Origin of the sequence: Winogradskyella immobilis (genome assembly GCF_021887715.1) — a bacterium.
GTDB lineage: Bacteria > Bacteroidota > Bacteroidia > Flavobacteriales > Flavobacteriaceae > Winogradskyella > Winogradskyella immobilis.
Window position 1 is genome coordinate 57672 of sequence record NZ_JAIQXX010000008.1, and the last position, 57671, is coordinate 115342.

Below are 57671 nucleotides of genomic sequence, written 5' to 3' on the forward strand. Positions count from 1 at the left end.
GATTTTTATATTCGTTAATAAAAGTCATCCAAAGCTGAAAATTTTGTTTCCACGCTACTTCTTGCTCTGTTCCCCAATCGTGCCAATACGATCCGTGAGAAATTTTACTGGGCTCGTAAAATTTCCAAAGTGATGGTAGCGTGTAATCTTCATGCCATTCTGCACGACGTGCACGTTGTAAATCCCTGCTGGCTTCATAGATATTAAACGTAGGATCTAATGTGAAATCTAACTCTAATAATTCATTCATTACAATATTCCAATGCTCAGAATAGGGTTTTGCAGCTTGTTGCCAAAGTTTACCAGCTTCTTCAAAACGGTGTTGTTCGTTTTGATAATTATAATCTAGTGGATAATCTTGTATGGTTTTGTCTTCAAATAAAGCTTCTGGTAAGCCATACCAATGTTCCATAGAGGTTAATCCAGCTCTAGCCGAATGCAAGACATTCCATCGTGCAACACTTAATTGAGCATGGTGTGCAGCAGAACCTAGCCCTAGTTTTTTATTTTCGTCCAAAGCTGCCGTCATAATATCGGGTTCGGCTCCAAAAAACTTAATGCCATCTGCACCACGTTTAGCATTAGCACGCACCCATTGTCTAGCCATTTCTGGTGTAGTAATTGGCACATCATTAAGCGGATTAAAATCTGGATTTTTTTGACCAAATCTTGTAAAAGTAATAATACGAGGTGCTACAATTTTATGTGCGTCACTTTTCTTTTTCATATCTACAGACCAATCCAAACCACGCCCACCAACTTCTCTTACTGTAGTCACACCATGTGCCATCCAAAGTTTAAAAACGTATTCCCAATCAGCACCTTGACCTGTTCCGCCTATATGGGCATGCATATCTATAAAACCTGGCAATACATACATGCCATTTGCATCTAATTCTTTTCCGCCTGCTTTTAATTTAGGACGTTTAGACTCGTCAATCTCAACTCCAGGATAGCCTACAACTTGTATGTTAACAATCTTATTATTTTCTACCACGATATCAATTGGACCTCTTGGTGGTGCACCATCTCCACTTATAAGTGTAACACCTCTAATTATAAGTTGAGGAAATGGACCTTCACCCAAATAGTCATCTTGTGCAAAAGATGAAAAAGAAAATATAAGAGCGACTAAAAGAATATAAGGTTTCATAGGGTTTAGTTTAGTTAAAACTTCTTGGAATAAATATTTGATTACCCAAAAACAAAGCGTTTACAAACAAGCGATTAGTACCATACCAAGCGCCTCTAAAATTAGGATTATCAGCAAAAAGAACAACACGTCCACCACCTAAAGGACTTACAATAAGCGATGCAGATGGTTTAATAAATGTTTCCAAATTTTTATTAGATATAAAGCCATCGACATGCGGGTCTTTGGTGTATTTTGCTACTGTAGAATATGGATTTTTACTAGGTGAAAGATATACGTTATTATTTTTGTATACGGGTAATTCATTACGTTGATAACCAAACCCAAGGGGATGTGTAATATCTAAATTTACATTAAATATTGCGCCTCCCAATTGCTCTCTTCCTATATGTTCTGAAGCATCAACATAAGGCAACCTTTCCGTTTTAGTTTTAGAACTGTCTTTGGGCTTTTGAGTTAGCTTTTCGTTTACCAACTTGCTGTTTATTGCCCATCTTGAAGCTCCAGCAATAGTAATTAATGTATTACCTTTAGCTGTCCAAGATTTTAATCGTTGTTTTTGAATAGAATCTAATTGACTATAGCCACCAGAAACCATCACTAGTGTATTGTATTTATCTAAATTAGCACGATTAAAGTTAGTCATTCTAATTTTTGTTATTGGCATGTGTATTCTGGTATCTAATAAATGCCATACTTCCCCAGCTTCATAACTATTAACGCCTTCACCTATTAATAATGCTGCTTTAGGTGTTGCTATTGTTCTAAAATTATTACTACCTAAATCAATACCTTTAATACTAAACCCTGTATTTGTAGAATACACAGGTACATTATAGTTTTGTTGAGCTTCTTTAATTATAGCATAAACTTCACTACTAGATAATTTTTGCTTACTCACAGGAATCATAACAGCACCATAATTAAAAGACTGTATACCGTTATTGGTATTAGCAGAAAATGGCTTAAATGCAGAAGATGCTTTTACACCTTTAGATTGCATATAATACAATGCAGAAGGTGCATTGTAATCGTCCCAATCCATAATATAAGCGTATTCTGATTTTGTGACTTGTGTATTAGAAACAATATTTGAAACCTCCGTAATTTCTTCACCTAGCTTTGAAGATTTTAACCCTTTATACGGCATATTATAAAAGTTGGCGACTGACCAAGCAGAAGCATCATAAAACACACTATCTCTATATTTACTATAGGTTTCGAAGATGGTTTGTACCATGCGTTGTTGCGGTTGTTTTAATGGTACTTGAAATTTATCTTTAGCTTTATAGACTTTGATTTTGTGCTTTAATAATAAATCTAGGAAAGCTTTGGTTCTGTTTTTGTCATGAGTATCTCCAAATTCATAAGCAGAAACTCCGGATTTTGTAGAATTAGCAACAGCAGATTTAAAAAAATCTTGTTGGTATTTGCGTAATTGCACTTTGTTTTCTACAGCAGCTTTTATAGTGGCTATACTTGAGGTATACTGATTGCGTATGGTAAACGGAAATGTTATTTTTCCATAATCGGTATCTTGTACATGACCTCTAGAGCTTGCTTGCTCAAACAATAAAGCTAAAGCTCCTTGCAAATCAGGATATGAAGATCCATAACCTGGATATGTACCATCAAAAGCTTCTTTGGTATAGTATAAAGACCCAATATTATCTAAAGCATTGGCGTAATACGGTGCAAATAGATTGTTGAGGTCTTCATAATTTTCTTTAGGCATTATCGGGTCTTGAGAACCTATTGGTTTCATTGGTTCAAAGAAATAATTGCTATTGGTTCCCATTTCATGAAAATCAGTAACTACATTAGGATACCAGTTATGAAACCATTTTAATTTCCCTTGACTTTCAGGGTGTACCGCTAATAACCAATCTCTGTTTAAATCAAACCAAAAATGATTGGTTCTTCCTCGCGGCCAAGCTTCATTATGTTCGGCATCTATATTATCCGAAACTAAAGGATTTGATTTATATTGATTTGCCCATTGCGTATGTCGATCTCTCCCATCTGGGTTTATTGTAGGATCTATAAATACGATACTTTTATTTAAATAGTTTTGAACTTCAGAGCTATTAGAAGCAACAAGTGTGTATGCTGTAAGTAATGCAGCTTCTGAGCTTGAAGGTTCATTACCATGTACATTATAACCTAATTGGATAAAAACAGGGACATCGTCATAATTACTAGGGCTTTTATTAGGGTCTACAAACTGTAAATGTTTAGTTTTAATTGTTTCTAAATTTGAAAGATTATCAGGGTTAGAAACCGTAAGTATCACCAGTTTTCTGCCTTCATGTGTTTTTCCGTAAACTTCAATGGTAGCTCTATCTGAAACTTCAGCAAGTTTATACAAATAGGCCACAATTTGATCATGACGTGTATGTTGCTCACCAATACCATAGCCTAAAAAGGTTTCAGGTGAAGGAATACTAGCATTAAAAGGTGCTTTGTCTTTAAAAAAATAATCTTGTGAAAATGTTGTAACTGATATTAATAGTGTAAAGATTCCAGTTGTAAGAAATCGTTTTGTTAGTGTCATAGAATTTGTTTTGATGTAACCTAGAATATTAAGATTGATAAAATTAAGGATTTATAATTAGCCGTAAAAGTTTAAGGGCTGTCATGTTGTCCCGATGGCTGTCGAGATTATTTCAACATCTTAGCTTGTTTGTGATTAGATTCTGAAATACAGAAGAAAATTCAGCACAAGTAAGTTCAGAATGACAAAAGAATTTAATCATTTTTTAATTCTTTATCTATCAATTCTTGTATTTCAATAATTTCTTTTTCTATTTGTTTGTACAATGCTATCAATTCGTGTTTTAAAAATATCTCAAATTTTAAAACTTCTAGGAAGCTATTATTCGTGTAGAGTTCTTCTAAATTATAAGGTGCAGCGTCTACCAAAACACTTTTAGATTTGAGTGCTTTAAACAACATTGGTCTGAATTGACCCAATAAAAATTCATTAGAGATGCGGTTATTCAAACCATCTAAATAATCATATCTAGCAGTATATAAATTTGTAATTTTTCGTCTTAACTCATCATTTGAAATAAGATTAACTCCAAAGGTTTTTAGATTTTCGTATGCAGAACTATTTTTTACGAGAACTGTGCCATTTGAAAGTTGACCATAATGAGGTCTTAACGAATCGTGAAATGGTAATTTGTTTTCTAATTGAGTTAAAACAATCTCGTTAGATCTAAGCGTTTTTGTATCAGCATCAATATTTGAACGAATATCACTTAAGTCAAGAGCAAGATTTTCTTTCATTTCAAGAAGTAAACTGCGTTCTAATTGTTTTTGCTGTTTATGTTCATTGTTGTTATTAATTTGAAGTGCGATTAAAATGCCAATGACCACCAAAATGATCTCACCTATGGCATATAATAGGTACTTTGAAAATTTATTTTCTTTAATCATCGTTTGACGTATTTTTCTGAAAAACTTGATCATTAATTTAATCGTTTTAACTTGTTGGATATAAATGTAATAAAATTTGAAAAACACCCCTAAAGTCCCCTCAAGGGGACATTATAAAGAAACGTATTAGGATCCTGTCCCCTTGAGGGGACTTTAGGGGTGTCAATTTAAAAGCGCTTTAACTTTTTCTTCAATCACTAATAGCACACTAAACATGTTTGTCTTGACTTCTTCATTTGAAAAGCGTAAAAATTGAACGCCATATGCTTCAATTTCGCCTTGTCGTTTTGCATCATATATAAAACTATGATCATGACTTTTTCCGTCAATTTCTATAGCCAAACCAATTTCATGACAATAAAAATCAACTATATAATTTAACATTGGAACTTGTCTGTGAAACTGAACTTCAAGTGCTCTTTTCTTAAGATTTTGCCACAATAAGACTTCAGTTAAAGTACTATTTTTTCTTAGTTGCCGAGCTAATAACTTTAATTCTGGGTTATATGGGATAATTTTGTTTCTCATTCATCATTGGTTGATGATTAATTATTCTATATCATAAAAAGGGTTTTGAAAAGGTCGGTCATCATCAGGATCTTTGTCATCATAGTTTATTCCTGGTGGATTGAATAAACCCCATCGATCAATGCTATAGTTCCAGCAATCAAAGGTTTTTACCCATTCGGAAAAGAGTATTCTGAACTCATCAACTTCATTTCTGAGCAGATCTAAATATTCAATGTCTTTAAAACCATGCATTTGTATATCTCGAGCATCGGTAATCAATTCTCGAGCAGCTTTATGAATAATGGCTGCATTTTCCATTTTTATGTCATACAACATATCTTCGTCTGCTACTCCAGCGATTTTTGCAGGAATGATTAATGAATTTTCTCTTAAATAATTTAGATTATGCTTAATCATTTCTTTTTCAATCTCATGTTCAGGTTGAATTTCTGTATTTTCAACTACCTTAACAATATGATCTACTAGCTTTTGAAGCTCCATGGCTTTTTTAAATATGGGAAGTTTTTTCCATTTTTCTTTCATGATAAGCTATTATCGATATAGACCTACAAGGTTTTTGAAACCTTGCAGGTCGTTTTTATTCTATTACTAAATGTGGCACCTCTTCTAAATCCCAGTCAATGACCAAACCACCAGCAAGAGAACGTGCAATTTCTTTACCGTATAAATGTTCTGCTAAATATAAAGCAGCTTCAAAACTTTTGGCACCTCCGGCAGAGGTAATGTATTTCCCGTCGTGAACGAAAAGAACTTCTTTTCGAATATCTAGATCAGGAAACATGTCTCGCATTTTATCAATGTCACTAGGGAATGTTGTTGATACTGAATTGTCTAGTAACCCTGCTTTTGCTAATACAAAAGCACCGTCGCAATGCGAAGTTATAAATAGCGCTTCCTTATCCACTTCTTTTACAAAGTTTATCATCGCTTCATCATCGAGATCGGTATCTAAATGATGTTCTGCACTAGGAACCACTAAGATGTCAATTTTAGGCAACTTGTCTTGTAAATAATTAAAATCAGGAAGCAAACGTATGCCTTCAAAGGTGGTAATTGACTCGTCCGTATTAGCAACTGTAAAGACATTCATTGCTTTTATACTATCTCTAAAAATAGTATGTTGAAAAATATCATAAGGCGCAGTGAGTTCAGTATTGTAAACACCTTCCATAATTAAAAACGCTACGTTGTAACGGTTGGGTTCTAGTTTTATATCCTGAACTTGATTTAGGGTCTTTTTATCACTTTGAATATTTTTCTTTTCTTCCGAAGAATTACAGCTAAATATAAGTACTACTAATACAGCATATATTAATCTATTCATTTAAAATATATTTTCATTTCCCTGTTAACGGAAACCTTATAAATTAAAATTTTAATTACCCGAAATAAGTTTTGCATCTCGACTGCGCTCGATATGACTGCTCAACCTAACATCATTAATTAATTCTCCAAGGCGGATTTTTTCGATTTTCTCCTGCATTGTAAATAATAATTTTATTGCCATCAGGATCATATAAATGTGCTTCGCGCCATAACCATGGTTTATCTTCAGGCTCTTGTGTAAATATAATGTCTTTTTCTTGAAGTTGTTTTACAAGCGCGTCCAAGTTATTGTCTTCAAAATAGATGTTGATGCCTTCACCTTTTGGTAAGGCATCAACACGATGAATTGAAAACGTAGAATCACCAGATGCAGATTCAAATCTTACATAGCGCGGTAAAGCTTCTACAATAAGATTAAAACCCATTTGCTTGTAAAAAGCAGTTGCTTTTTCAACATCAATTGATGGAAGTGTTATTTGATTTAAGTTCATTATAAATTTTGTTTTACGCGTTTTGCAACCAGTATGATAGTATAATTCCTAATAAACCATAACCAGCAGTAAATAACCAATTAACTTGGTAGCCATAATTATAAATAAGACTAAGACTAATTTTAGGACTAAAAATATGGGCTATTGAAAACGATATAGTATACATTGCCATATAGCTTCCTTCTAAACCTTCTTTAGCACGTGATAATACAAATTTATTAGTATAAGGGAAACCTAACATTTCACTAAATGTTAATAATACCATGCTAATAAATAGAATACCAATCCAAAAATTTTGATAAAGCACTAAATAACTTATACATAATAAAGCACATGAAATAAGTATAAATTTAGTTACTGGAATAGCTCGTTTCTCGAGGTAATTAAGCAGAGGCATTTCAAAAACAACTATAATTAATATATTAACTAACATTAGCATACCAATTTTAAATTCATTGAGTTGAAAGATCTCATTATAGTATAGCGGTAATGCAGAGATTAATTGAAAAAAGGCCATTCCAAAAAGAAAACATATTAGAGAATGAATCCAAAATGAGACATCTTTATATGCGCTGTTTTTGTTAAGTTTTTTATATTCTTTTCTTTTTTCAAGGGTCTTTTCTAAAGGCTCTTTTACTAAAAAATAAAATAATATTATAGCAGTAATACATGTAATTCCATCTATCCAAAATAGAATATTGTAACCTTTTGTAACAATGATTAAACCAGCAAGCGTTGGTCCAATACCCATTCCTGCATTTATAGCAAGTCTAAGCAAGCCTATAGATCTAGTCGTATTTTCGGGTTTGCTATATGCTTTTACGGCTACAAAAATTGCAGGTCTAAAACTATCTGCAACAGACATTGTTAATAATATACCTAAACATAATCCCCAAAAAGTGTCAATGTATTGCAATCCAATAAAGCATAAACCTGTTACAAACAGACTTAAGACCATTACTTTATAAAAACCAAAAACATCAGTAAGTTTTCCGCCTAACCAAGATCCAATAACAGATCCAATACCAAAACAAGCTAAAATCCAGCTAATATCATCTTCATTGTAACCTAAATCTTTTTTTAGATATAATGAAAGAAAAGGAATTACCATGGTTCCGGCTCTATTAATTAAGCTTATTAGAGAGAGATACCAAATCTCAGTAGATAATCCTTTAAAAGATTCAATGTAGTTTGAGTAAAGTTTTTTCATGATTAATAATTGTTATAAAATAAAAAATCCGGCAATTTTGCCGGATCTTTTATATTGAAATATGTTATAGTTATATCATCATAATATATAAGTTGTCCGGCTCTTTCTAAGTAAAGAGGTACATTGTTGCTTATAAATTGTGACGATATGACGCATTGATTTTTTGTTTTACACTTCAAAACTACAATAATTTTTAAGAAGTTGTATTTTTGAGTTATAAAAAATGATATTATGCAGCGAATAGCACTTTTAGCTTTAATGTGTTTGCAACTTAGCTGTTCTCAAAACAAAAGAATTGTTCAAGGAGAAACTGAATGGCAACGAAAGATGAATGCAGAATTTAAAGATGCTTCTAAATCACCATTGAAAAACAAAGATTTAAAGACATTTGAAGGTCTAGATTTTTTTAAGTTCGATTCAGCATATGTAGTTACAGCAAAGTTAATTCGTACTCCAGATGCGCAGCCATTTAAAATGAAAACAACGACAAGTCGATTGGCTAATTATAGGCAATATGGGATAATGACTTTTGAAATGAATGGAGCAGCACATGAATTGAAGATCTACCAGAACATTGATATTTTAGATGATCCAGAATATGTTGATTATTTATTTATTCCGTATTTAGATGACACTAATGGAGATACTAGCTATGGAGGTGGACGTTATGTAGAAGGAAGAATTCCAGAGGGAGATACTATAATCATTGATTTTAATACAACATATAACCCTTATTGCGTTTATAACGAGGGATTTTCTTGCCCAATAGTACCTCGCGAAAATTATCTAGCTACTAAAGTAGAAGCAGGTATGAAAAATTATAAAAAGCATTAGACTATTTAGATAAGTACAAGCCTAAAAAAACAGCTAAAAAGCCTATAATAAAACTAGCAATTGTATAAAATGCAAAACTGGTAAAATCACCAGTTTTTAAAAATACATGGTTTTCATAAGCAAACGTTGAAAATGTGGTAAATCCGCCACAAAACCCTGTAGCTAACAACAAAGTTTGATTAGAAGTTAATGTGTCGTTTTTTGCTGCAAACCCAAGTATAAGACCAATAAGTAAACTGCCCAAAATATTAGCTGCAAACGTACCATACGGAATTCCATTTTCAGTATTATTTAGCCATTTGCCAATACCATAACGTAAAACACTACCAAAACCACCGCCAATAAATACTAATACGAGTTGTTTCATGTGTTTATTTAATTGGAATGTAGATTTCTGTAATCCAATCGGCAGGGTTTGGATAATTATCTGGGTCAGTAATATAAATTTCAAAAGGTTTTACATCGGTCTGTTCAATGTTATTGTCTGCTATATATTTCATTACTTGCGCCCAGGCTTCACTTAGATAAGTGTAGTTGCCTTTTAAAGTTGCTTTTAAAACTTTAATTTTTGGTATAAACCCAGATATAATATTGCTATCATCTGTAATAGTAATTTTACTTGCTACAGGTATAGCTTGGCTCATAATTACATTTCCATCTTCTAAATCCATATTTTCATAGATGGTAAAAGGCATACCATTAGGAGTAATATTATTTTTAATGGTATAAGCTATGATTTGGCCAAACTGTTGACCCATTGTACTACTAATGTTAGAGTTATTCGCTGAGGTTGTTTTGTATAGATAAAAACCACCTCCATATTCTGTTACGCCATTTTGAGTAATGGAATATTGTTTAGTGCTTTCTACGACGATACTATCCAATTTTTCTAAGCCACGCTCAAAATCTGGACCTATCATTTGTTCAAATCCACCAGAAAATAATGCTGAAGCTTTAAAAATAAAAGGGACTTTGTCACTATTCATTTTCCAAGTCACTTTAGTAGCATTGTTTTCGGTAGTTTCAAAATTCCATTGGATATTTGAAGGCTCAAAATCATCAAATTGCAATTCTTGTTCTATTGAAGTATTTGGAGTTATAGATAAGGTTTTCATAGTGCCAGATCCATTACTATCTACCCAACTGTAGGAACCACCAATACCTTTCGTTTTCTCAGGGAGCGTAATTATGGTTTCTGGATCTTTTTCAACCCAAACCGACCAGGCTTCCCAATTTTTAAAATCGATAACATTATTATAAACAACAGCATTTGGAGCTTTTATAACTCTGCTTCGTGAGACTTCAAAAGAATTGGGTTGAACTGCAATATAAATTGAAAAACCAATGCCTGCTATAAGAAGAAGGAATATGATATATTTTAAGGTTTTCATCTTAAAATTGATTTAATAGTCAATCAAAGATAGGGATTTTAAAATTTTATAATTACTAGAAAGCAACTCTAATATAGAAATTAGTTTTTCTTTGCTTCTTAATAATTGTCTTCAAGTATATTAAAAATTATAGCAAATACAATTAGTTTTTCTTTGCCATCTAATTTTAGTTTTTTTCTAATATTCTTTCGATGTGTTTCTACTGTTGAGACACTTAGGTTAAACTTGTGCGCTATTCCACTGCTTTGAATACCTTGCCCTATTAATTTTAAAACTTGTAACTCTCTTTTGGTAAGATGACCTTCATTCTTTAAAGCATTGGTTTTTAATGTTTCTAAAGATTGTATAATACTATGTAATATATGTTGCTGTTCTGAAATGGTTTTTAAACTTTTTAAAACAGAAATTAATTCAGAATAATTAAGTGATTTATAGTCTTGTTTTATTAACGTAATGGTTTCTAGAAGCCGGAGTTCACTCGTCATAATTTGTTTTGTTTTCTAACAGCAATCTATATAATAGGTGAAGACGAAAAAATCCCCAGAACTGGGGATTTTTGAGATAGCTAATAGGGTTAATACACCTTATAGATTAATAGCAAAATCATTAACTATCTATGAATAGACTTATTTTTAAATAGATGTATAAATTTACAAAAGCTAAAAAAGGAAACAAATACCCAATAGCAGGTATATTTAAAATCTATATTTCTTTTCTAAAGCATAACGTAGTAATTCGCCTTTTCCTTGTAAGCCTAGTATACGTACCATATTTTTACGATGTGTATCTACAGTATGAATACCAATAAATAACTCGTCGGCAATTTCGCGAGATGTTTTACCTTGGGCAATAAGTGCTAAAATTTCAATTTGCCGTTTGGTTAAGATGCCTTTATTTTTTTTATTAGAATTATTCTCAGTATTCGTTTTAATATTAGCATCAAAATACGTGTTGCCATTATAAATAGCACGTACAGCTTTTAAAACTTCTTCTAAAGCAGAATTTTTTAAAATATAGCCTGAAGCTCCAGCATCTAACATTTGATTTACAGCTTCAGATTGATCAAACATAGAAAAGGCTAATATTTTGGTGTGCGGAAACTCTTTTTTCATCAATTTTGTTGCAGCGATACCGTCCATTTTTGGCATTCTAATATCTGTAATAACAACATTAGGTTGTTTTAAACGTACAAGTTTCAACAATGCTTCACCATCATTGGCAGTTCCTATAATTTCAATATCATCTTCGTATTTTAAAAGCAACTGTATACCGTCAATTAAAGATTGATGATCTTCTGCTATGGCTAATCGTATCATAATGGAATATCAATAATTATGGTTGTTCCTTTGTATATTTCAGATTCTATGGTCATTTTACCATTTAAATGTTCTACACGTTTATCAATACTGCTAATGCCCATACCTTTACTGGTTTTTGTAATTTGGTTAGGATTAAAACCAATACCATTATCTTCGACCATAATGTTTAAACTATCATCATGATTTGTAATATGTATGTTAGTTTCTGTAGCTTGAGCGTGCTTAATAGTATTGGCAGTAAGCTCTTGTATAATTCTAAAAATTGTTAACTCTAAACTGTTTTCTAAACGATTTTCCAAGCCGTGATCAATGACTTCAATTTCTAACCTGTTAGCTACAGACACTTTATTGGCCATTTCTTTAACAGCTTTTAGTAAGCCTTGTTTGGCAATAACACCAGAGTTTTTTGCATGAGATACACTACGTATTTTTTGGTATGCTTCGTCGAGAAGCGTATTGGTTTTGTCATAGAGTTCCGTAGAACCGTTTTCTTTTAGAGCATTAAAATGCCATTTTACAGTAGTCATCAAGCCACCTAAATCGTCATGTAAATCATTAGCAATGCGTTGACGTTCTTTTTCTTGGCCTTCAATCATAGCATCAATAGCATTGAGCTCTTGTTCTTTTAAAACCGTAGTTAATTTTTGCGTTTCAATTTCTTTCTCTTGCTCTGCTAATTTTTGCTTGCGCTTGGTGCTTTTAAAGAGTAAAAATGCGATGATACTACCTAGAGCTAAGCTGCTAGCTAAACCAATTGCTATATTTTGATTTCTTTTTCTTTTACTTTCAAGAATTAGATTCTCTTTTTCTTTTTTTGCAGTCTTATACTTTGTATTTATTTCGTTAACTTTATTGGCTTTATCATATTCATTAAGAGTATCTAAATATTTATTTTGTTCTATGATATAATCATAAGCTTTTTTGTAATCTTTTTTTAGATAATAATTCGTAGCTAATAGCCCTCGAATCTTTACCTTCTCTAAATATTTATAGTTAGGAATATTTATTTTTGAAGCTTCTTCAAAATAAGATTGAGCAATATCTAATTCTCCTTTACCTTGATACATTAAGCCAATATTAGCATTAACTCCATAAAGTTCATTAACAAATAATGTATATGGTTTCTTTTCAAAAATTCTTTTGGCTTTAAATTGATGCGTTAATGCAGAATCAAGTTCATTGATATAATATTGATAGAATAAACCTATGAGTTGATTAAATTTACCTTGGAGATATTTATTTGAAGCTTTATGAGCTAATTTCAACCCATCTTTTAATTCATTAATAGTGGCTATTCTAGTAATAGTAGTTTGGTGATTATAATAATAGAAAATATAATTAGCTTTTTCATTATTGTCGTATAAAAAATTCTTATAAATTTTAAGATAAGTTGGGTATACCTCAACAGCTCTTCTGCTTTTATATAACTGTAACATTATTTTTCTACAAGATTCTGTAATTAATAATGTGTCATTTTTTTCTTCAGATGATTTTAAAGCTTCTACATAATAATTAAAAGATAAAGAATCGTTTGTGTTTTTTTTAAAGAGGTAATAATCGCCTTTTAGAAGATTGTTTAAAATTGAATTATCATTATCCTTTTTAGGAGCAGTTACTTCTCCCTTTTTTATAAGAAAAATTTGTTTCTGAATATAGTTTTTCTCCTCTTCATTTAATCGTGGATTTGTTTTATAATTATTGACACTATCAAGATTAGAAATCTTGAGCTTTTCTATATAATAATTAAACTCTTGAGCATACATGTAATTAATGCTCAAGAGTATGATGTAAAATATTAGATGTTTTTTAGATTTCAATTTATACAATGTAAAACTTACATATCCCAGGCCCATGAGTAGATAGGATTTTAATATCTGCAATAGGAATATCACCAGGTTCTTCAATGTGAACATTTATTATGTGCTCAGCTAATGGTGATCCTTCAGAAGATTTACGAATAAAGACATTGTCTTTACAGTCTCTTTCATCAGATATATCATGGTCACCTGGAGGTAAATCTACATTAAGTTGATATTTATGAGTTTCTTGATTTACTATTATGGATGTTTTTATGTCCTTAATGGGTTGGTAATAAGAGTGTTCTCCTAGAACAATTAATCTTCTATAATGCGTAATATCAAATTTTTCGACACCGTTCTCTTCTCTAAAATTAGCAAACTTACATTCAATGCCATGATGATTTGTCATATCATAATGAATTAATTGATAATTTGGATTTTTTGAATCTACTACAAAATGCATAGGGTTTAAATTTTAATGGTTAATAACACAAATATGCAATTCCTAATAAAATAAAAACATACCCATTACTGGGTATATTCTACATATCATTTTTAAATTTAAAAAATATAAATGAGTTAGGAAGTATTTTTGGTCAAAAAACTGAGGTCATTAAAATGAGGTAAGGCTTTACTGTTCAGTTTTGTTTACACTAAATATTAATAGGTAAAAATTAAGTAACATTAAAACAGTTATAATATATATTAGAGTCATAACACTTTTGTATATAAAACAACTATAGATTAAAATCTCCTAGTTATATGCAGAGGATTTAAATAAAAATAAACTTCACGGCAGCAATCATACCTATAAAGCCAATAAAGGCTAGAAGTACCCACAATGTGCCTTTGTAATATTTTTTATGAAGATTAAGATCTTTGCGATATTGGTAGCCAATGATAATTGCAAAAGCAATAAAAAATAATATTCCAAAAATCAATTGACCAGTAGTAAACATCTTCTTATTTTTATGCAAATTTAATAATTAGTATACTAATAACGTTATAACCATGCAAGATAAAATTGACTCAGTAAAAGCATTTCATACCTCCTTTAAAATAGGTCATAGAGAAACACCAAAGGCTGATTTAGGAACTAACAAAAACACATTGCGTTTTAATTTAATGAAAGAAGAAAATGAAGAGTATTTTGAAGCAGCACAAAATAACGATTTGGTTGAGGTAGCCGATGCTTTAGGAGATATGTTATATATTCTTTGTGGTACTATTATAGAGCATGGTATGCAACACAAAATAGAAGAAGTTTTTGAAGAGATACAACGTAGTAATATGAGTAAACTTGGAGAAGATGGTCAACCTATATATAGAGAAGACGGTAAAGTATTAAAAGGGCCAAACTATTTTAAACCTAATATTAAGGCTATACTTGAGAAATAGAAAAGGGATAAGTTATAAAGCATAAGTAAAAAGAGGATTAGTAAAAAATTAATTTCACCTAACACCTAACACCTAACACCTAACACCTAACACCTAACACCTAACACCTAACATATTACACTGAGCTTGTCGAAGTGCCTAACTAATCTTATATCTAGTGGTAGAACTTATTGTAACACCTAACAAACTTTGTGTCTCCAACCATGTTTATCTTCCGATATGTTGTGTTGAATATTTAGAAGATGATCTTTAAATATAGAAGCATAAGAATCCTCAGAGCCTGAGATTTCAAAAACCTCTTCAGCATGACTAAATGCAGAAATCGGACTTACTACAGCAGCTGTTCCAGCTCCAAAAACTTCTTTAAGGCTACCATCTTTAGCTGCGGCTTTAATTTCTGAAACGCTGACGCGTCTTACTTCACAATCAATTCCTAAGTCTTCAGCAATTTGAATAATACTTTTGCGGGTTACTCCATCTAGAATACGATCGTTGTTTGGAGCTGTAATGAGTTTGTTGCCAATTCTAAAAAAGATATTCATAGTGCCAGCTTCTTCTAAATAATCATGGCTACTAGCATCAGTCCATATGATTTGTTGAAATCCTTTTTCTTGAGCTAATCGTGTAGGATAAAATTGTGCTGCATAATTACCTGCAGCTTTTGCATAACCTACACCACCATCTGCAGAACGACTATATTTTTCAGCAAATAAAACACGAACAGGATCAGTATAATACGCTTTAGCAGGTGAGCATATAATCATAAAAGAATATTCTTCAGCAGGCGAAGCAGCGATAGCAGGTTCTGTAGCAACTATAAAAGGTCTAAGGTATAATGAATTTCCTTTTCCTGGTTTAATCCATTCATTCTCAAGCGTTATAAGTGTTTCTAAACCATTAATAAAGTAGTTTTTAGGAAACTCAGGCATTGCTAACCGTGTGGCAGATTTATTAAGGCGCGCAAAGTTTTGATCGGGTCTAAACATAAATATTTTTCCATCATCATCTTTATAGGCTTTCATACCTTCAAAAATAGCTTGCCCATAATGTAACACTCGAGCAGAAGGCTCAAGAGTCATTGGCTGGTAAGGCATTATTTGTGGTTTTTGCCATTTTCCATCTTTATAATTACAAACCAGCATATGATCTGTAAATATGCGACCAAATTGCAGGTTGTTAAAGTCAACATCATTTATTTTTGATGAAGAAGCTTTTACTAAATCGATTTCGTTAGTTGGAATCATATTCATTTTTTTAGCTTATTTGGTTTTGCAAAAATACAAAATCTGAAGTGTTGCAAACCTTAATGTTACCTTAAAATTTGTAAATTTGAGGCTATTAACAACCCATTATACTATTAATAGTTTATTTATATATACATATAGAATGAAAAAAATAATACGGATAACCATAATCAGCATTTTTGTTTTTTCTTGTAATAATACTTCTAAAACAGTTGAAATAAATTCAGAAACAGAAAGTGTAGTGCAGTCAATTGATGAAAAATCTAATCAAAAATTGACGTATAATTCATTTGGGCTAAAAATAGATAGTAAAGATGTATTACCTGTAGAGAAGATGTTGTCAACATACAATACTTTAAAAATAGGAGACACTATTGCAACTAAAATGTCTGGCAAAATATCTGAAGTGTGTTCTAAAAAAGGCTGCTGGATGAAATTAGATATGGGTAACGAGCAAATTGTTAGAGTAACGTTTAAAGATTATGGCTTTTTTATGCCTTTAGATGCCTCAGGTAATGTTATTGTAAACGGAAAAGCTTTTGTTTCTGAAACTTCAGTGGAAGATTTAAAGCATTATGCAGAAGATGCAGGTAAATCTGTTGAAGAAATAGCTGCGATAATTTCACCTGAAAAGACATATAGTTTTATCGCTGATGGTGTTTTACTAGAAGAATAGTGAAACGAAAAATAATTACAACTTCGGATGGTTCTAAGACCATACATATTGAAGAATGGAATGAGCAATACCATTCAATACACGGAGCAATAAATGAAGCCAACCAAGTATTTATAAAAGAAGGTTTACTATACTATTATAATATAAATCAATCTTCTAAAAACCCAATCTCTATACTAGAGATAGGTTTTGGAACAGGATTAAATGCCTTTATAACATTAATTGAAGCGCAAAAATTACAATTAAAGATTAATTATACTGGAGTAGAAGCATACCCTGTTAGTATTTTAGAAATAGATGAACTTAATTATACGGAGTTAATATCTATTAATCATCAACAAGAATTTACAGATTTACATTCGTTACCTTGGAATGTGTCTCATAACGTTACCTCTACTTTTCAATTAGAAAAACAGCAAAAGTTTTTTGATAAGATTACAGATAAAAATAAGTTTAATATTATTTATTTTGATGCTTTTGGTGCAAGAGTTCAACCAGAATTATGGACAGAAGCTATCTTTAAACAGATGTTTGACGCTTTAATTTTAAATGGAATTTTAGTAACATATTCAGCAAAAGGAAGCGTAAGACGTGCTATGCAAGCTGTTGGTTTTACTGTAGAACGTCTTCCTGGTCCACCTGGCAAACGTGAAATGTTGAGAGCACAGAAAAGTGCTCTCAACATTCGGTGAAGCGAAGCGAGCCAAATGTTTTAGAAAAGTGCTCTCAACATTCGGTGAAGCGAAGCGAGCCAAATGTTTCAGAAAAGTGCTCTCAACATTCGGTGAAGCGAAGCGAGCCAAATGTTTCAGAAAAGTGCTCTCAACATTCGGTGAAGCGAAGCGAGCTAAATGTTTTAGGAGAAAGTGTATTTAATATTTATGTATATAAAAGTTAAATCCTAATTAAAATCAATTTAATCCCTTTAAGGCTTTAGTACCTTTACATCATGAAAGTTTTGATAACAGGTGCAACGGGATTAGTAGGTAAGGAAGTGGTAAAAGTATGCCATGATAAAGGTATAGATGTTCATTTTTTAACAACCTCTAAATCAAAACTAGCTTCGCAGGATAATTACAAAGGGTTTTATTGGAATCCAAATAAAGGAGAGATAGATACATCTTCTTTTAAAGGTGTTACTGTTATTATTAATTTAGTTGGAGCTTCAATATCTAAACGATGGACAGATGCCTATAAAAACGAAGTCTTAGAAAGTAGAACTAAAACAGCTGCATTTTTACTACAAACGATTAAGCCTCATAATTTTCCTATTAAACAAATTGTTTCTGCAAGTGCCATTGGTATATATCCTTCGTCATTAGTCAATTATTACGAAGAAGACATTATAGAATATTCAAATACTTTTTTAGGTAATGTTGTACAAGAATGGGAAACAGAAGTTGATACTTTTAATAGCTTAAATATTTCTGTGTGTAAGTTAAGAATAGGTCTTGTATTAGCTAAAAATGGCGGTGCTTTACCAAAGATTGTGCAGCCTATAAAATTTGGTACTGGAGCAGCTTTTGGTAACGGGAAGCAATGGCAAAGTTGGATCCATGTAAAGGACTTAGCTAATATGTTTGTATTTGCAGTTACAGAAGAGTTGGAAGGAGTTTTTAATGCTGTGGCTCCTAATCCTGTGAGTAATGCAGAGCTTACTAAAACTGCAGCTCGAGTATTGAAAAGGCCATTAATTTTGCCTAATATTCCAAAGTTTGCGATGAAGTTTTTGTTAGGAGAAATGCATATTCTCCTCTATGAAAGTCAACGCGTAAGTTCTGGTAAAATAGAAGGAGAAGGATTTCAGTTTGTGTATCATCATTTAGAGCCAGCACTTCAAAACCTTTTGAAATAGTTATTTATTTAACCATTCTCGTTGTTTAGAAGGAGATAAAAATGTCCAAGCTACAATACGACTTGTTTTTTGACCTTGACCCATTTCAATAGTTTTTACTTCAACAGCATCTACCTTTTTTAAGATGTTGTATATGCCTTTAAGGTTTGATTCTTTTGATACTAAAGTTGTAAACCAAAGACAATTTTCTTTATAATGTTTACTTTCATAAATCATGTCTTTTATAAAACGCGCTTCTCCGCCTTTACACCATAATTCATTATGTTGTCCACCAAAATTTAATTCAGCTTTACTAATGCGTTTTCCTTTTAAGTTTCTTTGCTTTCTAAAAGTAGCCTTCATTGCATCTTCAGCTGTTGCATGAAACGGTGGATTACACATCGAAAATGTTATACATTCATCTGGGTTAAGTATACCTTTAAAAATAAGTTTAGGGTTTTCTTGTAATCGTATATTTATATAATTTTTAAATCCAGGATTTTCATTAATTATGCTTCTGGCGATTTCTACAGCTTTTTCATCAATATCACTTCCTATAAAAGACCAATTGTAAATTTGATGACCTATAAGAGGATAAATACAATTAGCTCCTGCGCCTATGTCTAAACCTTTAATCTGTATGTTATTAGGGATTTCACGTAGTAAATCTGCCAGATAATGAATATAATCGGCACGTCCTGGAATGGGTGGACATAAATATTGATCAGGGATATCCCAATATTTAATATTATAATGATGCTTTAATAGCGCTTTATTTAATGCTTTGACAGCTTTAGGGTTAAAGAAATCTATAGATTCATCTCCGTATTTGTTTATTGCAACAAATTCATTTAATTCTGGGGATGATTTAATCAACTTAGCGAAATCATAACGATTTCTATGCTTACTTCTAGGGTGAAGTTTAGATTTTGTATTTTGATTTTTCTTCTGTGTAGACATTTTATGAATGTAATTATAAGGTTAGGTTGATGTCTACATATAATACAAGACTAATTTAAAGTAGCGTTATTTTATTAATTGGCTTTATATCTAACAATAGCACCTTCTAAAATCTTACCATAATAAGATTTTTTAATAGGATCAGTAAGATTATTGTAAATAGTATCTAAATATCTAATGGTCGTATTAGGAATTTCATATAAAGCCAAATATGGTGCTATTTCACTGTCTTTATGATTCAGTGCAAAGTTTATTGTTGCCGCATATTTTAGTTTTAATAAACGATTAGATTGTGCGATTAAAGAGTCTGAAACTTTAGAATTTTCTGATTTTTGTGCTAAGAAATTGGCTTTAATTAAATCTAAATTACGATTATTAAAATCGGACATAAGTTTTAGATAATCTTCTAATAATTCTTGTTGTTTTGAGCCTGTAATTTTAGCATCACTATTAAAATTTGCTAAAGAGGTATTAAGTTCCATAACTCCTTTATCTGCAAAAAATGGGATGTAATGTTCTTCACCATCATTTTGAAATAATTTTACATAGAGTAGTAGAGGTTCATCTATATCTGCGGATAATGTAAACTCTGGTTGCCCTTTTATAACCATAGAATCTAAATCTATGATATTACTAGAATCTCCATCTTTTTGGAGATATACTATTCCTTTTTTTAAATCTTTAATAGATCCTTTTAATGTGAAATTAGACGCTTTGGTTTCCTTTTGACAAGATGCTACAACAATTATAAGAATAAGAGCTGTAATACATTTATATGTTTTAATCATTTTGACTTCAAAAAATTATGAACGCAAATATCTTATATTATTTCAGTAAAAGCTAACCTGCTGCAGCTATTTTCATAAGCTCTGCACAAAGTATTGCTCCGTATGTGCCAACAACATATCCAAATACAGCTAAAAGCGCACCAACCGTTGCTAGTGATGGATGAAATGCAGCGGCCACAACAGGTGCTGAGGCTGCGCCACCAACATTGGCTTGACTACCTACAGCTAAGAAAAAATATGGGGCTTTTATAAGTTTAGCAACAAGTATAAGTAAGCCAGCGTGGATAAGCATCCAAACTAAACCAATAAGTATAAGACCTGGGTTTTCTAAAATTTTACCGAGATCCATTTTCATACCAATAGTAGCTACCAAAATATAGATAAATACACTTCCTATTTTACTAGCTCCGGCTCCTTCGTAATTTTTGGCTTTTGTAAATGAAAGTAATACACCGATAAGTGTAGCGATACTAATCAACCAAAAGAATCCACTTCCAAATGAAGACAATGCACTTTTAGGATCGCTTACCGCTTCAAAATTATCTTTTAAAAAGGTAGAAATATGCTCAGATCCAAAATGTGCAATACCAACAGCTCCAAAAGCAATAGCAAGGATAACTATAAAATCTGTTACTGAAGGAACTCGGGTTATTTTATCACTAAAAGTTTGTACTTTGTGTTGTAACTCATCAATAGCTGTGTTGTCTGCCTTTAGCCATTTATCAATCTTTTTACGTTTGCCAATACCTAATAATATAATAGCCATCCATAGATTAGCAACTACAATATCGACTAAAACCATACCTCCATAGAGCTCTTGGTTAAATTCATATATTTCTAGCATTGCAGCTTGGTTAGCGCCACCACCAATCCAGCTTCCTGCTAAAGTCGCTAAACCTCTCCATGTGGCATCAAAACCAACACCTCCAACAGTTTCTGGTGAAAATATAGAAATTAAAAGAATAGCAATTGGTCCGCCAATAATTATGCCTGCAGTTCCTGTAAAAAACATGACTAAAGCTTTCCAGCCTAAATTAAAAATAGCTTTTAAATCGATACTTAAAGTTAATAATACAAGAGATGCTGGTAAAAAATAACGGCTCGCTACATAATAAGTTTGCGAAATTTCATCTGATATTAATCCAATAGAATTAAAAACAGCCGGAATCATATAACACATTAATAATCCTGGTACTATTCTATAAAATTTATGCCAAAACCCTGTTTTTTTAGATTCGGTATAGAATACAAAACCTAATGCAAGCATTAAGAGTCCAAAAACGATAGCGTCATTTGTAATTAAAGGATGGTTTTCCATTAGATGTAATTTTATACTGCAAAATACAAAAATTACGTACTAAAAAAAGTGACCCTTATGGGATCACTCTTTGTTTTTTGATTTGGGATGCCTTTTATGTTCTTTAAGATATTGCATAAGCATCCATTCTATCTGACCGTTTGTGCTTCGAAATTCATCAGCAGCCCATTTTTCAACAGCTTTTAACATGTCTTCATTAATACGTAATGCAAAGGCTTTTTTCTTAGACATTGTTTCTAATGCTTTTCAGTTTTATTTAATTTTTTCTGATATATAAGTAATACTACAGGTAATAATATACTAAACCCTATTACTGTGAATAGAAATCCATTACCTAAGCTTGTACTTTCATTTTCGGCTACAGTAATAATATGATAGCTAATATATGCCAATAATAACATACATAACATATTGACAATTCTTAATACCCTAGTGCTAAATTGATAGTGTTTAAAAGCGTTGTGTTCAGTAATATTTACCATATAATTATATAAGTGTGGAAATCGATTTAAATAAAAAAGACCACCATACATAAGTGTAGCAAGACAAGGCATTAACCAGACAAATAGTTTAGAACTATAATTATCTAGTTGGCCAGAGCTATTAAAATGAGAGGCAATTGTATCTGGCAAATTGTTGTACTCTAAAATAACATGTAACCACATTAAAATAAGTAAAGTTATAGAAACTAGTTCTATAGCAATGTCTATGGTTTGTAGTGGAATTTTTATTTTAGGTCTATTATTATTCATTGTAATATTATCTGTTTATATCGCGCTCAAAAATTACCATTGGTGAGTTTTGTCCAATATGTTTTACAGTCCAACCTTCTCTTGCGTATTTATTTAATAGGTCTTCATATTTTTGTGTTCTATTTTTAAGACCAAGTTTGGGTATAATGACTTTATATTCTTTCATAATTATTGAGATTCTATTTTTTTTAATTGTTCACTAGCTATTGTGTACAAAACAAATATTAGCACCAAAAGCGGTAAAATGATATAATTGATATCTATTTTATTAATGACTTCACTTAAACCATTATTTAGCAATGCGTATATAAGCTTAACTAAGAATTTACTAAGAATCATGTTTGTAAATTTTAAAGTTTTTTATTTTCATCTTTAAAAATGGTAAATGCTAAAGCAATTCCTATAATAAGTCCTATTATAGAGCCATAAACTAAACTCATGGCAATATTACCCGTTACAGCACCAATAGTGGTTCCAATACTAGAGCCAAATGCACTGCCAAGTGCTATACTTAAAGTTTGATTTTTATTCATTATTAATGGCTTAAAGTTCCTGTATTTACTATAGGAGAGGCATCTTTATCACCACAAAGTACAACCATTAAATTACTTACCATAGCAGCTTTACGTTCTTCATCTAAGTCAACGACTTGTTTTTTATTTAATTCTTCAATAGCCATCTCAACCATGCTAACAGCTCCTTGTACAATTTTATGACGTGCAGCAACTATAGCTGTAGCTTGTTGACGTTTTAGCATGGCATTAGCAATTTCTTGTGCGTATGCTAAATAACCAATACGGGCTTCTAGTACCTCAATACCAGCTATAAGTAAGCGTTCTTCAATTTCTTTTTCTAAAGCTTCACTAACTTCATTAACACTAGACCGTAATGTAATATCTTCTACATGACCTTCATCTGCAAAATTATCGTATGGATACATACTTGCTAATTTACGCACAGCAGCATCGGTTTGTACACGTACAAAATTTTCAAAGTTGTCAACGTCGAAAGCAGCTTTGTATGTATTAGTAACTCGCCAAACCAGTATAGTACTAATCATTACAGGGTTTCCAAGCTTATCGTTTACTTTTAAACGCTCACTATCAAAATTACTAGCTCTTAACGAAATCTTCTTTTTGGTATAGAATGGATTTACCCAATAGAACCCATTCTTTTTTATGGTACCTACATATTTACCAAAAAGTAAAAGGACTCTAGAATTATTTGGTTGCACCATTATAAACCCAAACATTAATACAATTGCTGTAACAATTGCAAATGCTGGCCAGCCAGTTTCTGTTAAAATAATAGAGGTTATACCTCCAAAAAATAATATTAAGAATACCAATAACATTAAATAGCCATTAGCAGGGACAATGATTTTTTCTTCTTTCATGATCTATAATTTTAGTTGATTATTCATTTTGATATTAAAATGATATCATAAAGATATATAAAATTTTTAAATTTCAAAATAATTTCAATAAAATCTTTTTTGGCACAACATTTGTATAGTATAAAATGTAATGTCGTAATGCTAAAAATTGGCTGGTTACCGATTCACTACAAAAGCAGACATTACGTTGGTTGGTTAGTTAGTAAAAAAGCCGCTTCATCTAGAAGCGGCTTTTTTAATTTTATAATAGCGACAAGATTTTCTACTACTTTTTATATGGGCAATAACATTTATTATTTTTAAATAATCCAGAAAATAAACTACCTATATTTTGTGCATCGGTTCTAAATATATCATAAGATACACTAAGGCTTAAAATATTAGGGTTATAAGATTGCAAATCAGCAAGATTTACCCCAAAAGTAGATCGTATAAAGTCTTCGCGTTCTTCGGCAACTTCTGTTTGCCCTAATTCATATCTTAAGTCTATTCCTAAGCGTTTGTAACGAAAAGCTATACCTATATTAAAACTTATTGCTGTAGTTTTTATATCGGGACCAGCATCACCAGTTGTAAAACCAGTTTCTTGTACACCTTCTATTGTCGTATCTCCAAAGAAACTAAAACCAGGGCCAGCATATACAGATATAGGTCCAATAAGATCGTAACCAACAAGTATTGGGAAATCTATTTTTGATGTACTCCATTCAGCTTGTCGATTTGGAAAATCGTAATAACTTTTTGATGAGAAATAATTAAGCTCCGGTCGAACATACAACTTACCAAATTGAGCAAAAAAATATCCGCCAAATTGAAAACCAAGGTCTTTTTGAGGCTCAAAAACTAAACCTGCTACGGGTCCATTAGCTCCATTAGAACCGACAGTAATAATATCTCCTATGCTAATTGTATTTAAACCACCTTTGACTCCAAAGCCAAACTCTTGTGATTGAAGCGGTAGATAGATGCTAAATAGCAGTACTACAGTTAAGTATTTTAATTTCATGATTATTAGATTTGGGATATCTAGGGCTCAATTTATAATTAAATCATTGAGATAGCCATGTATTGTCGATAATTGACATGAAAACGTCTATAAGATGTTCAAAAATGATATTAAAACAGTTTATCTGTTTGATTCAATGAACGTTACAATAGAATCGATAAGCTCACTAGAGATCTTTCTGAAAGCTTCGTTATACGATTTAGAATTTTCTAAATCATCACCTTCTATAATAAATAAAACATGGTTCATGTTTTCTATGAGCTTAAGTGTAGCACTTGTATTAGCATTAGCTAATAGTTTAGCTTCATTTTCGGAGACTTGAAGATCTTTAGTGCCATTAATAATTAGAATAGGAATTTCTAGAGTACTTATTATTTCTGTTGGATTATACTTTAACCAAGAAATTATAAAAGGTTGTGTTTCTATATTAAAAATAGCACCGAGTTGAGCAGGATAATCTGTAGTAGTCTTACCGGCTTTTAGTGTTTTTATTACGCGTTCAGTGTCATCAATAAACTGACGAGCTGTGTTATTAATCTGTTCAACAATAACATCACCAAAGTTTTGTCCAGCACCAGATATAGAAATAAAACCGTCAGTATTATTTTCTGATGCTAATAAGCCTACTAAACTACCTTGACTGTGACCTGCAACATATATTTTAGAATACTGTTCTGTTGCTTTAAAATATGAAATTACCGATTTGGCGTCTGTAACAAAGTCATTAAAAGTAATCGATAAATCTACATTACCACGACGGATTTGCTTTACGATGCGTTTATCATAACGAAATGTGGCAATACCTTTGTCTGTTAGCGCTGTTGCTAATTTCTTTAGATTATTATTTTTTAAAAAGTTTTGATTTCCGTTCCTGTCTGTTGGTCCAGAACCAGCAATAATAATAACTAATTCAGGTTTTTCTTTACTATTAGGTATCAGTAATGTGCCATCAATGAGCGGATTAATTTGTATTTCACTTTCTGTATATGCTGGTGATTGCGCAGCTATTTTTGTGATTGAAAGCGCTATGATAATGATTATTGAAATACGTTTCATATACAATTGATTGATTTTTTTTGCTAAGATAATTTTAATTTATAGTAGTCTAGTAAATTACTAACGCATAGTTGTCTACAAATCATATACCAAAACCTTTAAGTTATTATCTGAGACTATATAACAGAGTGCATTTCATCGATAAAATAACATTATTCGTCTTTAAATGTTAAAATTTAATGTATTTCATCGATTATTAATGTTTTTTAACTGATTTATTTAATAAGGATTCTATATTTGTTGTGTACTAAAATTTAGTTTTTAGTTCAATGGATTAATTAATTAAATATTTGCATTATGTTGTTGGCTTTAGAGACCCTGAATCTACCAGCATGAATTAAAGCAAATTAAGAAAAACCGAGATTGAGGGATCTCGGTTTTTTATTTTTAATAATCAACTAAAGTTCTGAATGTTAAATTAATGCGCTCTCCAATTAGTTTTTTTGTTTTTGCTATTTGATGTAACCAATGGTGTTGCATAGCACCTTTCATAATTAATAAGCTACCATGTTCTAACAATAATTTATGTCGTTCAGTTTTTAGAGTTCTATGCTTAAAATGAAACGGACGAGCTTCACCTAAACTAAGAGATGCTATTATTGGATTTTCACCTAAAACCTTTTCATTGTCAGCATGCCAGCCATTACTGTCATTGCCATTTCTATATAAATTAAGAAGTACAGTGTTAAATGAATGTTGAGAGATACCTTCAATTTTGACTTTAATTTTTAATAGATCTTTTGAAAAAGGCCTAGGATGCATTGTAATATTAGAGTACGAATAAGATAGGTTGTTTTCTCCATAGAGAGCTGTTAGTCGAGGTTGCTTGTAGGTTTTACCAAAAACTGTAATATTATCGTGTTGCCAATTGGTATTTGTTTTTATAGCATTAAAATAAGTGTCAGCCTCTATTTTTGAAAACACATTAGGGATGTATATAAGTTGTGCATCAGGAAGATGAAATTCTTGTTTTTCAAAAGAAAACAGATCCATAATAATTTTTTATCTAAATTAGCCTTTGATGGTCAATTATAAGAACTTCATATTTATAATTTTTACAATAGGACTTTTAAGTGTTCAACAAGAACAAAGTCTACCAAAAGGTTTTGTAAAAGTAACTCAGGTTATTCCAGATTTAAATGTTGAGTTACGTTATTATTCATCTCATAATTTTGTAGGAGATACTATAGATGGTTATAAATCGAATACATTGTATATAACTGAGGTAACTGCTAAGCAACTTAAATTGGTGCAAGACGAATTACAGAAACAAAATTTATGTTTAAAAGTATACGATGGTTATCGACCACAACGCGCTGTAAACCATTTTATTCGATGGGCAAAAGCATTAAATGATACCATAAAAAAATCAGAATTTTATCCAGATGTGGCAAAACAAAATTTATTTAAAGAAGAGTATATTGCAACACGTTCTGGTCATAGTAGAGGAAGTACTGTTGATTTAACTATTATTGATGCAGAAACCGACGAGCCTTTAGATATGGGAAGTCCTTATGATTTTTTCGGTGAACAATCTTGGGTTAATTATTCTAAGATTACAGGCCAACAAAAGAAAAATCGTCGATTGCTACAATCAGTGATGCTTAAATATGGTTTTAGAAATTATGCTAAAGAATGGTGGCATTTTACATTACGTGGAGAACCTTTTCCAAAGACTTATTTTGATTTTGAGGTTAAAGATTAATTTTCTTACCTAAAGATATTAACCCAAATAATGGCCCTATAGCTAAAACTGTAAATAAATAGTGCGCATTATAGTGTTCTATTAAGTAAGAAAATAGTAGAATACTAACAATAGTAATTGCAAAACCAATAGAATTAACGATAGTTAAAGCAGTACCTTTAGATTCGGTCTCTACATTTTGAGCCACTAATGTTGAAAATAACGGAGAATCGGCTATGACGGCCATACCCCAAACAATTAGAAATAAAATAAACAAGCCAGTTGAACCTTTAAGTAATAGAATAGGTGAGAGTAAGCAACAAATGCCAGAAATTGATAAGGCAAAGATTGCGGTTTTCTTAACTCCAATTTGCATTGAAATGTAACCACCAAGTATACAACCTATAGTGCCAATAGCAATAACACTAAAGGATAACATCGGAATATTTAGAGCAATGCCAGAATGAAGCTCAGTATATGTTTTTAATAGAAAGGGTACAAATGCCCAAAACGTATATAACTCCCACATGTGTCCAAAATAACCAAATGCTGCAGCTCTAAATTTTGAATTTTTAAAAACCTGTAAAATTTTGGTGCTATCAAATTTTGGAGCTAATTTTTGATAAGGTCCGTCAGGCACCAAAGTAATAATAAATATACCGCCAAGAGTAGCCAAACCAGAAGTAATTAATATAACCGTTTCCCAAGAGATAGTAGTTATATTACTTTTTAAAAGATGAGGAAAAGCTGTACCTAGAACTAAAGCGCCGACAAGAAAACTTAGTGATTTGCCTAAGCCTTTTTCAAAATAATCAGCAGCTATTTTCATGCCAACAGGATATATACCAGCTAAGAAAAAACCAGTTAAAAATCGAAAGCCTAAAAGACTCCACAATGTGTTTTCAGAATGTAAAACACCAAGATTAAAACCTGCACCAAGTAGCGCAGAAATAAAAAACACTCGTGATGGCGAAAACCGATCTGTAATAGTTAATAATGCAAATAAAAATGTACCGCTAATAAAACCAAATTGAATAGAAGAAGTTAATTGACCCAGTGCTTGCGAGTTAAGATTAAAATTTAATGCCAAATCACTCATAATTGCATTACCTGCAAACCATAAAGATGTACAGCAAAATTGAGCAATTACTATTAAGGGTAATATGCGTTTTGGAACTCTTACAATAGTACTAGTTGTCAAGCTTAATTTATGATTTTAAAATTTACAAATAATAATAAGCCCAATACATTAATCCAAATTGTAATGGAATTCTTAAAATTAATAACCATCTCGGAAACCCTGCTGCAGCTTTTTTACCAGATAACATGTAAAAATGAACCATAAGAAAAAGAGCAAGCATTATAATTATTGAAGTAAGAGCAAGATCTTTTAATTCTTCAGCAAAGAGACTGATACCTAATATAATTTCAAAGCCTCCGCTCCAAAGCACTAATGCTTTATGATTTGGTATATATTTAGGCATAATTCTCATAAATGCCTTAGGTTTTATAAAATGCATGACGCCAGCAAATATGTACACTGCCGACATTACATATAAATGCCATGGATTATTCATCTTTAAAAATATTAAGGTTCATACCAATACCGTAATTATTAAGTCCGTTTTTAAGTAAACTAGAAGAGAAATCATTCCCTTTTTTAAACTGTACCCAATTGTTTTCGTTAATGAATACACGTTTTATATAAGTTCTATTTTCAGATATTTCATTAGTAAAAGGTAACAAAGGTCTAAAGTTAGTTGGTATTTTTACAATACCAGATTTTCCTTTAATCTCTTTATATTTTTTATTAGGAAGCAATTTACCAAATTTATCGGTGTAACCTAAAACTTGTAAAGAAACAAAAACTCCTGCTTTAGGTATAAAAATATCATGCTCGCTTACATTTAGCTCGTGGAAATCTCCATCTTTTTCTGTAGCTCTAAAAACTATAGTTTCAAAAGTTAGTGCTTGTCCAGGTTTTCCATTTTCGTTTTCATAAAAATTAACTTTAAACAAAGTGGAAAATGACTTTTTATCAGAATTAGATTTCTTTCGTTTTTTCCAATCTCTAGATTCTAGAGCAATAGGAAACTTTACAGAAGCAATACGTTTTAACCGATTATCGTTATTAGGAAAAAATACAGCAATTTCAGATTCTATAGTTGGTAACCAGCATTTGTAATAATCGTCATCTAGGTAAGGCTTTATTTTTTCGGTTTTAAATTTTCGTTTAATACCAATAATAACTGCATCTAGCTCATTTGCATAAGGTTCTAAAAAGAGTTGTTGTGGTAAATCTTTAGTAGCAATATCTATGTTTTTATATCCTAAAGCAGAAATAAATAAAGAGTCTATATCTGGATATAGCTTTTTATTAAAAATAAATACGCCAGCATCATCTGCAAAAATACCATTGCCATTACCAAAAGATACTGTGGCGTAGGAAACAGGACTTTTAGTTTGGCTATCTTTTATTGTAATTTGAGCAATACTTAATAACGAAAAACTAAAGCATAAAATAAAAATGAAGCGTTTTGCCATGAGCTAAATATACAGCTTTTACAGGCATAAAAAAACGCCGTTACCTTAATTGAGATAACGACGTTTTTAGTGTTGATTGATTGATTATTCTTCTGTCCATTTTTTGGTTTGTGTAAAGCCAACGTATAAACCTACACCAGCCATAAAGAAAATAACAGCTGCCATTGCGCCATCGCCTAAATTGGAATAGGTGTCTATAAGAGATGCTAAAAATGCACCAGCTCCTATACCCATAGATAAAAAGGCCAAGTTTAGTATTATTATTTTCCAAGATGATCCTCGTTTTCCGAGATTAAAAATACTAGCATCTGCACCTTTTTCAATAAGCGCTAAACGTTCTTTGTTACGTGTTGAAAAGAATAGATAGACTATTCCAAAAATTACTCCAAAAAATGCTAGAGGTATGATGATTTCTTCTGCTCCCATAATATTTGTTTTTTTAATTGATTATTTTTAATGTGTTCATAGCTTATGACGACAGGTTTTGAATTTAGGTTACACTTTTTGTAAAAAAATATTTTTAATATCTTTTTGTAACCTTAAATACATTTGAGTCGTCTTAAAAACAGATGACCACCAACGACGATCAATTAATAGAAGCAATTACTAATGGAGATACTAAAGCCTATGGGCAATTAGTAAACCGTTATAAGGACTTGGTCTATACTTTGGCCTTGCGTATGTTAAAGCATAAAGAAGAAGCAGAAGAAGTAGCGCAAGACGCTTTTATAAAAGTATATAAGTCGTTAAATAAGTTTAAAGGCGATTCTAAATTTTCAACATGGATTTATAAAGTAACTTATAATACATGCTTAGATCGTATTAAAAAGAATAAAAAGCATTTAAATGATGTTGCTATAGATGAATATACCGAGCATAAACTAGAAACTATAGATAATGCTTTAGAATCTATGATTAAAGAAGAAAAAAGTGCATTGATAAAACGTTGTATAGATAAATTGCCTAGTGAAAGTAGTTATATATTAACGTTATATTATTTTGAAGAATTATCTTTGGATGAAATGTCAGATATTATTGGTATTTCAGCAAATACAATTAAAGTGAAATTGTTTAGAGCTCGGAAAAAGCTAACTGTTATTTTAGAGCAATATTTACAACCTAAAAACACAATTAATTATGGGACGTAATGATGAAAAACTTAACAAGTTTGTAGATCAATTGATGGCTAATGATACATTAGAACAACCTTCAAAAGATTTTACAGATAATCTTATGTCTAAGATTGAAACAATATCTACGACTACAACGATTGTTTATAAACCATTAATTTCAAAAATGGGTTGGATTATTATTAGTACCGTAATATGTTTATTAGTAGGTTACGTGATATTTAATGAGCCTTCAGGGAATTCAAAACTATTAGAGTTTGTAGATTTGTCTAAAATAAAGAATCCATTAGCCAATGTGTCTTTTAATTTTTCAAAAACACTAATGTATACTTCTGTTTTATTGGCTTTAATGATAGGTGTACAAATTCCATTATTAAAAAATTATTTTAATAAACGAATGGCTTAATTTGAGTAATGCCAAAATGGGATACGAGCAAAATATATAGTAGATGTGTCGCCACGACGAATTTGTTTTTTAGTAACGTTTAAAAGATGTTTTCCTTCAGGTAAATCTTTTAGATTAACATAAGTTTCAAATCCTAGTTTTCCTTTTTTACTTTGCGAAACAATAAATTCAGTGTCATCAAATTTTAAGCTATCAATCCTAACATTATATAGATCATTGAAAGCTTTTAAATAGTTGCTTCTAGATTTGAATGATGGATATACGGTGTTCCCATTTACATCAATATCGCTTTGTAATCCTCTTAAATCTTTTTTTGGTTTCAAATTAGGATGAAAATCAAAGATGTTATCTTCAATATTTTCATTATAAGTAATAAAAACTTTCAGAAAAGGGTCCGTAATTACTTTAGATGGTATGGCAACACGTTTAATAAAATCTTCTTCTTTAATTAATTGATCTTCATAATTTTCATTATCTGCATATATAGCACTAGAGTTATTGTCTGCTCTTAAATAATTAGAGATTTGATAATTGTATGAAGATGCAATTAAGATGATAAAAAATATGGGAATAAGTAATATACTAAGACGCCTACCGAGTTTATTATCTAAAAAATTATAAACCAATGGTCGATATAAAAACGATAAGGTTATAAAACTAAAAACCCAATAGACTGGAAAGTAAATTTTAGACGTCCATTTTTTACGTTTAAGTCCTCCTAAAGTAAGAAAATCGATAAATACTAACAGCATACCAAAAACTATGAATAGCATAATAGGAACACCAATGATTTCACGTAAACCATCAGGAATATAGTCATTGTCTAAGATATATATGGCTATAAGTGCAATTGCTATTATAGTAAATGTAAAAGCTAACACATAAAAAATGAGTAAAAAAGCAATAGCGAAAATGATACTACAATAGGTTTCAAGTTTTGAGATGTATTTATCAAATGAACCAACTTTTTTTTGTAAATATTTGGTGAATTTAGGGCTGTAATTTAAAGTATCGTAATCTATATCTCCTGAGACATAACGTAAACCTAAGGCACCGATCCAAATGCCTCTTAAAATCACATGAAGCAAAAGATTACAGACTAAAATCCAAGATGAAATATAGGTTATAGAAAGAATAATGAATTTATAAACAAGAGATCCATTATTAACGCTATTGTTTTGAAAAATTTCCATGTTTGTTCTCAGAGGTTCGAGAATACTAAACAACCCAAAAATAGCAAAACCAGAAATCAGTAATTCTAATTGCCAGCTTTCTTCTTGTAGTTTTTCTAATAGGCTTTTAAAAGAAGCGTCTTTATAGTCTTTAGCCATAAGATTGGTGGTTTTATGTTAAAGATAAATACTTTTGCCTAATGTTACATTAGCTAGAAGAGATTTTGTGTTTTTTTAAAGCAAAAAAGAGAATAAAACCAATGAGGCCTTCAAGGAAAAGAAGCAGTAATATTATAGTAGCCACAATTTGTAATAGAGCTAGTGTTAATGCACTTATAATCATTATAGCACCAAGCCAAGTCCAATAGCTATTATCTGCAATATGCAGTTGAGATTTTACTAAAGTCCCTTCAGGTTGAAATAAAAATAAAAAGGAACGTAAATCCCATACTATTAAATAGGTTGTGGCTAAAAGCATTAATCCAGTAACAATCGGAGTGCCATTAAAATCGTATGATAATGTAATAATAAAGATGTTGAGAATCAATCCAAAAAAGATAGCAGCACCTAGCTTAGAAAAACGTTGACTTATTAATAACACACCAGCTATAATTTGTGACCAACCAATAAAACTCCAATATAAACCAGATTCTTGCATGACTTTAAAAAATAAGGCGATTCGGGATATAGAATCATTTAAAGGAGCAGCGGAAGCACCCATGATATCTACTTTTGGACCACCTAATTTTCCCATGCCAATAGCCGCAATAATAAAAGCGCCACCAATTAAATAGCGCACATAAATAGTAAAAATTTGCAAAAACGATTTTTGCTTAAGTTGATCTAAACGTAATAGAAATGTATCCATAACTGTAGTTAGTAATAGTTGTCATTATAACGACGTATTATAAGGAGATTTGTTACTAATTATATGTTTTTCACCATAAAGATGAAGACTCAATATGTTGATGAGATGTGTATGGAGGTTTCAGTATAAAATATATAGATCAGGAAAAAATGGAGTAAAATACTATTCGCTTTTTTGAAATGAAGTTTGAATAAATATTATCGATCTATCCTATAATTATCCAAGTTAATATCGTCAATCCCAACGTTATCAAACGGATGCTCTAATTGGTCTTGTATGTTATAAAGTGATACTAAAATAAATTGGGTTAAAAGTACAATTGCATATACAATCCATTGAGGTTGATGATTACCTACATTTATAATCACTTCTGGTGCATAAATTATAGGAAAAATAAAGATAAAAATAAGGCAATACGCTTTTAGACTAATTGGAGTTCTATGGATATGAATGGAGTTGAGGTTTTCAACAGCCTCATGCATATCCTTCATAAAACGGAATGTTTTCTCTCGTATTTGTCTTGTTATAGTACTTTCATGCTTTAAAACAAACTGATAAACTTTATCCATAGAAGCATCAACTTTAGTCATACTAGGATTCATTGTTCTTAAATGCTCTAATACAGTGGTATTTATATCTAATAAAATAGCATCTACATCATCTTTATATAAGTCGGCTAATTCTTTTTTACTTAATAAATAATACTTAACCGTACTTAATGTACTTTTAAATTCACTTAAATGCTCTAATGCTTTTTCACGACGCCTAAAAGAACCTCTAATAGAAAATACAAGAGGAAAAATTATGGCAATACTCAATAAAGTTAAATCTACATTAAACTTAATTTTTAAAAAATAAGACAAAAATGTAATCCCTGTTGAAGAAAGTATGACTAACAGAGTTCTATAGTTTAATATGGATGAATATTTATTGATAGTTGAAGTAATTGGTTATATTTGATAAAGTTAACAATTATAATGAATAACCACCATCAAAAATTATTTTGCACTTTTTTTTTATTTTTCACTTTATGTAGTTTCGCTCAAACGGAGGAAGAAAAAGTTAATAAACCAAAACTTTTTAACGAGACAGAATTACTTCCTATCCGTTTAAAATATTCAAGAAAAGGTATTAAAAAAGAGACTGACGACTCAACTTATATAAAGTCTAAATTATCCTATTTAGCAAAAAATGAAGATTGGGAAACTCTAGATATTAAATTAAGAGTTCGCGGAAATTTTAGAAAAAAAACTTGTTTTTTCACACCTTTAAAAGTTAAAATTAAAAAAGAAGATGCTAAAGGCACAGTTTTTAAAGGAGAAAAGAAACTAAAACTTGTTTTACCCTGTTTAAAAGAATCAGGGAATGATGATTATGTTATAAAAGAATATATCGCTTATAAAATGTACGAGGTAATTTCTCCTTATTATTTCAAAACCCGTTTATTAGATATTGAATATGAGAACCTAAAGAAAAAAGATTCTAAAATATATAATTTAAAAGGTTTTTTTATAGAGGATGATGAATCTGTAGCTAAACGTTTTGATGGCCATGTTTATAAGCGTCCAATTTACCCTAAAAGCTTTGACGATCTAGAAGCCTTACGAAATGCATTTTTTCAATGCATGATCGGGAACACTGATTTTTCCCCAACATATCAGCATAATATGAAGCTGTTGTTTATTGATAAAAAATTTATTCCTGTACCCTATGATTTTGATTTATCAGGTTTAGTTAATAGTAGTTATGCTGTGGTATCACGTTCTAGAAAAGCACCATTGCCTATAGATGATGTTACAGATCGCTATTTTTTAGGTTATAAGCGCGATTTACGAATGTTCCATATAGTTAAAGAAGAGTATATTATAAATAAATCGAAAATTATGGATGCTATAGAAGCTCATAAGGTCTATTTTGAAAATAAAAGTGCTTTCTATGAAGCTAAGCGTTATATACAAGAATTTTATACGGTTTTAGAAGATGAAGATAAGTTTAAAAGCAAAATCATAGATATTGCTAAAAAAATATAGAACTAAACAGTTAGATAATTATTCTACATATCATTTAAACCATCTAACCATCTAACCATCTAACCATCTAACCATCTAACCATCTAACCATCTAACCATCTAATCAATACCAGCGTTTTTTCTTTTTCTTAGAACCTTCGCCTTTTCGTCCTTTTTTATATTTACTACCTTTCTTTTTATGAACTATCGGTTTAGCTTTAGGATCTAAAGGATACGGATGATCTTCTATTATTGGTATTTGAATATTAATAGATTGTTGTATCGTTTTTATATAATTCTTTTCATCAGCAGAACATAAACTATATGCTATACCAATGCTGCCAGCTCTGCCTGTTCTACCAATTCTATGCACGTAAGTTTCTGGTATATTAGGTAAATCAAAATTTATAACAGCGTCTAATTCGTTAATATCAATACCACGAGCAGCAACATCTGTAGCGATTAATATATTAACATAGCCGTTTTTAAATTTATTAAGTGCGGTTTGTCGATCACTCTGTGTTTTATCTCCATGGATACTGTCTGCTTTATAACCGTTTTTAATTAAGGTTTTTTCAAGCTTATCTACACCAAATTTGGTGCGTCTAAAAATGAGAATACTCCCTTTAATCGTGTTTCTTAAAAGATGCAAGCACAATTCAATTTTGTTACGTTTTGGGACATAGTATAAAACTTGGCTCACAGCATTAGATACAGATTTAGATGGGGTAACGTCAATACGTTCTGGCGATTTTAAAATACCATTAGCTAATTGTTCTACCTTATAAGGAATAGTTGCTGAGAATAATAAAGTTTGTTTAGTCTCAGGGCAAAGACGTTCTATTTTTTTTACATCATCAATAAAACCCATGTCTAACATTAAATCGGCTTCATCTAATACTAAAGTCTCTATATAATCTAAATTAATATAATCCTGTTTGTGTAAATCTAACAGACGACCAGGTGTAGCAATTAAAATATCAACTCCTTTTTTTAAAACATCTATTTGTGGTTCTATAGACGTGCCTCCAAAAACAACAAGAGATCTTAAGTTGGTGTATTTGGCATAGGTTTTAAAATTAGCATTAATCTGTGCCGCTAATTCTCTAGTAGGACTAATAATTAAAGCTCTTATTTTTTTACCACGTTTTGATGCATCTTGCTTATCAAACAAAAGTTGCAAAATCGGTAACGCAAATGCAGCAGTTTTACCAGTACCCGTTTGTGCCGAAGCTATAATATCCTTTTTTTCTAATATAATTGGTATACATCGTTCTTGTACCAAAGTAGGTTCATCATAGCCAGAATCAGCAATAGATTTAAGGATAGGTTTTATAAGTTGTAAGGCTTTAAATGACATGAAAACACATTTAGAACAAAGGTAATTGGTTTTAATCGTATTCGTTTAGTCTTTTGTCTATAATTGTTTTTAAACCTTGAGCAATTAAATGGTTTTTATCCATGTGGATTGCTTTATCGATATATTGCTTAGCAAGATTTAAACTGTCCATTTTATAATAAATGCTGGCCAGAGTATAAGGTTTAGCGGGTAAGCTGTCATCTATAATATCTAGATCAGAAATTGCAGTTCTGTAATCTTTTAATTCAGCTTTTAATAAAGCGCCATAAGTAATGTAAAAAGGCAGTTGTTTTTGATGTTGGTTTGCCAATACAGCCATACTGTCTAAAGCAGTTTTTGCACCGTGGCGCGCGTGCAAAATTTCTATGTATTCAGCTTTAATATAACTCTCTTCTGGATATTTGTGTACAAAAGTTCTAAAATTGATTTCAGACAAATTCATATGATTTGTTATGTCTTCAGAAGAAGATCTTATATTTTGATCTCGATTATTCATCCGATGAATTCCTGATAAGAAAATATCAAAAATTAAACGTTCATTATGTTTTAATTTGCTTTTTGAAGCTTCTAATTCTTCAAATATTTTAAGACGCTCATCTAAATTTTGAGTAATGCGACCTACTAGACTTTTTCCTATTAAAAAATCAGCATCAAAAGTCATTGCCTTTCTAAAATAAGTTTCAGATAAAGTCCAGCGTCCGTTATCCATAATTTCTTCCCAACCTTTTTTATAATATATTCTGGAAGAATCACTTTCAGTACCATAATCAAAATCTTTAATAGATTGATCAGAAGAATTACAACTAGAAAATAAAACAATAGAAATAAGAAGAAGTGACAGATGTTTCATATTTATACAATAATTTATGATGAATATAACGAATAAAAAAATAGTGATGACATTTTGACATTTTCTGAATATTGGCAGTACTTTTGCCATCTCTAAATCGAAGATTTAAATATTAGTCTAAAATAATGGGCAAAAAAGATAAAAATAAAGAGGTGGAAGAACCACAAGTAGAAGCAACAACTACTGAAACCGTTGAAGAGGAAACACTAACGGTAGAAGAGCAGTTACAAGAAGATCTTGCAAAAGAAAAAGACAAATTTATGCGTCTTTTTGCAGAGTTTGAAAATTATAAAAAACGTACTACAAAGGAGCGTATAGAATTATTTAAAACAGCGAGCCAAGATGTTATGACAGCTATGCTTCCTGTATTAGATGATTTTGAACGTGCTTTAACTCACATTGAAGATGATAAGGAAGCTGAAGAATTACGTAAAGGAGTTTTATTAATTTATCAAAAATTAATGACTACTCTAGAGCAAAAAGGACTTTCTAAAATAGAAGTAAAGCAAGGAGATGCTTTTAATGCAGATGATCATGAAGCCATAACACAAATTCCTGCTCCTTCTGAAGATTTAAAAGGTAAAATCATTGACGTGGTTGAACGCGGGTATAAATTAGGGGAAAAAGTGATACGTTTCCCAAAAGTAGTTATTGGGAAATAATTAAAGCTACCCGATTTTTAGGGCAATATTATGAAAGAAGATTATTACGACATACTAGGCATCAGTAAAGGAGCCAGTGCCGCTGAGATAAAAAAGGCGTACAGAAAAATGGCTTTAAAGTATCATCCCGACAAAAATCCTGATGATAAATCTGCTGAAGAAAAATTTAAAAAAGCAGCAGAAGCTTATGAAATTTTAAGTGATGCAGATAAAAAAGCGCGTTATGATCAGTTTGGTCATCAAGCTTTTGATGGCAATGGAGGCTTTGGAGGAGGTGGCATGAATATGGATGACATATTTAGTCAGTTTGGTGATATATTCGGTGGAGGCGGAGGCTTCAGTGGCTTCGGTGGTTTTGGAGGCGGAGGCGGAAGACGTTCTGTTAAAGGAAGTAATCTGCGTATTAGAGTTAAACTAACTTTAGATGAGGTTGCTAATGGAGTTGAGAAAAAAATAAAAGTAAAGCGTAAAGTACAAGCCGATGGTGTTACTTATAAAACCTGTTCTACATGTAATGGACAAGGCCAAGTTACACGAGTAACCAATACCATTTTAGGACGTATGCAAACAGCATCTGCATGTCCTACATGTGGAGGTGCAGGCCAGAGTATAGATAAAAGACCTTCTAATGCTGATGCACAAGGTTTAGTTGCACAAGAAGAAACAGTAACCGTAAAAATACCTGCTGGTGTTGTAGATGGTATGCAGTTAAAAGTATCTGGTAAAGGAAATGGAGCTCCTGGTAATGGAATTTCAGGAGATTTATTAGTGGCTATACAAGAGCAAGAGCACGAAACTTTAAAGCGTGAAGGAGATAATCTACATTACGATTTGTATGTAAGTTTACCAGATGCGGTTTTAGGATCATCTCTAGAGATAGATACGGTTACAGGTAAAGTACGTATTAAAATAGAACCTGGTGTTCAGTCAGGTAAAATATTACGTTTAAGAGGAAAAGGAATACCAAGTATTAACGGATATGGTAAAGGAGATTTGTTAGTTCATGTTAATGTATGGACTCCAAAAACGTTAAACAAAAAACAAAAAGAGTTTTTTGAAAACATGCGTAATGATGAACATTTTCAGCCAAAACCTGAAAGTACGGACAAATCCTTTTTTGAAAAAGTGAAGGATATGTTTTCGTAAAACATTATCAATATTGATAAAAAAGAGTATATTTGAATTACTGCTAATGCTAATTGGCAGTAATTTTTCTTTTTCATAGCAATTTTTTCCCATCCTTATTTTGCGATAAGGGTGGGTTTTGTTTTTTAAATAAACCCTATTCGTTTAAGTATTTTGTTTTGCCACATTGTGCAAAAGTGCTACCTCTAGTGATTGAAATTTTATTAGTATTAGAAAATTGTTGAAGTAATTTTCCGTACTCAGATTTTGTTTCATCCGAAATATTTGAGTTTCTAATATTATAAAAATAATGACTGATACTGCCGTTAGGTTTAAAATAAAATTTATGTACAATATTTATGATAGAATCATTAGTGTTCCAATCAAAATCATTTTTAGAAATATAATTACCTATATCTTGATGTAATTTTGTCCAAGAAGTTCGTATATCGTTATAATTAGATTTAGAAACCTGCGGGTTTAACAAATTAGGGTGAGTTTTGTCTAGTTCTAAACGATTAAACGCATTAAAATTTTCCTTATCAGCAAAATTGTAAATTGCTACTGAAGAAGTTTTTAGGCGTGCTAATTTTTGCTCTTGATTGTTGTTTTTACATGATATATTAATTATACAAAATGCAATTAGTAATACCATTTTTTTTACAGATGCCATATCTTTTGTTTATTTCAAATATAACTAAAAAGATAGTTTAAACTAATTTTTTAGTTACAAAATTATTTATATGAGTTATCCTATTATATTTTAATCAAACTCTGTAACATTTAATATATTTACGCATCTAACCTAACGAAACAATACCAGTTTATATGAACGATTTATTAGTTGCTAATTCAGTTTCTAAAAACTTCGGAAACTTTAAAGCACTAAACCAAGTTTCTATTTCGGTGCCAAAGGGAAGTATTTTTGGACTTCTAGGACCAAATGGTGCAGGTAAAACCACATTAATACGTATTATCAATCAAATTACCTTACCAGATGAAGGTCATGTAATGCTCGATGGTCAGCCTTTAAAAGCTGAGCATATTAGGGATATTGGTTATTTGCCAGAAGAACGCGGTTTGTATAAATCAATGAAAGTTGGTGAACAAGCCTTGTATTTAGCACAGTTAAAAGGCATGTCTAAATCTGAAGCCAAATTACAATTAAAATATTGGTTCGAAAAACTAGATATAGGAGATTGGTGGAATAAGAAAATTCAAGAATTAAGTAAAGGTCAGGCTCAAAAAATACAATTTATAGTAACAGTATTACACCGACCAAAATTGTTGATTTTTGATGAACCTTTTTCTGGTTTTGATCCTATAAATGCAAACTTAATTAAGGACGAAATTCTTAAGCTTAGAGAAGAAGGATCAACAGTTATTTTTTCTACACACCGTATGGAATCTGTAGAAGAACTGTGTGACCATATTGCGTTAATACATGAATCTAATAAAATATTAGATGGAAAATTAACCGATATAAAACGAGAGTATAAATCCAACACGTTTGAAATTGGATTGCAATCCAATAATAAAGAAGCTCTTATAACTTCAATTAAAGAACAATTTGAAGTTCTGCCAGCAACATTTAAAAATTTACATGATGATGTAAAGCTTAATGTAAAAGTTAAACCCGAAACATCACCAAACGATTTATTATCATTTTTAACGTCGAAAGCAGAGGTGCATCATTTTGTAGAAGTTATTCCTTCGGCTAATGATATTTTTATTCAAACTGTAAAAAATAATTAAGATGAACCATCTCCCATTAATCATAAAACGAGAATATTTAACTAAAGTGCGAAACAAATCATTTGTTATAATGACGTTTGTAAGCCCTTTAATAATGATTGCATTAATAGCAGTTGTATCATATCTCTCGCAATTAAATAATGATAAAAAACGCACCATTTCTATTTTAGATGAATCGGGTTTTGTGAGTGATGTTTTTGAGAATACAGAGAATACAACATATATTAAACTTAAAGGGATCAATCTAGATGATGCAAAAATATCCGTAAAAGAACAAGAGCATTATGGATTACTTTATATAGGAAATGGAAACGTAGATGCCATTTCTAATAGTGTAAAATTCTTTTCAGAAGATTCACCTTCGTTAACAGTTATTTCTAGTTTAGAAAACAAATTAGAACAGAAACTTAAAGACACAAAATTAATTGCTAACGGTTTAGATAAAGAGGAAATTAATGCTTCTAGAACTAATATTAACATCAGTCAAGAGAGTTTTAGTGGGGAAAAAAGTTCTAAAATCGATAACATCTTAAAGTTGGCTTTTGGTGGTATTGCAGGTTATCTTTTATTTATGTTTATCATTATTTATGGGAATATGATTATGCGTAGTGTTATTGAAGAAAAGACGAGTCGTATTATAGAAATCATTATTTCGTCAGTAAAACCTGTACAATTAATGATGGGTAAAATAATAGGAACATCTCTAGCAGGAGTTACACAGTTTGTAATTTGGGCGATACTTGGGAGCATTATGATGGTTGTTTTAAGTCTTATTTTTAATATAGATTTAATGTCGGCACAAACTCAACAGCAAGAGATTATGCAACAAGCTATTCAATCTCCAGGAATAGAAAATGAAATAAAACTTGCATTTGAATCTTTTAGAAATTTACCAATGATCAATTTGGTTATTGCATTTATATTTTTCTTCATTGGTGGTTACTTATTATATAGTTCACTTTATGCTGCTATTGGTGCGGCTGTAGATAACGAAACAGATACGCAACAGTTTATGTTACCTATTTTAATGCCATTAATTTTAGCTGTTTATGTAGGTATATTTACAGTAATTGAAGATCCTCATGGTACAGTATCTACCGTATTTTCATTTATTCCATTTACATCGCCAGTAGTAATGCTAATGCGTATTCCTTTTGGAGTACCACTATGGCAACAAGGTTTGTCTTTAGTAATATTAATTGGTACTTTTACTTTTACAGTTTGGTTTGCTGCAAAAATTTACCGTGTTGGTATTTTAATGTATGGAAAAAAACCTACCTATAAAGAACTGTTTAAATGGTTAAAGTATTAATGATATTTCAAAAACTAAACAAAATAGAAGAAGTAGTAACGGAGAGTTCTGCATGGGAAAAAATTGAAGATTTTCTTCATCTCCACATTAATATTACTGATAAAATAAGTATTTCTACTCTAGATCTTATTATTGTATCCTTTGCTATTTTTATTACAGCCATTGTTCTAAGAGTATTATTTAGAATAATGACTCGGAGGTTACCATCAGAAGACAAAGGAAAATTCAAAGTCATCTTTGGGTATTTCAGGTGGTTAATCTATGTCATTATATTTTTAATTACTCTTAACTCTGTCGGAGTTAATGTTACAGCATTATTTGCAGCATCTGCGGCTTTACTGATTGGTATTGGTTTAGCATTACAAACTTTATTTCAAGATATTATTTCTGGGGTATTTATTTTAATAGATCAAACAGTACATGTCGGGGATATTATAGAAATAGATGATAGAGTTGGTCGTGTAGAAGAGATTAAATTAAGAACCACACGCGCAGTTACTATAGATAACAAAGTATTGGTCATACCAAATCATTTATACCTCACAAACCTTTTGTATAACTGGACACAAAATGGTTCCATAACTAGAGAAAGTATTGATGTAGGAGTAGCATATGGTAGCGATGTTGAATTGGTTAAAAAACTTTTAATACAGGCTGCTGATATGCAGAAAGATGTATTAAAACACCCAGAACCTGTAGTAATTTTTAATAATTTTGGAGATAGTGCATTAGATTTTAAATTGGTATTTACACTAAATGATAGTTTTAAAGCAACGTTTCCAAAAAGTGATATTCGTTTTACAATTGATAAATTATTCAGAGAGAATAACATAAGTATACCGTTTCCACAACGCGATGTACACATTTATAATAAATAATAAACATGCAGAAAATACTAATTATAGAAGATGAAGCCGCAATACGTAGAGTGCTTGTAAAAATTCTTTCTGAAGAAAGCGATACCTACCAAGTGCAAGAAGCAGAAGATGGTTTAGTAGGTATAGAAAAAATAAAAAAAGAAGATTACGACCTTGTACTTTGTGATATTAAAATGCCAAAAATGGATGGTGTAGAAGTATTAGAAGCAGTAAAGAAAATAAAGCCAGAAATACCTATGGTTATGATATCTGGCCATGGAGATTTAGATACAGCAGTAAATACAATGCGTCTTGGAGCTTTCGATTATATATCTAAACCACCAGATTTAAACCGTTTATTAAATACGGTACGTATAGCGTTAGATCGAAAAGAATTGGTGGTAGAAAATAAAAGACTTAAAAAGAAAGTCTCTAAGAATTACCAAATGATTGGTGAGAGTGATAGTATTGGCCGTATTAAAGATATGATTGATAAAGTCGCGCCAACAGATGCACGTGTTTTAATCACAGGGCCAAACGGAACTGGTAAAGAGTTGGTAGCACATTGGTTACATCAAAAGAGTGATAGAAATAAAGGTCCAATGATAGAGGTGAATTGCGCAGCCATTCCTAGTGAACTCATAGAAAGTGAGTTATTTGGTCATGTTAAAGGTGCATTTACTTCAGCAGCAAAAGATAGAGCAGGTAAATTTGAAGCTGCTAATAGTGGTACGATATTCTTAGATGAAATTGGTGACATGAGTCTTTCCGCGCAGGCTAAAGTGTTAAGAGCATTACAAGAAAGTCGTATACAACGTGTTGGTAGTGATAAAGATATTAAAGTAAATGTACGTGTTGTTGCAGCAACAAATAAAAACCTTAAAAAGGAAATTGAAGATGGTAAATTTAGAGAAGATTTATATCATCGATTGGCTGTCATTTTAATTGAGGTACCAGCGTTAAACGATCGAAGAGAAGACATACCATTATTAATTAATTATTTTTCTAAGAAGATTTCAGAAGAACAAGGAACTGCAGTAAAATCCTTTTCGGATAAAGCAATTAAATTACTTCAAAATTACGATTGGACAGGTAATATTCGTGAGTTGCGTAATGTTATAGAACGTTTAATTATCCTTGGAGGAAAAGAAGTTAGCGAAGCTGATGTTAAAGCATTTGCTTCAAAATAAAATTTATGGATTATGAAGGGATTAGATACCAATCAATTTAGAGTTACTTCAAAAATAGAGATAAAAAATCAATCAACACATCTGCATTTAAATGTAGATGATGATACGGCTAAGGACGAATTAAAACGTGTTCGCAGAAAATTAGGAAAACTTCAAGATACCATGTATGCTCATGGAAAGTATTCGGTATTAATTTGCTTACAAGGCATGGATACTTCTGGTAAAGACAGTTTAATTAGAGAAGTATTTAAAGATTTTAATGCACGTGGAGTTGAAGTACATAGTTTTAAAGTACCTACAGAATTAGAATTAAAGCACGATTATTTATGGCGTCATTATATAGCATTACCAGCTCGCGGTAAGTTTGGAGTATTTAATAGAACGCATTACGAAAATGTTTTGGTAACACGCGTGCATCCATATTATATTATGGGTGAAAATATTCCAGGTATCGATGATGTGTCTAAAATAGATGATGCCTTTTGGGATCAACGTTTTGAGCAAATTAATAATTTTGAAAAGCATATTTCTGAAAACGGAACACTTATTTTTAAATTCTTTTTAAACCTTTCTAAAGACGAACAAAAAAACAGACTGTTAAGGCGTCTCAATAAGAAGGAAAAGAATTGGAAATTTTCTTCAGGAGATTTAAAAGAACGTAAACTTTGGGATAAATATCAAGACTGTTATGAAGATGCTATAAATAGAACTTCTAAACCACATGCGCCTTGGTTTTCTATTCCAGCAGACAACAAACCAATTGCAAGATATTTAGTTGCAAAAATTATTTTTGAAGCTTTAAGTCAATATACAGATATTAAAGAACCAGAATTGTCCGACAAAGAAAAAGCAAATTTAAAATCTTATAAAAATCAGCTTAATAACGAATAATAGAATAGAGATTGAATATTGCCATTGTGCCTTTTTCTTTTATTTTTTAAGATTAATCATTGCCATAAATAGTATCTTTAGCCCTTAAAATTGTCAAAAATGAAATACACTATTTTTCTATTAGCAGTGCTGTTATCTGTATCAATATCTGCACAAACTGATGCAGAAAACATAAAAAAAATCTATGATGCTTCCTTATCTAACGGTAAAAGCTATGAATGGTTAGATTATTTGTCTAATGGTATTGGTGGTCGTTTATCTGGCTCAGAAAATGCCGAGCGTGCTGTACAATATACCAAAGCAGAAATGGGTAAATTAGGCTTTGACAAGGTTTGGTTACAGCCTGTAATGGTGCCAAAATGGGTTAGAGGTAATCCGGAAGAAGCACATATAGAAATGTCTAATGGCAAAGCTATTAAAGTAAATATTTGTGCGCTTGGCGGTTCTGTCGCTACACCAGATTCTGGAGTTACAGCTGAGGTTATTGAAGTACAAGGTATCGATGAGTTAGAAGCTTTAGGAGAAGCAAAATTAAAAGGTAAAATAGTGTTTTTTAATCGCCCGTTAGACCCAACATTAATCAATACATTTAGTGCCTATGGTGGTGCTGTAGATCAACGTGGAGGTGGAGCTAGAGCAGCAAGTAAATATGGAGCAGTTGGAGCTATAGTACGTTCAATGAATCTGCGTTTAGACGATTTTCCGCATACTGGTGGAACACGTTATGGAGATCAACCCGTAAACGAACGCATACCTACAGCAGCTATTAGTACTAATGATGCTGAATTATTAAGCAAGACACTTAAAACGGATACTAAAGTAAAGTTCTTTTTTAAACAAAATCCAAAGCAGTATGATGATGTCTTATCTCATAACGTTATCGGAGAAATCACAGGAAGTGAATTTCCTAATGAGTATATTGTTGTAGGTGGTCATTTAGATTCATGGGATTTAGGAGATGGTTCTCATGATGATGGCGCAGGTTGTGTGCAATCTATGGATGTACTACGCCTATTAAAATTATCTGGTATTAAGCCTAAACGTACGATTAGAGTTGTTATGTTTATGAATGAAGAAAACGGTTTACGTGGTGGAACGGAATATGCAAGAGTAGCAAAAGAAAAAAACGAGAATCATATTTTTGCTTTAGAAAGTGATTCAGGAGGATTTACACCAAGAGGTTTTATATTTGATTCTAATGAAGAACGTTTTAATAAAGTTTTACAATGGAAATCTTTATTTGAACCCTATTTAATTCATTTCTTCGGGCAAGGAGGAAGTGGTGCTGATATAGGTCCATTAAAATCAGATTCAATTGTTTTAGCAGGTTTAAGACCAGATTCTCAACGTTATTTTGAATATCATCACACATCAATAGATACCTTTGATGCTATTAATAAACGCGAATTAGAATTAGGAGCGGCTACAATGACATCACTAATCTATTTAGTAGATAAATACGGGTTTTAAGATTTAAAGTAGAATAAGATTTAAAGTAAAATAAAATGAAAAAAATATTAATTATTGTAATCACGTTAGTTATGTGTTCAAGTTATAGTCAAGATAAAGTACAAGACGAAATACCATATTATGAAGTTCCGGATTATTCTGAAACCTATACAGCAGGTACTATGGCAGCACGTATGGTAGATGCTTTAGGCTTTCGTTATTACTGGGCATCTTATGGCCTAACAGAAACAGATCTTAAGTACAAAGCCAACGATATAGGTCGTAATACCGGTGAAACGATTAAGCATATATACGATTTGTCTAAAATCATTCTTAATTCTACATTAAAAAAGCCTAACGGGAATGATCAAAATGAAGATTTATCGTTTGAAGCTATGCGAAAACAAACATTAGTTAATCTTAAAACCGCAGCTGAGATCCTAAGAGAAACAGATGATATGTCTCAGTTTAAGATTATTTTTGGCGAGCAAGAAATTCCGTTTTGGAACAATATAAACGGACCTATTTCAGATTCTATATGGCATTGTGGGCAAATAGCTATTTATAGACGCTCTACAAATAATCCAATTAATCCTAAAGTGGATCATTTTTCAGGAAAAGTGAGAAATTGATGAATGTATGGAAGCGTATCTAAAACAAGTTTACCCAATACTTCCTGTTAAAGATGTTTTAGAAACTGTAGATTACTACGTAAATCAATTGGGATTTACATTAGGTTTTAAAGATGTAGGAGATCATCCAAATTATGCAGGAGTCATAAGAGATGGTATAGAAATTCATTTTCAATGGCATAGTGATGCCGAATGGGCTAATGGATTAACAACACAAATGCTACGTATTTATGTTGACGAAATAGATATTCTGTTTGAAGAGTATAGTACTAAAAATGTATTTCATAATAACACAAAATTGCAAAATACAAGTTGGGGAACGAAAGAATTTGCATTTTATGATATAAATACTAATGGGTTAACATTTTACAAAGATTTGTAATTCTATAGCTTTTCTTTCAAAAGAATTTTGAAAATTTGCTCGTACTTACCCTTTCTTGAAACTAAAAGATTAATATCATTAGGAGACCAATGTGGTAGATAATCATTTTGATCATTAAAAGTTACCCTTCGTTTTCTAGAGCCGTCAGATTGCATGGTGTAAATTTCAGAAGTCTTAGTAACATTATCAATTATTGTACTAAAAACAATACGATTACCAACATTTGGCCAGCTCCCAAAATTACTTTTATCTTTAAAAAGGGTAAGTTTAGAATTTTCTTTTATAATGACATTATGGGTATATATCACCTCATTTTCATTCTCATTATTTTTATTAGAATGGTATAAAACAGCACTACCTCTTTTATTTGTTTTAGGGTAACGATTTATACTTTTATTATCAACTAGTTTTCTTAATAATTTACCTTTTTTGTGCACACGATAGATAAGATGTTCTTCGGGATTTTTTTCAAGAGTAAATAAAAGTTCTACGCCATTACCGAAAAATTGACCATAACGTTTATTACCAATCAGAGGAATTTTTATTTGTTTAATATTCTTAGATGAAATATCGAAGGTGTATAATTCAGTAGTTCCTGTTCTGTCAGATTCAAATAAAACAATGTTTTTATATGGATGCCACGTCGGTCTTCTGTCATTAGCATCACTTGTAAAAAGGCGCTTTTGGTTTTTGCCATCGATATTCATGGTATAGATTTGCCACCGACCATCTCTATTAGATTCAAATAAAATTAATGATCCATCTTCATTGTATGTGCCATATCTATTATCATAATCTCCATTGGTAAGTTGTGCTTCATTATACCCGTTTTCTTGAGCATCAGTACTATTAAAGATAAAAAAAATAAAGAAAAACAAGAGTAGTACACGTAAATTCATATAATGATGATTAATTGGTACAAGTTAAAATATTGTGGTTTCATATACAAAAACTATAGTTGCATTATCATCTTCTTAATTTTAGATAAATTCTTTTTGCATTTTATAAATTAAATATTATAAGTTAATTATATTCATAGTGCTTGTGTTTATTTTCTTACTATATATTTTTTTTGTATTTTAATAAAAAATTAATTGAAATGATTATAAATATTAGAAAACAATATTTTTATTTTTTCTTCTTATGCTTTAGTGTCTTTTCTTTTTCTCAAGATGCTAAAGAGTTGCTCTGTAAAGTTATTGATTCTGGTGATAAATTACCAATAGCATATGCTACAATTCAATTTCAAAAAAGTAGTTCAGGAGTAATATCTAATGTAGATGGGGATTTTAGAATACCGTATTCTTATAAGACAAATAAAGATAGTATTATTATTTCTTGTATAGGTTATCAAACTAAAACCATACCACTGATTACTTTAGAAGATCAAACAATAAATATTATAGCTTTAAATCAAAAAGTAGAATTATTAGAGCAAATTACTATTAAAGGAAAGAAAAAAGAGGCTTTAGGTAATCTAAATCCATATAGTATTGTAAAGACAGCTATAGAAAAAATTCCTGAAAACTATCCTAATAATCCTTTTTCTACAATCTCGTATTATAGAGATTATCAGATTGTTAAAAATCGTTATTATAATGTTAATGAAGCTATAATAGAATCTTTCGATAAAGGGTTTTCTACAGATGTAATAATGGATAGTTATAATCAAGCCGCAATTTTTAAATATAGAGAAAATGAAGAATTTTTAAGAGATTCTTCACTAGTTAGGGCTTATGATGGTAATTTAAAATATATAGAAAATACTGAACTATCTGGTCAAGGAGGAAATGAATTAGGGATTCTAAATATACATGATCCGATAAGAAACTATGAACAATTGAGTTTTTCTTTTGTATATGTTTTTAAAAAAGTTTTTATAGAAAATCATGAATTTACCAATATAAAAAAAGTGTTTTTAGATGATAAAGTTCTCTATGAGATTCCATTTAAAGCTAAAGATCAATTTACAGGGATAGCACATAAGGCTATTGGAAAAATATATATAGCTAAAGATAATTATGCGATACATAAATTAGAATATAAAGTACTAGATGTAGCAAATAAAGAATTTTTAAATGATGAAGAATTGTTATTTGAAGTTACTCTAGAATATAAACCTAAAGGTGATAAAATGTTTTTAAATTATATAACATTTAATAATCGATTTGTTGTTAGCGATAATTTCTTTTTTGATGTTGTTAAAACAGAATATCAGGCTGAAGAAAAAGCGTTTTATGTGTCATTTAATAGTCCGGTTTTAGAAAGTTCTGTAAGTAAAAAAGACTTTAGGTTTAAATACTCAAAGAAGAAGATGGTAATTAAAAATTTTGAACTTGTAGATGCTAAAACAATAAAAGTTAATATAGCAGATTGGAGTATACCTAAAGAACTTCTAGTAGATGAACCTAATATGAATAATATAGAAACTCAAATAAAAAATATCTATGACATATCTAATAGAAAAATATTTAAATCCCCTAAAATTGCAGGTTATCAATTTAGAGAACTATTTGTACAAGAGGTTATAAACCCCAAAATTAAGCCTACTGATATAGAGTTTACTAGTAAAGCTAAACCTCTTTCAAAAGCAAAAATTAATAAATCTAATGATAAAGAAGATTATTGGTTAAACTCACCATTGAAAACAGTTAATAATTAACATATGAAACGTTATATACTATCCATATTAGTTTTTGTGTTTTATTTGGGATATGCCCAAGAGGAAGATAGTTCTATTATAGATAGTTTTGAAGATTATGCAGATTTAACGAGAGAACAGGTCTATCTACATTTTAATAAATCAACCTATATAGTTGGTGAAATGTTAGGCTTTAATGCTTATGTGTTTATAAAAGACAGTAAACAGTTATCAGATAACACTACAAATTTATACTGTCAGATTGTAGATACTAATGATAAGGTGATAAAAGAAAAATTACTTTTAGTAACCAGTGGTGTTAGTCGAGGAGAATTTGAGATCGATAGTTTGTTTGCTACCGGAGAGTATAGACTTAAGGCTTATACCAATTGGATGCGAAACTTCACAAAAGAACATAATTACTTTTTAGAGAATTTTAAGGTAATCAATCCTCTTACCAATAGGGATGATAAACCTCAGGCTGTTTCAGATGAAATAGATGTTCAATTTTTACCAGAGAGTGGTCATTTATTAGAGGGTACAGATAATGTTATTGGTATTATAGCTAAAGATAAATTAGGTAATGGTATTTCAAACTTAAGGTTGAAGTTATATGATGATACAAATACAGAACTAACTGAAACAATTTTAAATGAGTATGGCATAGGCAATTTTATTTTAAATCCTAAGCCAGGAGAGATTTATACTGTAAAATATAGTTACAATCAAAAGCGAAAAGAGCAACAATTACTAAAAGCAGAGAATAAAGGTGTTGTTTTATCAATAAAAGAATTGCCTAGAAAAAATAGTATAGCAGTTAGTATAAAGACTAATGATAATACTTTAGATCTTATAAAAGGAAAACGATATAAATTAAGTATTCACAACGGAAGCGAAATAAAAGAATTACAGTTTGCCTTTACAGATTTACTAGAAGTATCACAAACGGTATCATTAACTCAGCTTTTTCCAGGAATAAATATTTTTACAGTATTTGATAACGAAGATAGACCTATAGCAGAGCGTATGTATTTTAATTATAAAGGGTTAAACTTAGCACCTCAGGACTATACGATTTTTAATACTATAAATAATGACAGTATAGAGATTAGAGTAACTATGCCTAATGTAAAGTTAGATCAGTTTCAAAATTTAAGTGTCTCTGTATTACCTTCAAAGACTAAGAGTTATGAGCATCATCAAAATATTATTTCATCATTATATTTACAACCGTATCTAAGAGAAGCTGTTGAGCAGGCAGATTACTATTTTAGTGATATTACAGCAGCTAAAAAATATGAGTTAGATAATTTACTACTCACTTTAGGTTGGAGTAGTTACGATTGGGGAGCTATATTTAATGAACCACCAGAGCCATATTATGATTTTGAAGTAGGTATTAATTATACAATTAATCGAAATGATAATAAGATAAAAAATTATATCATCTATCCTAACATAAATTCAAATTCAGAAATACTCACTTTAGAAGAAGGTCAAAAATCGTTTGAGAAGCGTGGGTTTTTCCCTTTAGATGACGAAACCATTCGTATAGGTGAATCTAAAAAAGGAGAGATAGGTAAAGCTAATCTCTCTATGCAATATTCATTACTAGATATTAAACCTTTTACAACTAACCATAAATCAAAAACGATATTATCTGAAAATCAGTCGGGTAACACAGTGGTAGAGGAATTTAAAGATGCAGAAGGAGAGATATTAGATGAAGTTAAAATATTTGCAAGTAGAGGATATTCTAGAATAGAAGATTTGCAGAATAGGAGAATTGGAAAAGTGACTGAATTTAATGACGAACTTTTTAAACAATATAAAACATTAGCTCAATTTTTAAGTAGTAAAGGCTATATCGTAGAAGAAAGACCTCAAGTTACAGGTATTGGTGACGATACTGAATATAGTACTTTTAGGATTTATAATAGAAGTAGAAGGTCTTTAGCAGGGTTGACCTATGAAATTAATGGGGTGATTTATACTAATCCTGGTGATGGGCTTGAATCCCCACGAATATATCTAGATGGTGTTTTATTAAGCGATTTAGATTTTCTTGTTGGTTTTAGTATGGAAACCGTAGATTATATAGAAATTAATAAAGGCGGTGTTGGAGAAGGCTTTAGAGGTGGTTTTGGGACTATTAGAATTGTTACAGATCCTAAAAAGCGTCTTTTAACCCAGAAATCTCGAACATCATATTCAGAATATAAAATACCATTAACATTTACTTCGCCAAAACAGTTTTATATTCCAAAATATAGATCTTTTGAGAGTCCTTTTTTTAATGAATATGGTGTTGTCGATTGGTTTCCTAATGTGGTGGTAGGTAATGATGGTTATTTAACCTTAAAAGTTTTAGATACAGGAGTGCCAATAAAATTATTTATAGAAGGAGTTGTAAATACAGAACAATTAATGAGTGATGTTATAACCATAGGAGAAAACTAATCTTCTTTATGCTCTTCCTTATCTTCATTCTTCATACTAGTGTATTTAGATACTAGTCGTATACCTAATCTTGCGAAAAGAATTACGGCAAATACCATTACTAAATCAAATCCTGTCATTTATTGCTATTAATCGATTTCTATATAAGTGTTTTAAAAACAAAAAAAGTTACAGTTAGATAGTACTAACTGTAAATTTTATATAGTAACTAATATTAGTTGTTATATAATTCTTTCGATACGGGTTCGTATTTATCACCTTCAACCCAAACAGGTGTTTTAGGATCATTTCCTATTTTTCTTCCTGCTAAAACATAAGAACTAAAGAATTTTAAAAGATAATCATAGTCTAGAGTATGGGCTTCATCACCTGGTTGATGGTAATATTTAGTAACGTCACCAGAAAAAGAAGTAAATCCTAAAGAATAGGTTGGCGCAGGAATACCTTTTCTTGCAAAACTCACATTATCACTTCTATCAAACAAACCTTGCTCTCCAGCAGGATCGTCTATAGCGGTTAAACCAAATGCTGTAGCAGCATCTTTAATGTGCTGCCCAGCAGTAGTCCGTTCTAAACCAACTATTGTCGCCACAGAGGTGTCATTATAACCCGCATTATCGCTATTAAAACAGTATACCATTTGTTTTAATGGTAACACAGGATTTTCCGCATAGTATCTGCTTCCTAAAAGTCCTTTTTCTTCGCCTGTAAATAATATAAACAAAGCAGAACGTTTAGTTGGGTGTTTTGCTAAATTTTTAGCCATACTTAATACAGTTGTAGTTCCTACTGCATTATCTCTAGCTCCATTAAAAATAGAATCGTTTGGTACATTAGATTTGTGTACACCAACATGATCATAATGGGCAGAATAGATAATATATTCGTTTTTAAGAACGGGATCTGTACCTTCTACAATACCAATAACATTTTGAGATTCAACAGACTTAGCAGGTTCGCCACGTCGAGACCTGATCTCTAAAGTCATTCTCTGGTAATAATCACCAGTTTTAGGATTGGGTTTTACTCCATAACTTTTTAATGTATTTGCTAAATATGAAGCTGCAATTTTATTTTCAGGAGTACCAGTTTCTCTTCCTTTTAATAAGTCATCAGCCAAAAAATAAATATGACCTTCTATATCAGATTTAGAAACCGTAGCTTCTGTTTTGTCTTTATCTGTTAATTCTGGTGGAGCTTGTGTTTTGCATGAAAAGATTGTTAATGCAAGTATAGCTAAAGATAATTGTTTCATTAAGTGTTGATTTTTATGATGCATAAAGATATAATTTATAGGATTATTACATTTAAACTTATGATTTAATTAAGAATAAATCTTAGTCTTTAATGATTAACGCAGGGATATTTAATGCTTTAAATGTTGTATTATAAGTATCCATTTCTTTGTTAACAATAGCATCAAGCTCTGTTTTGTAGACTTGCCAATCTCGCAATAAATCTTGTAAACGTTGTTTTGCTCCTTGTGTTACTTTAGGGTCGGCATTATCAATATAACCAGATAGGTTGATCAATTGCGCATTAAGCTTGTTATTAAAATTAATCACATCCTGAAATGTTTTTTGTTTAGGCTGTATTAAGTTTTCTTCCCAAACCGTAATACGCTTTATTATCTCCTTTCCACTATCTAATAATTCTGTAGCATCATCATTATCTTTTAACAAAGTTGCGTAACGTTCTAACTGTGTTTTAACAGAACGCATTTTATTTACAGATTCATGCATATCTTTTACTGTTGAAGCTATTGTCGCTAGCATATCTTGTTGCTCTTTATAGTCTGATATACTTGCTTTAATATGAGGATTTGGTATCACTTTAACTTCAGTCTCTAGTGTTTCATTTTCTAAAGAAAGTTTTATTGTGTAATTGCCAGGAGCTACACTAGTACTATTGAGTCCACCGAAAACAAATACATTATCTATGGGAGGTAGTGCTTCTCTACTAAAATCCCATGTAAATCGATTATAACCCTTTTTTGAAGGCAATATTTGTGGAGCAGATGGACCTCCAGGCCAAGATTTAAATCCTTTAGGCTTTTTGTTTGAATACGATTTAATAAGTGTGTTATTCTGAAAGACTTCAACTTTTAAATCTAAAGTATCTGCAACTTTAGGAAGGTAATAATCAAATGTTACTCCAGATCTAGGATTTTGACCTTGACCGATAGCGTTAGATACACCTCCGAAAATACGATAACTGTCTTTTGGAGTAAAAACTTGCAGTGTGTTCTCGTTTGATCGCTGTTGTAATGGGCTTAGATCATCTAAAATCCAAAACCCACGACCAGAAGTCGCCGCAACTAAATCATTATCTTGAATGATAAGGTCATTGATAGGTACAATAGGGAAATTAAGTTTTAAACGTTCCCAATTTATCCCATCATTAGTAGATACATATAACCCAACTTCTGTGCCTGCATATAACAATCCTTTTTTCTTTTTATCTGCTCTAACAACTCTTGCAAAACCATTAGCATCATCTAGACCTTTTACAATTTTAGTCCAAGATTGTCCATAATCTGTAGTTTTAAATATGTAAGAGCTTAAATCCATAGATTTATAACGCATAATAACGATATAAGCAGTAGCCTTATCGTGCTCAGAAACATCAATGCTATTTATAATACCGTCTTCAATACCTTTAGGAGTAATATTATTCCAAGATTGTCCACCGTTTCTCGTAATTTGTAAGGTGCCATCATCTGTGCCAGCGTATAAAACACCTTCTTCATGCTGTGATTCTACGAGTGCAGTAATAGTATTATAGTTTTCTCCACCAGCGGCTTCATTAGTAAATGGAGCTCCGCCAGGACCATGTTTGTCTTTTTCGTTTTTTGTAAGATCAGGACTGACTGTTTGCCAACTCATACCTCCATCTGTGGTTTTAAAAACCACATTGCCTCCATGATAAATCGTAGAACGATTGTGTGGTGAACTTATAATTGGAGCATTCCAATTATAACGGTATTTAGAATCTTCTGGAGCGATACTTAAACCTAACTCTGGGTATTGTTTAATTGCTTTTTGCTCGTTAGAAGCTTTGGTCCATTTACTAATATTTCCTTGATATGTGCCTCCATAAACCGTTTCAGGATTATCAGGATCAAAAGCTATAAAGGCACTTTCGCCACCAGCAACAGCATACCAATCTTTCCAATCAATACCTGCATCATTGGTTCTGCTAACTATGGACATGGTAGAGTTATCTTGCTGACCTCCATATACACGATATGGTACTTGATTATCTGTAATCACACGGTAAAATTGTGCTGTAGGTTGATTTTGTTGTGTACTCCAACTTTTGCCTCCATTGAATGAAATATTAGCACCACCATCATTTGAGTTAATTAAATTTTGATTGTCTGTTGGGTTAATCCAAAGGTGATGATTATCACCATGCGGCACCGCAATATTTGAAAAACTTTTACCACCATCTATAGATTTCATTACAGGAGCATTCAATACATAAACAACATTTTCATTTTGTGGGTCTGCAAAGATTTCCATGTAATACCAAGAACGTGCTACATTAACTCTATTTTTATTCACTTGAGTCCATGTTTTACCTGCATTATCAGAACGATACACACCACCTTTATCATCTTCAGCTTCAATAACTGCAAATACACGTTCTGAATTTGCTCTAGATACTGAAATACCTGCTTTACCAAAAACTTTTGGTAAACCTGTTTTTAATTTATCCCACGTCGTTCCACCATCAATAGATTTATATAAACCAGAGCCTTCACCACCAGATTCTATTAACCAAGGATAACGACGGTGTTGCCACATAGCAGCGTAAAGAATCCTAGGATTATTCATATCCATGGATAATGATGATGCTCCAGTACTCTCATTAACATACAAAACCTTAGACCAATTTTCGCCTCCGTCTGTGGTTTTATAAACTCCACGTTCTTTAGAAGTGCCATATTGCGCGCCTTGTGCGGTGATGTATATAATATCTGGATTTGTTGGATGAATAATGACATCAGAAATATGCCGCGATTGGTCTAAACCAATGTGTGTCCATGTTTTACCAGCATCCATAGATTTGTAAACGCCATCTCCCATAGAGGTCATTACACCTCTAGCTGCATGTTCTCCCATGCCAACAACGACAATATTGGGGTCGCTTTCAGCCACTGCAATAGCCCCAACAGTCCCCGTTTTAAAAAAACCGTCCGAGATATTTTTCCAGCTAATGCCAGCGTCTGTAGTTTTCCAAACTCCACCACCGGTGGATCCCATATAATAGGTTTGCGGTTGTCCGATAACTCCACTAGAAGCAACAGAACGCCCACCTCTAAATGGACCAATATTTCTCCATTTTAAACCGTGGAATAAGCTAT

63 protein-coding genes (2 of these 63 cut by a window edge) are annotated in these 57671 nt (G+C 31.3%); 21 read left to right on the forward strand and 42 right to left on the reverse strand.

Going from position 1 to position 57671, the window contains the following annotated elements; genetic code table 11:
• The 8 genes from K8Z87_RS07780 to K8Z87_RS07815 all read right to left on the reverse strand — a co-directional run.
• On the reverse strand, positions 1–1153 hold the 5' portion of the coding sequence (locus K8Z87_RS07780; RefSeq protein ID WP_227476930.1) for an amidohydrolase family protein. The gene continues 431 nt to the left of window position 1, outside the view; only the first 1153 of its 1584 coding nucleotides appear in the window; its start codon is at positions 1151–1153; its stop codon lies beyond the left edge, outside the window.
• A 10-nt stretch (positions 1154–1163) separates the two neighbouring features.
• Positions 1164–3707, reverse strand: coding sequence for a M14 family zinc carboxypeptidase (locus K8Z87_RS07785; RefSeq protein ID WP_227476931.1), 2544 nt, complete (start codon positions 3705–3707; stop codon positions 1164–1166).
• A 194-nt stretch (positions 3708–3901) separates the two neighbouring features.
• Positions 3902–4627, reverse strand: coding sequence for a DUF6090 family protein (locus K8Z87_RS07790; protein WP_227476932.1), 726 nt, complete (start codon positions 4625–4627; stop codon positions 3902–3904).
• Positions 4628–4756: 129 nt separating this feature from the next.
• Positions 4757–5122 carry an endonuclease domain-containing protein gene (locus K8Z87_RS07795; protein ID WP_227476933.1) on the reverse strand — a complete coding sequence of 122 codons (366 nt, stop codon included), beginning with the start codon at positions 5120–5122 and terminating at the stop codon, positions 4757–4759.
• 21 nt (positions 5123–5143) lie between these two features.
• Positions 5144–5647: a hypothetical protein gene (locus K8Z87_RS07800; protein ID WP_227476934.1), complete on the reverse strand. Its 504-nt coding sequence runs from the start codon at positions 5645–5647 to the stop codon at positions 5144–5146.
• Between the two features lie 55 nt (positions 5648–5702).
• The gene (locus K8Z87_RS07805) at positions 5703–6449 is read right to left on the reverse strand and encodes a DJ-1/PfpI family protein (protein WP_227476935.1); all 747 of its coding nucleotides are present in this window, start codon (positions 6447–6449) and stop codon (positions 5703–5705) included.
• 115 nt (positions 6450–6564) lie between these two features.
• Positions 6565–6942 (reverse strand): VOC family protein, encoded by a 378-nt coding sequence (locus K8Z87_RS07810; RefSeq protein ID WP_227476936.1) that lies wholly within the window; start codon positions 6940–6942, stop codon positions 6565–6567.
• 13 nt (positions 6943–6955) lie between these two features.
• The gene (locus K8Z87_RS07815; RefSeq protein ID WP_227476937.1) at positions 6956–8152 is read right to left on the reverse strand and encodes an MDR family MFS transporter; all 1197 of its coding nucleotides are present in this window, start codon (positions 8150–8152) and stop codon (positions 6956–6958) included.
• A gap of 231 nt (positions 8153–8383) precedes the next feature.
• Between K8Z87_RS07815 and K8Z87_RS07820 the strand changes: the two genes are divergently transcribed.
• Positions 8384–8986, forward strand: coding sequence for a DUF1684 domain-containing protein (locus K8Z87_RS07820; RefSeq protein ID WP_227476938.1), 603 nt, complete (start codon positions 8384–8386; stop codon positions 8984–8986).
• Position 8987: 1 nt separating this feature from the next.
• Here K8Z87_RS07820 and crcB read toward each other — a convergent pair whose 3' ends face one another.
• The 7 genes from crcB to K8Z87_RS07855 form a co-directional block, all read right to left on the reverse strand.
• Entirely contained in the window at positions 8988–9353 is a 366-nt protein-coding gene (gene crcB, locus K8Z87_RS07825; RefSeq protein ID WP_227476939.1) for a fluoride efflux transporter CrcB, read from the reverse strand.
• A 4-nt stretch (positions 9354–9357) separates the two neighbouring features.
• A complete protein-coding gene (locus K8Z87_RS07830; RefSeq protein WP_227476940.1) occupies positions 9358–10377 on the reverse strand; it encodes an SRPBCC family protein in 1020 nt (339 codons plus the stop codon).
• A 98-nt stretch (positions 10378–10475) separates the two neighbouring features.
• Positions 10476–10862 carry a LuxR C-terminal-related transcriptional regulator gene (locus K8Z87_RS07835; protein WP_227476941.1) on the reverse strand — a complete coding sequence of 129 codons (387 nt, stop codon included), beginning with the start codon at positions 10860–10862 and terminating at the stop codon, positions 10476–10478.
• 210 nt (positions 10863–11072) lie between these two features.
• Entirely contained in the window at positions 11073–11693 is a 621-nt protein-coding gene (locus K8Z87_RS07840; RefSeq protein ID WP_227476942.1) for a response regulator transcription factor, read from the reverse strand.
• The gene (locus tag K8Z87_RS07845; protein ID WP_227476943.1) at positions 11690–13474 is read right to left on the reverse strand and encodes a sensor histidine kinase; all 1785 of its coding nucleotides are present in this window, start codon (positions 13472–13474) and stop codon (positions 11690–11692) included. Before K8Z87_RS07845 ends, K8Z87_RS07840 begins: the two co-directional genes overlap by 4 nt.
• A gap of 40 nt (positions 13475–13514) precedes the next feature.
• Complete coding sequence (locus tag K8Z87_RS07850; protein WP_227476944.1) at positions 13515–13958, reverse strand: hypothetical protein; 444 nt, start codon at positions 13956–13958, stop codon at positions 13515–13517.
• 310 nt (positions 13959–14268) lie between these two features.
• Entirely contained in the window at positions 14269–14454 is a 186-nt protein-coding gene (locus K8Z87_RS07855) for a hypothetical protein (protein ID WP_227476945.1), read from the reverse strand.
• 52 nt (positions 14455–14506) lie between these two features.
• On the opposite strand from K8Z87_RS07855, the gene K8Z87_RS07860 reads away from it, so the two are divergent.
• Positions 14507–14893 (forward strand): nucleoside triphosphate pyrophosphohydrolase family protein, encoded by a 387-nt coding sequence (locus tag K8Z87_RS07860; protein WP_227476946.1) that lies wholly within the window; start codon positions 14507–14509, stop codon positions 14891–14893.
• A gap of 179 nt (positions 14894–15072) precedes the next feature.
• On the opposite strand, the gene K8Z87_RS07865 is transcribed toward K8Z87_RS07860, so the two are convergent.
• The gene (locus K8Z87_RS07865; protein ID WP_227476947.1) at positions 15073–16143 is read right to left on the reverse strand and encodes a branched-chain amino acid aminotransferase; all 1071 of its coding nucleotides are present in this window, start codon (positions 16141–16143) and stop codon (positions 15073–15075) included.
• Positions 16144–16279: 136 nt separating this feature from the next.
• On the opposite strand from K8Z87_RS07865, the gene K8Z87_RS07870 reads away from it, so the two are divergent.
• From K8Z87_RS07870 to K8Z87_RS07880, 3 genes are all read left to right on the forward strand, one after another.
• Positions 16280–16813, forward strand: coding sequence for a DUF4920 domain-containing protein (locus K8Z87_RS07870; protein ID WP_227476948.1), 534 nt, complete (start codon positions 16280–16282; stop codon positions 16811–16813).
• Positions 16813–17505 (forward strand): tRNA (5-methylaminomethyl-2-thiouridine)(34)-methyltransferase MnmD, encoded by a 693-nt coding sequence (gene mnmD / locus K8Z87_RS07875; protein ID WP_227476949.1) that lies wholly within the window; start codon positions 16813–16815, stop codon positions 17503–17505. The genes K8Z87_RS07870 and mnmD overlap by 1 nt, the downstream gene beginning before the upstream one ends.
• Positions 17506–17762: 257 nt before the next feature.
• Positions 17763–18668 (forward strand): TIGR01777 family oxidoreductase, encoded by a 906-nt coding sequence (locus K8Z87_RS07880; protein WP_227476950.1) that lies wholly within the window; start codon positions 17763–17765, stop codon positions 18666–18668.
• On the opposite strand, the gene rlmF is transcribed toward K8Z87_RS07880, so the two are convergent.
• The 12 genes from rlmF to K8Z87_RS07940 form a co-directional block, all read right to left on the reverse strand.
• A complete protein-coding gene (rlmF, locus tag K8Z87_RS07885; protein ID WP_227476951.1) occupies positions 18669–19607 on the reverse strand; it encodes a 23S rRNA (adenine(1618)-N(6))-methyltransferase RlmF in 939 nt (312 codons plus the stop codon).
• Positions 19608–19681: 74 nt separating this feature from the next.
• Positions 19682–20395 (reverse strand): DUF4369 domain-containing protein, encoded by a 714-nt coding sequence (locus K8Z87_RS07890; protein ID WP_227476952.1) that lies wholly within the window; start codon positions 20393–20395, stop codon positions 19682–19684.
• Positions 20396–20447: 52 nt separating this feature from the next.
• Positions 20448–21713, reverse strand: a complete 1266-nt coding sequence (locus tag K8Z87_RS07895; protein WP_227476953.1) for a DUF819 family protein — start codon at positions 21711–21713, stop codon at positions 20448–20450.
• 63 nt (positions 21714–21776) lie between these two features.
• Positions 21777–21944: a type II toxin-antitoxin system antitoxin gene (locus K8Z87_RS07900; RefSeq protein ID WP_227476954.1), complete on the reverse strand. Its 168-nt coding sequence runs from the start codon at positions 21942–21944 to the stop codon at positions 21777–21779.
• A gap of 5 nt (positions 21945–21949) precedes the next feature.
• Positions 21950–22465 carry a DUF1648 domain-containing protein gene (locus K8Z87_RS07905; protein WP_227476955.1) on the reverse strand — a complete coding sequence of 172 codons (516 nt, stop codon included), beginning with the start codon at positions 22463–22465 and terminating at the stop codon, positions 21950–21952.
• Positions 22466–22472: 7 nt separating this feature from the next.
• On the reverse strand, positions 22473–22631 hold the full coding sequence (locus K8Z87_RS07910) for a DUF4177 domain-containing protein (protein WP_227476956.1): 159 nt from the start codon (positions 22629–22631) through the stop codon (positions 22473–22475).
• A gap of 2 nt (positions 22632–22633) precedes the next feature.
• Complete coding sequence (locus tag K8Z87_RS07915; protein ID WP_227476957.1) at positions 22634–22804, reverse strand: hypothetical protein; 171 nt, start codon at positions 22802–22804, stop codon at positions 22634–22636.
• Between the two features lie 11 nt (positions 22805–22815).
• Positions 22816–22998, reverse strand: a complete 183-nt coding sequence (locus K8Z87_RS07920; protein ID WP_227476958.1) for a hypothetical protein — start codon at positions 22996–22998, stop codon at positions 22816–22818.
• Between the two features lie 2 nt (positions 22999–23000).
• Positions 23001–23861, reverse strand: a complete 861-nt coding sequence (locus K8Z87_RS07925; protein WP_227476959.1) for an SPFH domain-containing protein — start codon at positions 23859–23861, stop codon at positions 23001–23003.
• Between the two features lie 265 nt (positions 23862–24126).
• The gene (locus K8Z87_RS07930; protein WP_227476960.1) at positions 24127–24867 is read right to left on the reverse strand and encodes an outer membrane beta-barrel protein; all 741 of its coding nucleotides are present in this window, start codon (positions 24865–24867) and stop codon (positions 24127–24129) included.
• 120 nt (positions 24868–24987) lie between these two features.
• Complete coding sequence (locus K8Z87_RS07935) at positions 24988–25923, reverse strand: alpha/beta hydrolase (RefSeq protein ID WP_227476961.1); 936 nt, start codon at positions 25921–25923, stop codon at positions 24988–24990.
• A 387-nt stretch (positions 25924–26310) separates the two neighbouring features.
• Positions 26311–26916: an alpha-ketoglutarate-dependent dioxygenase AlkB family protein gene (locus tag K8Z87_RS07940; RefSeq protein WP_227476962.1), complete on the reverse strand. Its 606-nt coding sequence runs from the start codon at positions 26914–26916 to the stop codon at positions 26311–26313.
• Between the two features lie 28 nt (positions 26917–26944).
• On the opposite strand from K8Z87_RS07940, the gene K8Z87_RS07945 reads away from it, so the two are divergent.
• Entirely contained in the window at positions 26945–27628 is a 684-nt protein-coding gene (locus tag K8Z87_RS07945; RefSeq protein ID WP_227476963.1) for a M15 family metallopeptidase, read from the forward strand.
• Here the strand turns inward: K8Z87_RS07945 and K8Z87_RS07950 are convergent.
• From K8Z87_RS07950 to K8Z87_RS07965, 4 genes are all read right to left on the reverse strand, one after another.
• Positions 27618–28808, reverse strand: a complete 1191-nt coding sequence (locus K8Z87_RS07950) for an MFS transporter (protein WP_227476964.1) — start codon at positions 28806–28808, stop codon at positions 27618–27620. The genes K8Z87_RS07945 and K8Z87_RS07950 overlap by 11 nt on opposite strands.
• Positions 28809–28830: 22 nt before the next feature.
• Positions 28831–29184: a DoxX family protein gene (locus K8Z87_RS07955; protein WP_227476965.1), complete on the reverse strand. Its 354-nt coding sequence runs from the start codon at positions 29182–29184 to the stop codon at positions 28831–28833.
• Positions 29177–30151 carry a hypothetical protein gene (locus tag K8Z87_RS07960; protein WP_227476966.1) on the reverse strand — a complete coding sequence of 325 codons (975 nt, stop codon included), beginning with the start codon at positions 30149–30151 and terminating at the stop codon, positions 29177–29179. Before K8Z87_RS07960 ends, K8Z87_RS07955 begins: the two co-directional genes overlap by 8 nt.
• Positions 30152–30235: 84 nt before the next feature.
• On the reverse strand, positions 30236–30577 hold the full coding sequence (locus tag K8Z87_RS07965; protein ID WP_227476967.1) for a DUF6249 domain-containing protein: 342 nt from the start codon (positions 30575–30577) through the stop codon (positions 30236–30238).
• 143 nt (positions 30578–30720) lie between these two features.
• On the opposite strand from K8Z87_RS07965, the gene K8Z87_RS07970 reads away from it, so the two are divergent.
• Together K8Z87_RS07970 and K8Z87_RS07975 are read left to right on the forward strand one after the other, a co-directional pair.
• A complete protein-coding gene (locus tag K8Z87_RS07970) occupies positions 30721–31299 on the forward strand; it encodes an RNA polymerase sigma factor (RefSeq protein ID WP_227476968.1) in 579 nt (192 codons plus the stop codon).
• Positions 31289–31687 (forward strand): hypothetical protein, encoded by a 399-nt coding sequence (locus K8Z87_RS07975; RefSeq protein WP_227476969.1) that lies wholly within the window; start codon positions 31289–31291, stop codon positions 31685–31687. Before K8Z87_RS07970 ends, K8Z87_RS07975 begins: the two co-directional genes overlap by 11 nt.
• Here K8Z87_RS07975 and K8Z87_RS07980 read toward each other — a convergent pair.
• The 3 genes from K8Z87_RS07980 to K8Z87_RS07990 all read right to left on the reverse strand — a co-directional run bounded on the left by K8Z87_RS07980 (position 31684) and on the right by K8Z87_RS07990 (position 34590).
• A complete protein-coding gene (locus K8Z87_RS07980) occupies positions 31684–33018 on the reverse strand; it encodes a hypothetical protein (RefSeq protein ID WP_227476970.1) in 1335 nt (444 codons plus the stop codon). The two genes, K8Z87_RS07975 and K8Z87_RS07980, sit on opposite strands and share 4 nt — an antisense overlap.
• A 49-nt stretch (positions 33019–33067) precedes the next feature.
• Complete coding sequence (locus K8Z87_RS07985) at positions 33068–33727, reverse strand: hypothetical protein (RefSeq protein WP_227476971.1); 660 nt, start codon at positions 33725–33727, stop codon at positions 33068–33070.
• 197 nt (positions 33728–33924) lie between these two features.
• Positions 33925–34590: a hypothetical protein gene (locus K8Z87_RS07990; protein ID WP_227476972.1), complete on the reverse strand. Its 666-nt coding sequence runs from the start codon at positions 34588–34590 to the stop codon at positions 33925–33927.
• Between the two features lie 114 nt (positions 34591–34704).
• On the opposite strand from K8Z87_RS07990, the gene K8Z87_RS07995 reads away from it, so the two are divergent.
• On the forward strand, positions 34705–35757 hold the full coding sequence (locus K8Z87_RS07995) for a hypothetical protein (RefSeq protein ID WP_227476973.1): 1053 nt from the start codon (positions 34705–34707) through the stop codon (positions 35755–35757).
• Between the two features lie 103 nt (positions 35758–35860).
• Here the strand turns inward: K8Z87_RS07995 and K8Z87_RS08000 are convergent, their stop codons facing one another.
• Both K8Z87_RS08000 and K8Z87_RS08005 read right to left on the reverse strand, forming a co-directional pair.
• A complete protein-coding gene (locus K8Z87_RS08000) occupies positions 35861–37096 on the reverse strand; it encodes a DEAD/DEAH box helicase (protein ID WP_227476974.1) in 1236 nt (411 codons plus the stop codon).
• Between the two features lie 31 nt (positions 37097–37127).
• A complete protein-coding gene (locus K8Z87_RS08005) occupies positions 37128–37946 on the reverse strand; it encodes a hypothetical protein (RefSeq protein WP_227476975.1) in 819 nt (272 codons plus the stop codon).
• Positions 37947–38071: 125 nt separating this feature from the next.
• Between K8Z87_RS08005 and K8Z87_RS08010 the strand changes: the two genes are divergently transcribed.
• Positions 38072–38608, forward strand: coding sequence for a nucleotide exchange factor GrpE (locus K8Z87_RS08010; RefSeq protein ID WP_227476976.1), 537 nt, complete (start codon positions 38072–38074; stop codon positions 38606–38608).
• A gap of 30 nt (positions 38609–38638) precedes the next feature.
• A complete protein-coding gene (gene dnaJ / locus K8Z87_RS08015; protein WP_227476977.1) occupies positions 38639–39754 on the forward strand; it encodes a molecular chaperone DnaJ in 1116 nt (371 codons plus the stop codon).
• Positions 39755–39890: 136 nt separating this feature from the next.
• Here dnaJ and K8Z87_RS08020 read toward each other — a convergent pair whose 3' ends face one another.
• Entirely contained in the window at positions 39891–40406 is a 516-nt protein-coding gene (locus K8Z87_RS08020; RefSeq protein WP_227476978.1) for a hypothetical protein, read from the reverse strand.
• Between the two features lie 155 nt (positions 40407–40561).
• On the opposite strand from K8Z87_RS08020, the gene K8Z87_RS08025 reads away from it, so the two are divergent.
• From K8Z87_RS08025 to K8Z87_RS08060, 8 genes are all read left to right on the forward strand, one after another.
• A complete protein-coding gene (locus tag K8Z87_RS08025; RefSeq protein WP_227476979.1) occupies positions 40562–41488 on the forward strand; it encodes an ABC transporter ATP-binding protein in 927 nt (308 codons plus the stop codon).
• A gap of 1 nt (position 41489) precedes the next feature.
• A complete protein-coding gene (locus K8Z87_RS08030) occupies positions 41490–42800 on the forward strand; it encodes an ABC transporter permease (protein ID WP_227476980.1) in 1311 nt (436 codons plus the stop codon).
• Positions 42785–43678, forward strand: coding sequence for a mechanosensitive ion channel family protein (locus tag K8Z87_RS08035; RefSeq protein ID WP_227476981.1), 894 nt, complete (start codon positions 42785–42787; stop codon positions 43676–43678). Before K8Z87_RS08030 ends, K8Z87_RS08035 begins: the two co-directional genes overlap by 16 nt.
• Before the next feature lie 5 nt (positions 43679–43683).
• A complete protein-coding gene (locus K8Z87_RS08040; protein ID WP_227476982.1) occupies positions 43684–44847 on the forward strand; it encodes a sigma-54-dependent transcriptional regulator in 1164 nt (387 codons plus the stop codon).
• Between the two features lie 12 nt (positions 44848–44859).
• Positions 44860–45738, forward strand: coding sequence for a PPK2 family polyphosphate kinase (locus K8Z87_RS08045; protein ID WP_227476983.1), 879 nt, complete (start codon positions 44860–44862; stop codon positions 45736–45738).
• 99 nt (positions 45739–45837) lie between these two features.
• Positions 45838–47208 (forward strand): M28 family peptidase, encoded by a 1371-nt coding sequence (locus K8Z87_RS08050; RefSeq protein ID WP_227476984.1) that lies wholly within the window; start codon positions 45838–45840, stop codon positions 47206–47208.
• A gap of 35 nt (positions 47209–47243) precedes the next feature.
• Positions 47244–47819, forward strand: coding sequence for a hypothetical protein (locus tag K8Z87_RS08055; RefSeq protein ID WP_227476985.1), 576 nt, complete (start codon positions 47244–47246; stop codon positions 47817–47819).
• Between the two features lie 7 nt (positions 47820–47826).
• Entirely contained in the window at positions 47827–48201 is a 375-nt protein-coding gene (locus tag K8Z87_RS08060) for a glyoxalase superfamily protein (protein ID WP_227476986.1), read from the forward strand.
• A gap of 2 nt (positions 48202–48203) precedes the next feature.
• On the opposite strand, the gene K8Z87_RS08065 is transcribed toward K8Z87_RS08060, so the two are convergent.
• Positions 48204–49100 (reverse strand): TolB family protein, encoded by an 897-nt coding sequence (locus tag K8Z87_RS08065; RefSeq protein WP_227476987.1) that lies wholly within the window; start codon positions 49098–49100, stop codon positions 48204–48206.
• 200 nt (positions 49101–49300) lie between these two features.
• Between K8Z87_RS08065 and K8Z87_RS08070 the strand changes: the two genes are divergently transcribed.
• Positions 49301–50863, forward strand: coding sequence for a carboxypeptidase-like regulatory domain-containing protein (locus K8Z87_RS08070; protein ID WP_227476988.1), 1563 nt, complete (start codon positions 49301–49303; stop codon positions 50861–50863).
• A gap of 3 nt (positions 50864–50866) precedes the next feature.
• Positions 50867–53302, forward strand: a complete 2436-nt coding sequence (locus tag K8Z87_RS08075) for a hypothetical protein (protein ID WP_227476989.1) — start codon at positions 50867–50869, stop codon at positions 53300–53302.
• On the opposite strand, the gene K8Z87_RS13940 is transcribed toward K8Z87_RS08075, so the two are convergent.
• The 3 genes from K8Z87_RS13940 to K8Z87_RS08085 form a co-directional block, all read right to left on the reverse strand.
• The gene (locus tag K8Z87_RS13940) at positions 53299–53421 is read right to left on the reverse strand and encodes a hypothetical protein (protein ID WP_262905860.1); all 123 of its coding nucleotides are present in this window, start codon (positions 53419–53421) and stop codon (positions 53299–53301) included. The two genes, K8Z87_RS08075 and K8Z87_RS13940, sit on opposite strands and share 4 nt — an antisense overlap.
• Positions 53422–53516: 95 nt before the next feature.
• Positions 53517–54557, reverse strand: a complete 1041-nt coding sequence (locus tag K8Z87_RS08080) for a M28 family peptidase (RefSeq protein ID WP_227476990.1) — start codon at positions 54555–54557, stop codon at positions 53517–53519.
• 82 nt (positions 54558–54639) lie between these two features.
• A protein-coding gene (locus K8Z87_RS08085) for a VPS10 domain-containing protein (protein ID WP_227476991.1) crosses the window boundary here: on the reverse strand, positions 54640–57671 show its 3' portion. It continues 109 nt past the right edge of the window; 3032 of the gene's 3141 nt are visible here — the last part of the coding sequence; its start codon lies beyond the right edge, outside the window; the stop codon is at positions 54640–54642.

What these genes read in the sequence shown, in the direction of transcription:
- K8Z87_RS07970 (WP_227476968.1), top strand. Translation starts at nt 30,721, where the DNA reads ATGACCACCAACGACGATCAATTAATAGAAGCAATTACTAATGGAGAT.
- K8Z87_RS07795 (WP_227476933.1), bottom strand. Translation starts at nt 5,122, where the DNA reads ATGAGAAACAAAATTATCCCATATAACCCAGAATTAAAGTTATTAGCT.
- K8Z87_RS07790 (WP_227476932.1), bottom strand. Translation starts at nt 4,627, where the DNA reads ATGATCAAGTTTTTCAGAAAAATACGTCAAACGATGATTAAAGAAAAT.
- K8Z87_RS07865 (WP_227476947.1), bottom strand. Translation starts at nt 16,143, where the DNA reads ATGAATATGATTCCAACTAACGAAATCGATTTAGTAAAAGCTTCTTCA.
- K8Z87_RS07830 (WP_227476940.1), bottom strand. Translation starts at nt 10,377, where the DNA reads ATGAAAACCTTAAAATATATCATATTCCTTCTTCTTATAGCAGGCATT.
- K8Z87_RS07915 (WP_227476957.1), bottom strand. Translation starts at nt 22,804, where the DNA reads ATGATTCTTAGTAAATTCTTAGTTAAGCTTATATACGCATTGCTAAAT.
- rlmF (WP_227476951.1), bottom strand. Translation starts at nt 19,607, where the DNA reads ATGTCTACACAGAAGAAAAATCAAAATACAAAATCTAAACTTCACCCT.
- K8Z87_RS08010 (WP_227476976.1), top strand. Translation starts at nt 38,072, where the DNA reads ATGGGCAAAAAAGATAAAAATAAAGAGGTGGAAGAACCACAAGTAGAA.
- K8Z87_RS07860 (WP_227476946.1), top strand. Translation starts at nt 14,507, where the DNA reads ATGCAAGATAAAATTGACTCAGTAAAAGCATTTCATACCTCCTTTAAA.
- K8Z87_RS07965 (WP_227476967.1), bottom strand. Translation starts at nt 30,577, where the DNA reads ATGGGAGCAGAAGAAATCATCATACCTCTAGCATTTTTTGGAGTAATT.
- K8Z87_RS08060 (WP_227476986.1), top strand. Translation starts at nt 47,827, where the DNA reads ATGGAAGCGTATCTAAAACAAGTTTACCCAATACTTCCTGTTAAAGAT.
- K8Z87_RS08000 (WP_227476974.1), bottom strand. Translation starts at nt 37,096, where the DNA reads ATGTCATTTAAAGCCTTACAACTTATAAAACCTATCCTTAAATCTATT.
- crcB (WP_227476939.1), bottom strand. Translation starts at nt 9,353, where the DNA reads ATGAAACAACTCGTATTAGTATTTATTGGCGGTGGTTTTGGTAGTGTT.
- K8Z87_RS08005 (WP_227476975.1), bottom strand. Translation starts at nt 37,946, where the DNA reads ATGAAACATCTGTCACTTCTTCTTATTTCTATTGTTTTATTTTCTAGT.
- K8Z87_RS07980 (WP_227476970.1), bottom strand. Translation starts at nt 33,018, where the DNA reads ATGGCTAAAGACTATAAAGACGCTTCTTTTAAAAGCCTATTAGAAAAA.
- K8Z87_RS08035 (WP_227476981.1), top strand. Translation starts at nt 42,785, where the DNA reads ATGGTTAAAGTATTAATGATATTTCAAAAACTAAACAAAATAGAAGAA.
- K8Z87_RS07940 (WP_227476962.1), bottom strand. Translation starts at nt 26,916, where the DNA reads ATGGATCTGTTTTCTTTTGAAAAACAAGAATTTCATCTTCCTGATGCA.
- K8Z87_RS07805 (WP_227476935.1), bottom strand. Translation starts at nt 6,449, where the DNA reads ATGAATAGATTAATATATGCTGTATTAGTAGTACTTATATTTAGCTGT.
- K8Z87_RS08040 (WP_227476982.1), top strand. Translation starts at nt 43,684, where the DNA reads ATGCAGAAAATACTAATTATAGAAGATGAAGCCGCAATACGTAGAGTG.
- K8Z87_RS07855 (WP_227476945.1), bottom strand. Translation starts at nt 14,454, where the DNA reads ATGTTTACTACTGGTCAATTGATTTTTGGAATATTATTTTTTATTGCT.
- K8Z87_RS08020 (WP_227476978.1), bottom strand. Translation starts at nt 40,406, where the DNA reads ATGGCATCTGTAAAAAAAATGGTATTACTAATTGCATTTTGTATAATT.
- K8Z87_RS07955 (WP_227476965.1), bottom strand. Translation starts at nt 29,184, where the DNA reads ATGAATAATCCATGGCATTTATATGTAATGTCGGCAGTGTACATATTT.
- K8Z87_RS07785 (WP_227476931.1), bottom strand. Translation starts at nt 3,707, where the DNA reads ATGACACTAACAAAACGATTTCTTACAACTGGAATCTTTACACTATTA.
- K8Z87_RS07890 (WP_227476952.1), bottom strand. Translation starts at nt 20,395, where the DNA reads ATGATTAAAACATATAAATGTATTACAGCTCTTATTCTTATAATTGTT.
- K8Z87_RS07840 (WP_227476942.1), bottom strand. Translation starts at nt 11,693, where the DNA reads ATGATACGATTAGCCATAGCAGAAGATCATCAATCTTTAATTGACGGT.
- K8Z87_RS07985 (WP_227476971.1), bottom strand. Translation starts at nt 33,727, where the DNA reads ATGGATACATTTCTATTACGTTTAGATCAACTTAAGCAAAAATCGTTT.
- K8Z87_RS07935 (WP_227476961.1), bottom strand. Translation starts at nt 25,923, where the DNA reads ATGAAACGTATTTCAATAATCATTATCATAGCGCTTTCAATCACAAAA.
- K8Z87_RS08025 (WP_227476979.1), top strand. Translation starts at nt 40,562, where the DNA reads ATGAACGATTTATTAGTTGCTAATTCAGTTTCTAAAAACTTCGGAAAC.
- K8Z87_RS07880 (WP_227476950.1), top strand. Translation starts at nt 17,763, where the DNA reads ATGAAAGTTTTGATAACAGGTGCAACGGGATTAGTAGGTAAGGAAGTG.
- K8Z87_RS07810 (WP_227476936.1), bottom strand. Translation starts at nt 6,942, where the DNA reads ATGAACTTAAATCAAATAACACTTCCATCAATTGATGTTGAAAAAGCA.
- K8Z87_RS08075 (WP_227476989.1), top strand. Translation starts at nt 50,867, where the DNA reads ATGAAACGTTATATACTATCCATATTAGTTTTTGTGTTTTATTTGGGA.
- K8Z87_RS08050 (WP_227476984.1), top strand. Translation starts at nt 45,838, where the DNA reads ATGAAATACACTATTTTTCTATTAGCAGTGCTGTTATCTGTATCAATA.
- K8Z87_RS08080 (WP_227476990.1), bottom strand. Translation starts at nt 54,557, where the DNA reads ATGAAACAATTATCTTTAGCTATACTTGCATTAACAATCTTTTCATGC.
- K8Z87_RS07975 (WP_227476969.1), top strand. Translation starts at nt 31,289, where the DNA reads ATGGGACGTAATGATGAAAAACTTAACAAGTTTGTAGATCAATTGATG.
- K8Z87_RS08070 (WP_227476988.1), top strand. Translation starts at nt 49,301, where the DNA reads ATGATTATAAATATTAGAAAACAATATTTTTATTTTTTCTTCTTATGC.
- K8Z87_RS07895 (WP_227476953.1), bottom strand. Translation starts at nt 21,713, where the DNA reads ATGGAAAACCATCCTTTAATTACAAATGACGCTATCGTTTTTGGACTC.
- K8Z87_RS07910 (WP_227476956.1), bottom strand. Translation starts at nt 22,631, where the DNA reads ATGAAAGAATATAAAGTCATTATACCCAAACTTGGTCTTAAAAATAGA.
- K8Z87_RS07835 (WP_227476941.1), bottom strand. Translation starts at nt 10,862, where the DNA reads ATGACGAGTGAACTCCGGCTTCTAGAAACCATTACGTTAATAAAACAA.
- dnaJ (WP_227476977.1), top strand. Translation starts at nt 38,639, where the DNA reads ATGAAAGAAGATTATTACGACATACTAGGCATCAGTAAAGGAGCCAGT.
- K8Z87_RS07820 (WP_227476938.1), top strand. Translation starts at nt 8,384, where the DNA reads ATGCAGCGAATAGCACTTTTAGCTTTAATGTGTTTGCAACTTAGCTGT.
- K8Z87_RS08065 (WP_227476987.1), bottom strand. Translation starts at nt 49,100, where the DNA reads ATGAATTTACGTGTACTACTCTTGTTTTTCTTTATTTTTTTTATCTTT.
- K8Z87_RS07800 (WP_227476934.1), bottom strand. Translation starts at nt 5,647, where the DNA reads ATGAAAGAAAAATGGAAAAAACTTCCCATATTTAAAAAAGCCATGGAG.
- K8Z87_RS07960 (WP_227476966.1), bottom strand. Translation starts at nt 30,151, where the DNA reads ATGGCAAAACGCTTCATTTTTATTTTATGCTTTAGTTTTTCGTTATTA.
- K8Z87_RS07905 (WP_227476955.1), bottom strand. Translation starts at nt 22,465, where the DNA reads ATGAATAATAATAGACCTAAAATAAAAATTCCACTACAAACCATAGAC.
- K8Z87_RS08045 (WP_227476983.1), top strand. Translation starts at nt 44,860, where the DNA reads ATGAAGGGATTAGATACCAATCAATTTAGAGTTACTTCAAAAATAGAG.
- K8Z87_RS07850 (WP_227476944.1), bottom strand. Translation starts at nt 13,958, where the DNA reads ATGCATTTTGTAGTAGATTCAAAAAATCCAAATTATCAATTAATTCAT.
- K8Z87_RS07925 (WP_227476959.1), bottom strand. Translation starts at nt 23,861, where the DNA reads ATGAAAGAAGAAAAAATCATTGTCCCTGCTAATGGCTATTTAATGTTA.
- K8Z87_RS13940 (WP_262905860.1), bottom strand. Translation starts at nt 53,421, where the DNA reads ATGACAGGATTTGATTTAGTAATGGTATTTGCCGTAATTCTTTTCGCA.
- K8Z87_RS08030 (WP_227476980.1), top strand. Translation starts at nt 41,490, where the DNA reads ATGAACCATCTCCCATTAATCATAAAACGAGAATATTTAACTAAAGTG.
- K8Z87_RS07900 (WP_227476954.1), bottom strand. Translation starts at nt 21,944, where the DNA reads ATGTCTAAGAAAAAAGCCTTTGCATTACGTATTAATGAAGACATGTTA.
- K8Z87_RS08055 (WP_227476985.1), top strand. Translation starts at nt 47,244, where the DNA reads ATGAAAAAAATATTAATTATTGTAATCACGTTAGTTATGTGTTCAAGT.
- K8Z87_RS07920 (WP_227476958.1), bottom strand. Translation starts at nt 22,998, where the DNA reads ATGAATAAAAATCAAACTTTAAGTATAGCACTTGGCAGTGCATTTGGC.
- K8Z87_RS07870 (WP_227476948.1), top strand. Translation starts at nt 16,280, where the DNA reads ATGAAAAAAATAATACGGATAACCATAATCAGCATTTTTGTTTTTTCT.
- K8Z87_RS07930 (WP_227476960.1), bottom strand. Translation starts at nt 24,867, where the DNA reads ATGAAATTAAAATACTTAACTGTAGTACTGCTATTTAGCATCTATCTA.
- K8Z87_RS07815 (WP_227476937.1), bottom strand. Translation starts at nt 8,152, where the DNA reads ATGAAAAAACTTTACTCAAACTACATTGAATCTTTTAAAGGATTATCT.
- K8Z87_RS07995 (WP_227476973.1), top strand. Translation starts at nt 34,705, where the DNA reads ATGAATAACCACCATCAAAAATTATTTTGCACTTTTTTTTTATTTTTC.
- K8Z87_RS07945 (WP_227476963.1), top strand. Translation starts at nt 26,945, where the DNA reads ATGGTCAATTATAAGAACTTCATATTTATAATTTTTACAATAGGACTT.